Source organism: Nocardiopsis sp. FIRDI 009 (genome assembly GCF_003386285.1).
Taxonomy (GTDB): domain Bacteria; phylum Actinomycetota; class Actinomycetes; order Streptosporangiales; family Streptosporangiaceae; genus Nocardiopsis.
The window spans coordinates 1-57,501 of sequence record NZ_QPNC01000040.1; the positions used below are offsets into that span (position 1 = coordinate 1).

Genomic DNA, 57,501 nt, shown 5'->3' on the forward strand with positions numbered 1-57,501 from the left:
CGCTGGCATCGCCTGCATACGGATCTGTTACCGCAGACTCACCAAATGAGATGAGCTCTTAGGACCACCGAATCGGGGCGTGATCAACCACCTGAACACAGCAGGAGGATAACCGTGCCACACACTACCGGCCGCCACCGCAGGCGGCACCGAACCCTCGCGGGCCAGCTCTGGGCCCTCGCTACCGCGACCCTGGCCGCAGCTCTGGCCTTCGTGTTCGTCCCCAGCACACCGACCCGAACCGTGATCGGCCCCGCCCCGGACCGACGCGAACTCCCGACCGGTTCCCCCAGCGAGCCCGAGCCGCTCCCCGCGAACCCGGACCCCGACGAGACCGGCGGCGCGCTCATCCGCCCGTACATGTACCCGCGCCCCCAACGACGAGCGACGGCGACCATCCCCCAGCCGCGCATCCCCGTGGGCGACCTCCTGGCAGCAGAGCCGCCACCACAGCAGGGTGAGTTCGACGAACTCGCCAGCCTGGTCCGCGTCTACCTCGCCACCAACGGCTCCTCGAACAGCTAGACGCCGTGAGCGCTCGGGCGACACCCTCGACGGCTGCCGCCCGAGCGGAACATCAGGTCAGTCCCGAACGGCCAGGGCGTCGACCTCGAACAGCATCCCCGGCAGCGCCAGCGTCGCCACCCCCAGGAGGGTGTGCGTGGGCGGCTTCTCACCCCAGATCGCGTGCACACGCTCCCCGAGGACCTCCAGCTTGCCCAGGTCGTGGTCGACGATGTAGGTCCCCAACCGGACGACGTGCCGGTACTCCAACCCCGCGGCCTCCAGCGCCGTGCTCAGGTGGGCGAAGGCCAGGTCCACCTGCGCGGCGAAGTCCTCCACCGCCACCCCTCCCTTCGGGTCGGAGGCGTACTGCCCCGCGATGGCCACCAGGTCACCGGAGGTCTCGGCCAGGTGCGAGTACCCGAGCGGCACGGGGTCGTGCAGTCCCTCGGGGTTGCTCAGCGTGTGTGCCATGTCGGCTCCTTCTCGGATCTCGGTGTACGGAACCCGGCGAGCACCGCGCCCGCCAGGACGATGAGGACTACCCCGGCCCACGGGGTCACGGCGACGGAGAGCCCGTCGGCCACCCGCCCGCCCAGCAGCGCGCCCAGCGCGATGGCCGGGTTGAACGCGCAGGCCGGCAGCGCCGTGGCGGCCTCGGGGACCTCCGACGCGTGCCGCAGTATCCACGTCTGTGAACCCACCGACCCCCCGCCGTATGCCAGCCCCTGGACGACGAGCGCCGCGACGGCGGCGACGGGAATAAAACCGAGGAGCGCGAACGTTTCCGGCGCCACGGCCGACACCGCGAACCACGCGCGACGCCCACGCGGGCGTCCGTCCGGACGGCGTGTCCGCCTGAGCCGTCCGCGCTCCGACCTCGCGCCGCCAGGCGAGTTCGGCCCGGCGCGTCACCAGGTCGATCCGGCGGGAGCCGACGGGCGACTCGTCCAGCGCACCCGGCCCCTGGATTCGGGTCTCCGCGCACTGGAACCGCCCCGCGCCCACGCCTGGAGCCGCTCGTTCATGGAGGCCGCGGGCAACCCGTAGAACTCCGTCAGCGCGCCTCCTACACCTTGCGGGCGACCCCGCCGAAGTCGTCCAGGGGCCGGACCTGGCCCACCTCGGCCGGGTCCGGGCGCCACTCGGTCACCGAGACCACGCCCGGCTCCAGCAGCTCCAACCCGTCGAAGAACCCGGCGATCCGCTCGGGTGTGCGGTTGACCCGGGGGTTCTCCCCGGCCTCGTTCCACTGCCGGATCATCTCGTCCATCTCGGCGGGGGCGATGACGTTGGTGTCGTCGCACAGCACCAGGTAGCTGCCGGTGGGCAGCGCGTCCACGAGGCGGCGGACGACGGCGTAGGCGTCCTCGTCCTCGACCACGTGCGCGGTGATGCCCAGCAGCAACAGCGCGACCGGGCGGGAGAAGTCCAGCGTCCTGGCGGCCGCCTGGAGGATCCGTTCGGGCTCGTGCAGGTCGGCGTCGATGTAGTCGGTCGCGCCCTCGGGGCTGCCGGTGAGTAGGGCGCGGGCGTGGGTGAGCACGAGCGGGTCGTGGTCGACGTAGACGATCCGCGCGGCCGCGTTGTGGGCCTGGGCGACCTCGTGGGTGTTGTTGGCGGTGGGCAGCCCGGTGCCCACGTCGAGGAACTGGTCGACACCGGCCTCGGTGACCAGGTGGCGGACCACGCGCACGAGGAACGCCCGCTGGGCGACGGCGATCTCGGCGATCATCGGGTTGGCGGCGCGGATCTGGTCGCCCACGGCCCGATCGGCCGGGTAGTTGTCCTTACCGCCCAGCCAGTAGTTCCACACGCGCGCGGAGTGCGGCACCGACGTGTCCAGGGGGTGGTGGGAGGAGGGGGTGGTCATGGGGTCCTTCGCTCGTCGACCGTTGTTCGCGGTCAACCTAGACCACCTCGCCCTCCTGCGCACCCGCGCTGGTCAGGCCGGTCGGGCGAGGAGCCCGGCGGCGTGGTCCAGGACGCCGCGCGGCAGGTAGTCGCTCTCCACGGGAACGTCCCAGCCTCGGGCCCGCGCCAGGCAGGCCAGGGCGAGGAGACGCGTGTTGACCAGTCCGCGGCTGTCCCCCCGCTTGTCGCCCGCGCTGAAGGCGTCCCGGTGCGCCTCCAGCGCGTCGGCCAGTGCCAGGGCGAAGCCCTCCCGGTCACCCGCGACCAACTGCGACAGCGGCACGACGGGCGGTGGCGGGAAACCCGGAATCACCTGGTACCGGGGGAGGGCCGCCAGCGCGTCGTCCGTCGCCCCGCGAGCCTGGGCCTCCAGGGGTTCGACGTCCCGCGCCCCGGATTCGGCGGTGCGGGGCCCGGCCACCTCGGCGCGCAGGTAGGCCAGCAACGCCACCGGGTACAGCCTGAAGACGCTGATGCCTCCTCCGTCCCTCTCGGAGTCGAAGGCGCCCGCGGGGTGGGCCAACAGCGCGTCCAGACGTTCCCTGGCTCCGGAGAGCACCGCGTACTCGACCGCTGTCACACGCGCACCCTCGTTGATGACCCGGGTGGGCTCCACGGCGCGCAGGGGCGCGGTGGTCGGGCCGAGGGTGACCTCGACGGTGTCCTCCTTCGAGGTCACACTGGCGAAGGCGGCGGCCGTGTACTGCGAGGCGTGGGTGAGGGCCTCCAACTGACGCGGGTCGCGGGCCTGGGGATCGACGAGCGAGCGGTACCGGAACCGGCGGATCTCCTCCTCGGCCGACCGCTGGAGCGCCCCCGGAAGCTCCCGCGGCACGATCTGGGGCCGCCAGATCCTCTCCAGGCCCTCCCCAGAGCGGCGGTCCCATCGCTCCAGGATCCGGTCGACGTGCTCGGGCACGTCGGCCTCCCGCCCCACGACCAGCCGCCCCCGGGCCAGTTCCCGCAGCGCCCCGGCATCCTTGTCCGCGCCGTAGGCGCCCACGCGCGGAGCGCCCCGCCTCTCCTCTCCGAGGACGAGACGACGGGGCAGGTAGTCGGTGTCGAGGGGCTGCTCCCACCCCTCCTTCCGCACGGCCATCGCGGCGAAGGCGAGCGCCCCGACCGGCAGCAGGGACGCGGGGCGCTCCGCGGACGCCCCGTCGCGGTGGGCCTGGAGCCGGGCCGTCATCAGCTTCCAGAAGAGCTCCTCCTCACCGGACAGCAGCGTGTGCAGCTGCATCAGGTCGGGGTGGGGCACCCGTCCGTCCTGGGCCATCCCGGTGACGGCGGAGCCGACGTAGCCCAGGATCTGGTCCCGCTCAGCCCCCACCTCGGGGAACAGGTAGCAGGCCAGACCGCGTGCGAGGACCTCCCCCTCGTCGAAAGTCGAGGCCAGGGAGATGAGGGCGCCCGCGTTCTGTTCGTGGATCCCGGCGACCAGGCACAGGTACAGGGCCTCGATCCACTTCCGGGTCGGGGGCGTGCTGGGACCGGTGTCCCCGCCCTCTCCCCTCCCCTCGTAGACCACCCCGGTGCCCGTGTAGGTGGTGTGCACGGAGAACGATGCCGAGGCGGGCGCGTGGTCCAGCGTGAGCGCCCCGATCCGGGCCTCGGCCGCCGAGTACAGGGCGGTGAAGGCGTCGGTGTCGATCCCGGGCCGCTCCGCCGACCGCGCTCCGGCGTAGTCGAGCAGGTCACCGGCGATGATGTCCCAACCGTGGAGGTCCCGTCCGGCCTCCTGCTCCCGGTGGACGGCGCCGCCGATCTCGTCGGTGAAGCCCCTCGTGGCCTTGGCCAGGGCCTCGGCCCGCACCTCATGCCGCTCGATACGCACTGGTCTCCCGTGTCCCTTCCGTCGTGTGGTGCACCGGACGCCCGTGGGCCCGAACACGTGGGGGAGTCTGGCACGGCGCGGTGACAGGGCGGCGCTGAGCGACGACGGGACGGGACGGCCGGGCCGACGGTCGCGGAACGTGGGAAACCTCCGGCGCACCGTGTTTACCCGTAGGTAACAATTGGATCGACCGCCCCAGAGACCTGGATCACGTGACACCGCGCACCTTAGTGTTCCGCCATGAGTGTCTTGCGCAGCCGTGTCCTCGTTCGCGTACTTCTGGGTCTCCTCGCCGCCGTCATGGCACTGGCCCTGATAGCCACGCTCCTGGGGATATGGGCCGTCCGCCGCTCCTTCCCGGAGACCTCCGGCGAGCTCACCCTCCCCGGCCTCGACTCCCCCGTCACCGTCCTGCGTGACGGGTACGGAGTCGCGCACGTCTACGCCGACACCTCGCACGACCTCTTCATGGCCCAGGGGTTCACCCACGCCCAGGAACGCTTCTGGGAGATGGACTTCCGCCGCCACGTCACCGCGGGCCGGACCGCCGAGCTGTTCGGCCCCGACCAGGTCGAGACCGACGCCTACCTGCGCACCATGGGTTGGCGCCGCGTCGCCGAGCAGGAGTACGACCTGCTCGACGAGCGGACCCAAAGCCACCTGGACGCCTACGCCGAGGGCGTCAACGCCTGGATCGAGGAGCACTCGGGCACCGCCGCCAGCCTGGAGCACGGTCTGCTCGCCGTCACCGCCGACGACTACACCATCGAGCCCTGGACCCCCGCCGACAGCCTCGCCTGGCTCAAGGCCATGGCCTGGGACCTGGGCGGCAACCTCCGGGAGGAGACCGAGCGCGCCGTCCTCCTCGCCTCCGGCCTCACCCGCGACCAGATCGACGAGCTCTACCCCGCCTACCCCGTCGGCCGGCACACGCCGATCACCGCGACCGACGAGCACAACGGCGCCGAGGCCGACACGGAGTCCGATTCCGAGGCCGAGGCCGACGCCGACGCCGACGAACGGCGCGCCCCCGGCGCGGCGCCGACCGGCGCCTCCGGCCCGCCCGCGCCGCCAGGCTCCCCCGCCGCCGCGACGACGCGGACGCCCGACCTCCCCGAGGACGCCCTCTCCGCCGTCGAGGGCCTGGACCGGATCTCCGAGGCGATCCCCGGCCTGCTCGGCCCCGCCTCCAGCTCCGACCTGGGCTCCAACTCCTGGGTGGTCTCCGGCGACCACACCGAGTCCGGCCTGCCGCTCCTGGCCAACGACCCCCACCTGGGCGCGTCGATGCCCTCCGTCTGGTACCAGAACGGCCTGCACTGCAACGAGCTCACCGACGCCTGCCCCTACGACGTCACCGGGTTCAGCTTCTCCGGCCTGCCCGGCGTGGTCATCGGCCAGAACGAGTCCATCGCCTGGGGCCTGACCAACCTCAACCCCGACGTCATGGACCTGTACGTGGAGCGGATCGACGGCGACCACCACATCGTGGACGGTGAGCGCGTTCCCCTGGAGATCATCGAGGAGACGATCACCGTCGCGGGCGGCGAGGACGTCGACATCACCGTCCGCCTGACCGGGCACGGTCCGCTGATCTCCGACGCCGAGGCGGGGTCGCACCTCGCCCCCGTCACCGAGAATCCGCAGATCACCGAAGCCGCGGAGTCCGGCGACGAGGAGACGGGCGACGGGGGTTCGGACTCCCCCGGCGACGCGGACGGCTTCGAGTACGGCGTCGCCCTCCGGTGGACCGCCCTGGAGCCCGGCACCACCGCCGAGTCCATCTTCGCGCTCAACCGCGCCCGTGACTGGGGCGACTTCCGCGACGCCGCCAGCCGCTTCGACGTCCCCGCGCAGAACCTGATCTACGCCGACTCCGAGGGCAACATCGGCTACCAGGCGCCCGGCCGCGTCCCCGTGCGCGGTGCGGGTGACGGCCGCTGGCCCGCCCCCGGCTGGGACTCCGCCTACGACTGGGACGACTACCTGCCCTTCGACGAACTGCCCAGCGTGTACAACCCGGACTCCGGGGTGATCGTGACCGCCAACCAGTCCCTCGTGGACGACGAGTACCCCCACCACCTGACCGACGACTGGGACTACGGCTACCGGAGCCAGCGGATCAACGACCTCCTCGACCAGGCGATCACCGAGGGTCCGGTGACCTCGCGGGACATGTCCGAGATCCACATGGACTCCTACCACCTGGCCGCCGCCGAGGCCCTCCCCCACCTGCTGGAGGTCGAGGTCGACGGGGTCACGGCCCAGGCCCAGGAGCTGCTGCGGGACTGGGACGGCTACACCGACCCCGACTCGGCGGGCGCCGCCTTCTACCAGGCGTTCTGGCGCCACCTGCTGCCGCTGCTCTTCGACGAGCTGGGCGACGTGCCCATGAGCGGCAGCTCGCGCGGCATGTACGTGGTCAATCGGCTCCTGGCCGACCCCGAGTCCGCCTGGTGGGACGGTACGGCCGCCAGCGGTCGCGACGAGGTGCTGGCCGCCGCGATGGACGCCGCCGCGGAGGAGCTGACCGAACGCCTGGGCGGGGATCCCGCCACCTGGCGCTGGGGCGACCTGCACACCCTCACCGCGACCAACCAGTCCTTCGGCACCTCCGGGATCGGTCCGGTCGAGTGGCTGCTCAACCGCGGCCCGGTGGAGAGTTCGGGCGGGTCCAGCATCGTCAACGCCACCGGCTGGAACACGACCGAGGGATACGAGATCTCCGCCGTGCCGTCCATGCGCATGGTGGTGGACCTCGCCGACCGGGACGCCTCCACCTGGATCCACCTGACCGGCAACTCGGGGCACGCCTTCCACCCCAACTACGACGACCAGATGGCGGCGTGGGCCGCGGGCGAGACCCTGCCGTACACGGTCACCCGTGAGGGGGTCGGGGAGGCCGCGGTGGACGAGCTGACCCTCGTCCCGTAACCGCCCGGCGTCCCGCGACCGCTCGGCGCGGCCCCACCGCCTCGCCCCCGTCCGGCGCTCCTCCACCGGACGGGGGCGAGGCGGTTCAGCGGACCAGCTCAGCGGAGGGGTCCAGCGGAGCGGTTCAGTCGCCCGGCGACAGGTCCGGGAACTCCACTCCGGTGAGCTCCTCGGACACCGTCCACAGCCGCCGCGCGGCGATCGAGTCCCACGCCGCCTCGCTCCGGCTGCACAGCCCGGGGGCGCCGCGTGTTCCCCCCATCTTCGTGGGTCCGGCGAAGGCCGCACCGGGCACGTCCTGGGTGGCGGCGTAGATCGTGGGCAGCGCGCCGGCGGCTCCGCTCTGGGCGATCAGCCTGTTCCCCACGGCCATCAGCCCCCGGTAGAGGGGGTTGGCGGCGTGGCTCTGGAGGTTGGTGGCCGCGTACCCGGGATGGGCGGCGGTCGCGAGCACCGGCGATCCCGCCGCCTCCAGCCGCCGCTGCAACTCCAGCGTGAACAGCAGGTTGGCGAGCTTGGACTGGGCGTAGGCACGGCCCGGCGTGTAGCCGGAGTCCAGGTTCAGGTCGTCGAAGTCGATGGCGCGCACCATCCGGTGCAGGCCGGACGAGACCGTCACCACCCGGCCGGTGACGTGCGTCAACAGCAGGTTGGTGAGGGCGAAGTGGCCGAGGTGGTTGACGCCGAACTGCGTCTCGAAACCGTCCGCCGTGCAGGACCGGGGGACGGCCATCACGCCCGCGTTGTTGACCAGCAGGTGGATGGGCCCGTCCCATCCTTCCGCGAACGCCCGCACCGACGCCAGGTCGGCGAGGTCGAGGGGGCGTACCTCCGTGGTGCCGTCGACCGCCTTCGCGGCGGTCCGGCCCTTGTCCTCGTCGCGCACCGCCATCACCACCCGCATGCCCTTGCGTGCGAGGACGCGCGTGGTCTCCAGGCCCAGTCCGCTGTTGGCTCCGGTGACGACCGCCGTGCGGCCGCTCAGGTCAGGGATCGTGACCGCTTTCGTCTCCATCGCGCCACCGTAGACGATCCCCCCAAAGTTGTCAATGACAACAATGCTGGCGGCGGAAACATCCGGCCTATCCTGGAGCCATGCCTGACCGCCCGTACCACCACGGCGACCTGCGCGCCGCCCTGCTCGCCAGCGCCGAACGCGCCCTCGCCGAACGCGGCCCGGCCGCGCTGTCCCTGCGCGAACTCGCCCGGGAGGCGGGCGTGAGCCACGCCGCCCCCAGCCGCCACTTCAAGGACAAGCAGGCCCTGCTCGACGCCCTGGCGCTCACCGGGTTCGAGCGGCTCACCGAGCGTCTGGAGCGCGCGGCCGAGGGCGCGGACGGCACCCTCGCCAACCTCGTCGGCCTGGCCCGGACCTACGTCGGGTTCGCCGTCGAGCACCCCGCCCTGCTCGACCTCATGTACACGCGCAAGCACGACCCCGACGTCTCCGAACAGCTCGTCGCGGCGGTCGAGCGCATGCTCGACTCGGTGGTGAACCCGATCAGGCGGGGCCAGGCAGCCGGGGAGATCGCCGAGGGGGACCCGTTCGCCATCGCGATGACCGTGGCCGCCACCCTGCACGGCTTCGTCACCTTCAAGGCGGGCGCCGATCCCGCCGACGTCGAGACCCGCCTCAGTGACGTGATGGGGGTTCTCCACGACGGGATCGCCCCGCGCTGAGGTGACCCGCGCCGTGGCTACCGGACGCGGACCGCGGGTCGCGCGCCGGGTCCGGGCGGCGGCCCCAGCCTACGAGGCGGCGCCGTCGTCGGGGGCGGCGCGTGTGTCGGTCCGGGGCCACCGGTGGACGGTGGTGCCGTCGATCCTCAGGAACGCCGAGCGCACCAGCCCCCGGGCCCTCCTCTCCCGGAAGACCTCGTGGTAGCGGCGGGTGAGTTCGTCGACGTCGTCGAACTCCTCCCAACCCCCTCCTTCGGGATCGGCGTCCTGCCACCACAGCTCGCCCTTCGGCCTTCCCCGCACCCACGGTTTCCAGAGCCCCGCCACGGGCCCCGGCCAGGCGTCGCCGCGAACCGAGGTCAGCAGGTCGCGCGGGGTGTTCTCTGGATCGACCGGGGCGAAGGCGAACCTCCCCCGCCGTCGTCGGACACGTGCGGAACGCCGCACCGGGGGCACTGCCACACGTCGCGGCACAGGTCGGAGATCTCGTCCCGCCGGGCTTCGCTCCCGTGGTGGAGGTCCTCCCAGTCCTGGTCGGCGACCAGGTGGCCGCGCGTGGACATGAAGTCCGTGTCGAGTTCGCGCATCGTCTCGCCGCATCTGGAGCTTCCTGCGTCCCCGCGGTGACCGGATCTTGCGGACCTCGAACTCGAAGTCGTCCATCGCACCCCTTCAGAGATGGGGTGTCGCAGCGACCACCAGAACTCAAGGAGGGTGGGAAGGGTGGGGGCGCTTCGTCGTGTCCGGGGTCCGTCCACCGCCGCGAGCACCCCGTACCGTCCCTGTTCAGCCGCCCGCCGGACCGGGTAGATCCCGGTTACGGCAGGTGACCCGGGTCGGCGGCGACACCGGTCACGGCCGACGTCGAACGGGGGCGACATGCAGGGCATGGTCGGCGACTACGTGCACACGCACGGGGTCACCAGCACGGACGGACAGCACAGCGGCAGGATCGTGGAGGTACGCGGCGCCAACAACGGGCCGCCGTACGTCGTGCGGTTCCCCGACGGTGAGGAGCGCCTGATCTACCCGGGCCCGAACACCATCGTGGAGCCCCGCTTCCCCAGGGACTGACCCCGGGGCGCCGAAACCCCGGGAGGGAGATCCTCCGCGCCCCGAGGGCCGGTGGACGCGACACCACCGGCCCTCGGCGCGCGACCGTCCGACCGCCGGGGCCGTGCCCTCAGGACCTGAGCCGCTCCAGGAACCCCGCGAGGTTCTCCCGGGCCCGCGCGGCCTGCTCCTCCACCGTGAGCGACTCCACGATCCGCCCTCCCCCGGGGCCGGGCTCCCTCAGCCCCCGGATGTAGAGCGAACAGGCGAAGTCCGAGCACATGCGCAACCCGATCGTGTTCCCCTCGCGCCCGGCCTTCCCCGCCTTGGGGGCCGACATGAGGGTCACGCCCTCGCCCCGGTGGGTGGTCAGGCACAGGGAACACAGGGTCGGGCGGAACCCGTCGCGCGCGGGGACGATGCGCAGCGCCACCCCCACCGGCCCCTCCTCGCCCTCGGCGACCAGGTAGGCGCGCTCGTGCGCCGTGTGGTCGCGCCAACCGAGGAAGTCCAGGTTCTCCCAGGGACGCTCCGCGAGATCCCGGGGCAGGGCCAGGCGTTTGGCCTCCCCCTTCGAACAGTTGATGAATGATCCGCGGATGTCCCGCTCGTTCAGGGCCTTCATGTTCGTCGACGCTAACAACCTGCCAAAACGCGGGGCAACGGGTTTTCCGCGCGCCGACGGCGTGGCGCGGGGACCGCCCCGGAACGGCGCAAAACCAATGGAACCCGCCGCGCCCGCCGCCTACGCTCTCGCCAGGCGGTGGACCGTACGGACGGTCCCCTGGCTCGCGCGCGCTCGCCGCCACACCCCCCGAACCCAGGAAGGACGGAACAGCATGGCCATCCAGCACACGGAAATGGCCGCGGTCCGCAACATCGGGATCATGGCGCACATCGACGCGGGCAAGACGACCACCACCGAGCGCGTCCTGTACCTCACCGGCGTCTCCCACCGGGTCGGTGAGGTCCACGACGGGAACACCGCCATGGACTTCATGCCCGAGGAGCGGGAGCACGGCATCACCATCACCTCCGCGGCCACGACCTGCCACTGGTCGGTCGAGGGAGTCGACCACACCGTGAACATCATCGACACCCCCGGCCACATCGACTTCACCGTCGAGGTGGAGCGGTGTCTGCGGGTGCTCGACGGGGCGGTCGCGGTGTTCGACGGCGTGGCCGGGGTCGAGCCGCAGTCGGAGATGGTGTGGCGCCAGGCCGACCGCTACGGCGTACCGCGCGTGTGCTTCGTCAACAAGCTCGACCGCGTCGGCGCCGACTTCGCGCGCTGCGTCGACACGATCTCCGCGCTGCTCGGCGCCGCGCCGCTGGTCCTGCACCTGCCGATCGGCGCGGAGCGGGACCTGCGCGGCGTGGTGGACCTCGTCCGGATGCGGGCGCTCGTATGGTCGGCCGAGGCCGAGCACGGCGAACGGTTCGACGTCGTCGACATCCCGGGCGAGATGGCCGCCGAGGCACAGGAGTGGCGGGCCCGTCTGGTGGAGGCGGTCGCCGAGCACGACGAGGAGGTGTTGGAGCTGTACGTCCAGGGTGTGGAACCCACGCAGGAGCGGCTGCGCGCGGCGATCCGCCGTGCCACCCTCGGCTCCGTCGACGGCGGCGCCACGGTCACCCCGGTGCTGTGCGGCAGCGCCTACCGGAACATCGGTGTTCAGCCCCTGCTCGACGCCGTGGTCCACTACCTGCCCTCTCCCGTCGACGCCGGTGCCGCACACGGCCGCTCGCCGGGCGATCCCGGCACGGTGGTGGCCCGGGAACCGTCCGAGGACGCGCCGCTGGCCGCCCTGGCGTTCAAGATCAGCGGCGACCCGCACCTGGGCAGACTCACGTTCGTCCGCGTGTACTCGGGACGGCTCGACACGGGCGCCCGCGTGCACAACCCTGTGCGGGGGGCGCGGGAACGCGTCGGCAAGATCTACCGCGTGCACGCCGACAAGCGTGAGGAGATCGCGTCGGCGGGCGCCGGGGACATCGTCGCCGTCATGGGGTTGAAGCAGACCGCCACCGGTCAGACCCTGTGCGACCCGCGGCACCCGGTCGTGCTGGAGTCGATGGACTTCCCGGACCCGGTCATCGAGGTCTCGGTCGAACCCGAGTCCCGGGCCGACCGGGACCGGCTCTCCGGCGCCATCGCGCGCCTGGCGGAGGAGGACCCCTCCTTCCGGGTGCGCGCCGACGCCGAGAGCGGCCAGACCGTCATCGGCGGCATGGGCGAACTGCACCTGGAGATCCAGGTCGACCGGATGCTCCGCGAGTACCGGGTGGCGGCCCGGATCGGCAGGCCCCGGGTCGCCTACCGCGAGACGATCCGCCGGGCCGTGACCGGGGTGGAGCACACCCACCGCAAGCAGCACGGCGGCAAGGGGCAGTACGCGCGTGTACGGATCGCCCTGGAGCCGCTGGAGTCCGGGTACGAGTTCGTGGACGCGGTGACGGGCGGCCGGGTGCCCAGGGAGTTCGTCCCGTCGGTGGACGAGGGGTGCCGCCAGGCGATGCTGGCCGGCGTGTTCTCGGAGTACGAGATGACCGGTGTCCGGGTGACGCTGCTCGACGGGGCCTTCCACACGGAGGACTCCTCCGAGCTGGCGTTCCGGATCGCCGGGGCGGCGGCCTTCCGGGAAGCGGTCGCCCTCGCGGAGCCGGTCCTCCTCGAACCGGTGATGGCCGTGGAGGTCACCACCCCGGAGGAGTACATGGGCGACGTGATCGGCGACCTCAACTCCCGCCGGGGGCGGGTGCGGGCGCTGTCGGACCGGTACGGCGCGAAGGTGGTGTCGGCGCTGGTGCCGATGGCGGAGACGTTCGGCTACGTGGGCGACCTGCGCGGCCGGACCTCCGGTAGGGCGAGCTTCACGATGGAGTTCGACTCCTACGCCGTGGCCGCGGCCCCCTCCGGCCTGGGATAACCACGGAATCCCGCGCCGGGGGCCACGACTTCGGGGCGGGTGCGGGCGGCCGGGGCGAGGCCCCGGCCCGAAGAACACCGCCCGGAGCTCTGCGCTCCGGGCGGTCCGGCCCGTCGTGGGCCCCGGTCCGGCGGACCGGGGCCCACCCCGCCGCCGGCGGGCGGGTCCGCTACTGGACGTCGGCGACGACCGGGTCGCCCAGGCCGAGAAGGTCGCCCATCTCGACGCTGGCGACCTCCACCTCGCCGACGACGGCGATCTGACCGCTCGTCCGCTGGCCGGGTTGGAGGGTGACCACGTCGAGCTGCTCGATGTCGGCGAAGATGGTGTCGGCCCAGTCACTGACGACCGTGCCGTCGGCCAGGACCACGGAGAAGTTGATCGGGTTGACATCGATCGCCTCGTCGGAATTGTTGACGATCTCGATGTCGATGGCCGTGTAGACGGTGTCGTCGATCGTGTCCCCGACGGTGCCCGCGTTGGTGGCGGTCATGGTGACCTCGGAGTCCGCGGCGGGCTCCTCGGCGGTGTCGTCCGCGGGCTCCTCGGCGGCCTGGTCGGAGCTGTCCGCCGAGTCGGACGGGGACGAGGCCGCGGTGCCGTCCTCGGAGGAGGCGACGAGACCGAGGGCGAACAACAGGACAAAGCCGATGACCACCAGGACGAGGCACCCTCCGCAACCGAAGATGCCGATCTTCGCGCCGGTGGACATGCCTTGTTTCGGCGGCGGCTGCGGGGGACCGTAGGGGGGCTGCTGGGGGGGATAGGACACGTGTACTCCTTCGTGCGGCGCTGGGGGGAGGCGGCGGAGCGGGAGCCGCGATGGTCGACCAGGCGCCGAGCGGGAGCGCGTGGCTGCGGCCGACGCTAGCGAACAAGACGGGACTTCGCTACCGAAAACGGTACGACCCCACCCGTGCCCCTCCTCCCCTCCACCCCGGTCACCTGCGGAACGGGGGCACGCGTCCTACACGCGCGTGGCCGTGTCCGGCCCGGGACTCCCGGGCGTGTCTCCGTGGGTGCCCACGGCAGGAACAGGACGCTGGCCCCCGCGGGACCGGGGACCCGTCGCGCACCGGCTCGTGGAGGGCGAACCGTTCGTCCACGGCCAGCGTGAGGAAGCCCGCGCCGGGCAGCGGCCAGATCCGCCTCGGCCGCTCACCGGGCCACGGCGAGCGCCACCGGGAGCGTCGGGGATCGCGGTGACGGTCAGCCCGGCTGCGGTGGGGGCGCCCCACACGGCGGACGGTCACCGTTCGTGGTCGCGGAGGGGTCCTCGACGACGAGTGCGGCCAGGCCCAACACGTGTCGGCGGGTGAGGGGCCGCCCAGGTCGCGGTTGAGGGGGCGGACCTCACCCCTCGGTGGGACGGCGGATCCCCGTGTGGTGGTCGACGAGGCGGGTGAGCAGGTCGACGAGCTGTTCCCGCTCCGGTCCGGACAGCGGCCGCAGGAGGTCGTCCTGGAGGGAGCGCAGGAGGTCGTCGAGGTGGCTCAACCACCGCGCGCCCGCCGGGGTCAGGGAGACGACGTTGCGGCGCCGGTCCTCGGGGTCCGGTCGGCGTTCGACCAGGTCGCGGTCGGCGAGCTCGTTGATGACCGCGACGAGGTCGCTGCGGTGGATGCCGGTGCGGCGGCTGAGGGTCGCCTGGCTGGCGGGGCCGAGGTCGTGCAGGGCGACGAGGGCGGCGTAGTGCCACTTCCGGGCGTCGGCGGCGGACAGTCCCGCGGCCACCACCCGGTCGGCGTGCATCGCCGCCATCCCGAGCAGCCTGCTGGGGAGGGTGCGCAGGCGGGCGGGGGCGTCCGGGTCGTCGGGCATGTCGGGTGCGGTCATGCGTCAAGTCTAGACACTTGCGTTGGTTCCCCTAACGATCTATATTCATTAGCGAAACTAACGTTAGTGTCACTAACGAATGGAGTTCGCATGCCCGTCGTCGACGTCCTCGACTCGACCATGTACCACGAGGAGACCGGGGAGGGGGCGCCCGTCGTCTTCCTCCACGGCAACCCCGCCTCCTCCCACCTGTGGCGCGAGGTCCTGCCCGTCTTCGGCTCCCCCGGGCGCCTGCTCGCCCCCGACCTGGTCGGCATGGGGCGATCCGGGAAACCCGACGGCGCCTACCGATTCGCCGACCACGCGCGCTACCTCGACGCCTGGTTCGACGCTCTGGGGCTGGACCGGGTGGTGCTGGTCGGACACGACTGGGGAGGGACACTCGCCTTCGACTTGGCCGCGCGCCACCCCGGCCGGGTGCGCGGCATCGCCTTCATGGAGACCATCGTCCGTCCGATGTCCCGGGCGGAGTTGAGCGCACCGGCCCGCGAGCGCTTCGAGACCCTGCGCACCCCGGAGGGAGGGCAGGGGGCGCTCAGCCGCAACGACCTCGTGGACGCCGCCTTCACCCGCGGTGTCCTCAGCCCGCTGGACGAGGAGGAGATCGCACCCTACCGGGCCCCCTACCCGGACCCGGACAGCCGGCGTCCGCTGCTCGCCTGGGCCCGCTCCCTCCCCCTGGACGGCGAGCCGGCCGACGTGGCGGAGCGGCTCGACGGCTACCGCGACTGGCTCGCCACCAGCGACGACGTGCCGAAACTGCTGCTGACCTTCGACTCCTCGCCGACACTGCTCATCACCGAGGACATGGCCGCCTGGTGCGCGACCCACATGGCGGCCCTGGAGAGGGAGCACTGCGGCCCGGCGGGGCACCATGCGCCGGAGGACCGGCCCGAGGCCATCGGCGCGGCGGTCGCCTCGTGGGCGGACCGCCACGGCCTCCGGTAGCGGCTACAGGGACTCGACCAACGGGAAAGCGCCCGCGAGCACCCGACGGTCCGACAGACGAGAGGGTCCGTTCCGGACAGGGACTCACCGCCCTTGGCGGGCCCCGACCACGCGCCCGGTCACCGCCGCCGGAACAGCAGACCGTACGCGCCGAGCGCCCCGGAGGCGACCGTCGGCACGGCTACGACCAGCGCCGCCGTGGCCCGCCCCTGGCGGACGAGGGCGCACTGCTCCCTCGTCCAGGAGGTGAGTCGTTCGTTGCCGAAGAGCGGATCGTCCGGGTGGTACACCCACGGAACCACGGAGTGGCAGGGACTGGGTTCGTGTGAACCCAGGTGGTGGCTGGACGGGGTCGCGAGCAGCAGGAGCACTCCGATCAGCCCGAGGGCAGCGATGACCAGAGCCGCCACCGCCGCGGGTCGGAACCGTGCACCCGCACGGGAGGGCGTTTCTCTTCGGGATGCTCGCATGCGTGGCCTCGGCATTCGTAGGGGAGGCGATCCGCCCGTATCGTCACGGATCCTTCGTCGACCACACTGTCCGATGGCCGGCGGGCCGTTCGGGTTCGGGCCACGGCACCACAGCCGCGGTCACCTCGGCGACGGGCCGTCCGGCGCGGGTTTCGGTGGCGTGGTCGGTGCGCTCGCTGCGACCGGCGGCGCGCAGGGTGAGAGTGAAGGAGTCGACGTGGGGCTTCAGGGGTCCGGCGGCCGTGTTGCGCGGTCCCCGGCGTAGGCGCTTGGTGCCCATAGGCGATTGCTCTCCAGGCGGTGAGGCTGTCAGCGGAGTGACTCCGCTTGAAGACGTCCCGGGTCAGACATAGTGAGAGCCGTCGAGGGGGTAGGGCCCCTCACCTTGTTCATCGAAGTGGGTCCGGCGATGGCGTGGGTGCGTGGACGACGTCATGACGGATATCAGCAGCTACACCGGTCGGTGCCCGGAAAAGGGGGCGGTCTCGCAGATGGACAAACCGGTGGAGTGCCTCCTGTGGGGCTGTGTGAGCAGGACCGAAGCTCCTACCGGGACGCTGGTGCCTCAGCCAGGGCCGCAGCGCGGTCGCGATGACGAGTAGGGCACCCAGGTCACCAGTGATCTCTTCACGCTTATCCACCCCACAGCACACGAATCACAATACGCGATCACGCCAGGCCCAGGACTACTTCGCGTGCTTCCCAGAGATCTTCCCCAAAACCAAGAAAACAGAACACGAATGAAGATTATCCGACTGACGATATTCTAATCTTCCCGGGCCTTCCTGACTCCCATTCGACCTTAACCCGGCCCCCAGGCCAACCTCGTTCTCGCCTGCTCGAACCCACGTATAGTAAGGCATCCCATCTGCTTCATAGGATAGCAGCAGATACTCCGTGCAGCCAGAGCGCGGATTCTCGCGACACTCCAAGTCGACAACCCACCCAGGAGAGCTTCGCGGATTCTCGAATTCCACATCGCCGCGGAAGGTTTCAAACAGGCCAAGACCAAGAATGCAAGCAATGGGAATTCCCACCACAAAAACATCCACCCAAGCCGGTATCACAAACAGCCGCAATCTCCTGCCACGCCTCACCCTTGGCAAGTCAGAATACTTTTCAGCAGCCGGAAAGAGGAGTGCACTTCCTGTGAAAACAGCCCCACAGGACAAAGTGATACTCCACCGCGACGACTCTTCCGCGATAAAGTTTTCGACTCCACCTATCAATATGGGGAGAACCAACAGCAGCATGCCAGAAACAAGAGCCATTAGCGCCAAGCCCCCTCGCCATAGGGCCGGACCAGCGTCCCTCCACCCCACCCGGGTCGAAGACACTTCCCCATTCGCATGCACACTCCTGGCGGCAAGTTTCGAATAGGGCCCTGCCTCTCGGAACCAAAGGTAGCCGAAGACAAGCAGTGGAAGCACTAAGGCGACCCATAAATTTGAGGCCAAGGTAGGAGGATCCACGAAGTAGTATCCCTCACCATAGGGAAGATACCTGACCGAGACCATCAAATCGTCGCCGACTTGATAATTTCCATATGCCTTGACGCTGTCAATTCCAGAAAAATCACCCTGGGGAGGGACACGAACAAGAGGGGCACCGTCCTTAACCCCAATTATCTCCCCACTGAGTACGAAAGAGTCGAATTTTGCAGAAATATGGGTCACAAGATCGTGCACCATCGGTGATATGAACAACCCGAACGATAGTCCTATCGACGGAACAGTCACCGCGTGCAGCAGAAAATTCTGAAATTTCTTTGGAATCTTGATCAAGACTGATCACCAAATCCAGGTCATCGGGGGTCACCTATGGGGTTCTCCAAAGTCCTCCCGACACTTCCGACGTTGTGATCATAGGAAATCACTTCACTCGTCTGATACTGATCTTTGATTAGGTGATTGACGGGAATGAGTCGGGATCGAGGCCGACGGATCGGATGAATCCCCGCAACAGACCCGGACGTTTCTGGACCGATCGCAGATGTGACCGCAGGACCTTCTCCAGTTCGTCCACGCCGCGGAAGGCCCGGTTGGCCAGAACCCTCTTCAGGTGCGACCACAGCGCCTCCACCGGGTTCAGTTCGGGGGCGTACGTGGGCAGGTGGACCACGCTCAACCACGGCCGCGCGGCCAACTCCTCGCGCATCCGCGCTCCCCGATGGGAGGAGTGGTTGTCCCAGATCAGCACCACCGGCACCCCGACCTGGGCGTGCACCCGGTCGATCAGGGCGGGCAGGTCGTGTTGGGTGATCGGCCGGTGCTGGGCGGTGTAGACCAGCCGGACCGTGCCCTGGAGCGGGTCCACGCACAGCCAGCCGACGGCGTTGACGCGTCGGCGGTGCCGGCGCGAGCGGGCGATCAGCGGCGTGCGGCCCTTCCTGCCCCAGGTGCGCCGTACCGGCGGGTCGGTACCGGCCCCCGTCTCATCAGCGAAGACGAGGCAGGCCCCGTCGCGTCCGACCTGCTCTTTTGACCCGCGGCCATACCTGGGTGCGCCAGGCCGCGATGTCCTCCTCATCCCTCTCGGCGGCCCGCACAGCGGGGACCTGCCAGGACAGGCCCAGACGGTCCAGCATCCGCCAGACCCCGGAGGGGTCGGCGAAGCCGACGCCGTAGCGCTCGCCGATGAGCCGGTTGACGCGGGCCAGGGTCCAGCACTGGTCGTCCCATCCGTGGGCTCCGGGGCCCTGGTCGAGCAGGCCGGGCAGCTCGCGCTCCTGCTCTGGCGAGAGCAGGGTGGCGGCGCCTTGCGGTCCGGGTGCCAGGGCCCCGACACCTCCCTGGGTTCACGTGGTGTGCCAGGTGTGGACGGCCTGTCGGCTCACGCCGAGCATGCGAGCGATCTCGGCCTGGGAGTGCTGTCCTTCCTCGAACAGGGCAGCGGCGAGCTTGCGTCGGTGGTGGAGTTCTTCGAGGGTTTTCGGGCTCGGGAGTACCTCCATGCCTTATGACACGACAGGTCCCAGCGACCGTCAAGACCCAAATCAAAGATCAGTACGAGGGGCTTCACGTATGTGGGCGATGATTCCGCAATGTTCGTTTTTGGCGCTCCCGAGAATTTCGCCCGGATTCCATGTCCGCACTTCGTTGAGAAAACCTCAATGTGGGCCACGGGCACCCGAACATCCTCCATAAGAGCAACAAGAAAACCGTTAGATAAAATACGGAGAAGCCCAAAGAAGAACAATCGAGGAAATTCCAAAAAGGAAAGAGAAAAAGGTGATCTGCATTGAACTCGAGAGAGATTTGAACTGCGCCCCCTCGCCGCGATTTCGAATCATCTTATTGACCCTAAGGAATTCAATAGTCGAGATCACTCCAACAGATCCAAAATAGGAAAACCCCAGGAGAATCGCCACTTCAAATCCCCGAGAAAATCCTGGGGGGAGTTGACCACCAGCAGCGTAGGAAAGAAATGCTTCAAGCCCCAAGAGAGCCAGGATCCAACTGATCATCCTTACCGGGGCCAAGGCGGAATCCACCTGAAACACCGCCTTCGCCAACCCAGCCTCCACCCGTCCAGCGCAACCCTGACTCCTTACTTCTACAAAGAAGTCTACATAGAAGCTACGAACCCTGGGGATAAATATCCCAAAGAGCCAGTCAAAAGCCCATATATACCCTACGCGCGACAATCTCCATGCTTCCTTATGTCCACTGGGGTTCACGAGGCTTCCTTCAATTCAAGTGATTTGAAGCACAACTTCCACATGCATGATCCACTGCACCGAACACTCCGAGCCCAGTTTCAGCCCGCGCACTGACTCTCCGGACAGTAGACGCAACACCGATCCTCGAATTCCAGGTGCGCGCGATATCACTCCGAATTCTTCGATTTATATTTCCCATGTTCGGAATGCCCTTTGGAGCCCTGCTGGCGATCTGTGAGTTCTTCATGAATCTCATGCCCGCTTGCGCCCCACGGGCCGCCCAGCCAACTGGGATGGGTGCAGCTCCAATGATACCCATGATTCCACTGCGTTGACCGTGATACCTGATATCACGATAACCAAGATAAGCTCCCAGAGCAGCAGCACCAATTCCCACGGCCCCGCACACCGGGCAGCTGAACATCCCCACAATTCCGCCAACAAATGCGGCATCCTTGCCGATCTGAGTCAAATTAAGTCCGCTCAACCCTCCCTGAAGCGAGTCCCAGAAACCGTCACCGTTACTCCACGCTTCAGAATTCCAGCTTCCCCATCGTTCTTCGGCCCAACTGGCGTCGTTGAGGGCTTCGGTCTCCGGGGCGACGGTGTGGCTCTGCGGAGGCCACTGCACATGGCTCGGCTTGTAGGCACCACCCATCGCCGGATGCCAGGGCGGGTTGTTGGACACCGACACGGGCCAGTCGACGTGGTCCGGCTTGTAACCACCGCCCATCGCCGGATGCCACCAGTCATCGTTCGTCGTCGCGGGAGGAGCGGGCGGCCAGCTAACGTGGTCCGGCTTGTAACCGCCACCCATCGCCGGATGCCACCAGTCATCATTCGACGAGCTCGAAGAACTCCCGTGCCCGCCCGTCAACAGCAGCCCGCTGGCGTCGTTGAAGCTCACCGGGTTGTTGTTGGCGTAAGCGTATCCGTGCATCTGCTGACTGTCGGTCAGGTCCATCACCGGGTCCACCGAGATGAACCGGCCCAGATCAGCGTCGTAGGCACGCGCGCCCAACTGCGTCAGACCCGTGGAGGCGTCGATGGTGCCGTCCACGAACCCCCGCTCACCCGGCCACGCCCCCGACGCGCCGGCACGGGTCTGCCCGAAGGCGGTCAACCTCCGCTGGGCCACATCCCCCCACACCGCGTCCACCGCGATCTCACCGGTGCCGTGCCGGTCGGACAGCACCCAGTGCAGACTCCCGTCGTCCTGACGGACCGCGACGGTCTCACCGGCGTGGGTGTAGTAGCGGGTGGCCTCCTCGGTCCCCGCGGCCGGGTCCCAGGTCACCTCCATTCCCGGAAGGTACAGGGTGGTGGCGCCGTTCGCCCGGCGCAGCAGCCGCTCGCCGTCGGCGTCGTAGACGTACTCGGTCTGTTCCAGCCCGTCCGAGACACCGGCGAGGTTGCCTTCGGCGTCCCACTCCAGGACCTGGTCGCGGTCCCCGGTGGTGCGGCGGACCATGTTGCCGGACGCGTCGTAGTCGTAGGAGTGCTCGGTCAGGCCGCCGACACCCTGTTCCTCCACACCGGTGACCGCGTGCGCGGGCCCCTGGCCCTGGGCGGGCCTGGAGTAGGAGCGCACGGTCTGTCCGCCGCCGGGAGCGTATCGGACCTCCTCGGTCCGGTTGCCGACCGCGTCGTAGGTGTAGGCGTGCCAGTACGGTGCCGCGCCACCCAGGTTCTCCGCGTCCGGCGCGGCGGCGCAGGCCTGGTCGCCCGTGGCGTCGGGGGTCCAGACCTGGGTCAGGCGGCGCAGGTGGTCGTAGTCGAAGCACTGCACGTCATTGGACTGCTCAGCGCTGGTGGGCTCGTCGCTCAGGCGGAGCAGGTTGCCGATGTCGTCGTAGGCGTAGGTCTTGGTGGACAGCGATCCCTCACCGGCCTGGTGGACGACGCTGGTCATGGACAGCCGGTTGGTCTTCTCGTCGAAGTCGAAGGTCTGCCAGGTGCGGTCCGAGCCGATCTTGCCTCGGTAGAACTCGCGCTGGACGAGGTTGCCGACCTTGGAGTAGAGCGTGTCGGTGACGATGTCCTCGCCCGCCGACAGGGTGGTGGGGTTGCCCAACTCGTCGTAGTCGTACACCACGGCCTCACCGGGCAGGCTCCCGGTCGGGGGCAGAGCGACCGACCGGACGCTGCCGTCGGGGTAGTACATGGTGCGGAACAGGTACGAGCCCGCCAACTCCCCTTCGGAGCTGGGGATGTCCACGTACCGGGCGCGTTCACGGCCCACTGCGTCGTAGCCCGCGATCCGGGTGGTGTAGGACGCGCCGTCATGGTGTCGGGTGGCCGTGGCCAGTTTGCCCTTCATCACGGTGTCGTAGGTCCACGAGGCGCGCAGGGGGCCAGTGGCCGAGTCCTCGCGCAGGTGGGTGACCCGCCCCAGTGCGTCGTAGGTGGTGTGCAGGCTCTGGCCTCGGGCGTCGGTGGTCTGCACCACGCGGTCGAGGCCGTCGTAGACCGTGGTGGTCGTGCCGGTGTCCGGGTCGGACTCGGAGATCTTGCGGCCCAGCAGGTCGTAGGTGTAGGTCCAGGTGTTGCCGCCCGGATCGGTGACCGTCTGGAGTTCACCGCGCGCGGTGTAGGTGTAGGACGTGGCGTCGTACTCGCCGATGGGCTGTTCACCGTGGTGCTTTTGCGGATCTCGACGGTGTTGCCGCGGGCGTTGACGATGGTGGTGGTGCCGGTGCCGCCGTCGGGGGCTGTGGTCAGGGTGCGGTCGCCGTGGTGTTCGACGCTGGTGCGCCACTGCTCCACCCCCCGGGACATGTGCACGGTGTCGGTGGGCCGGTCGGCGCCGTCGTAGACGGTGCGGGTCCAGCGGGGGATCTCGTCGGCGTTGGCCACGACGAACAGGGTCCCGGCCGGTTCGTTGGTGTTGTAGTACGGCTCGCGTTGGGTGACGGTGTTGCCGCGCGAGTCGTAGAAGGTGTCGGTGACCACGCGTCCGCCGCCGGGGGCCGGGGCCTGGGTCTGGCGCTGGCGCAGGAACCCGTCCAGGATCGTGTAGCTGGTGGTGTAGTCACCGTCGGCGTTGAGGGTGTGGGTGACCACCGTGGTCGGGGCGTCCTTGGCGACGTTGTACTCGTACTTCTGTGAGGGCGGGAAACCGCGGTCCCGGTCGCGGTCGGCGAGCCAGACGTCGGTCAGCCGCCCGAGCGGGTCGTAGGCCAGCTCGGTGGTGTTGCCGTTGGCGTCGGTTTCGGCGATCACCTGCGAGCGGGCGTTGTACTCCTCGACCGTGACATGGCCCAGGGGGTTGGTGGTCTCCACCGTGGTGTTGTGCCCGCCGGGGTGGGCGGCGGTGTAGGCGGTCGTGGTGGTGTTGTTCTCGGCGTCGGTGACCGAGACGGCCCGACCGTACTCGTCGTACTCGGTGGCCGTCACCGTCTGGAAGAGGGGGGTGGTGCCGTCGTGGTCGGCCACCCGCTGAGTCTGGGTGGGGCGCCCCTGGGTGGGGGTGTCGCCGAAGGCGCCGTCGTCGTAGAGGGTAGGGGTGTGGGTGATGAAGTCGTCCACCGAGGCGGTCGTCTCGCAGTCGGCGGCGACGGTGCGGGTCTGGGCCACCAGCGACAGCAGGTGGAGGCCGGTGTTGCGGGCGTAGGTGGTGTTGGTGCACCGGTCATCGTCGGGATCGTTGACGTCCCCCTGGTCGTGTACCTGGGTGATCATCCCGTGGGAGTCGAAGGTGTTGACCGTGCTGGTCTGGCGGAACGACCCGTCGGCCAGGGCGGTGTAGGTGTCGACCCGTTCGGTGTTGACCATGTGGGCGCCGCGCTCGTCCCAGCTGTGGGAGCTGGTCGCGGTCTGGTCCTTCCACGGGGTGGTGATGGTCTTGGACACCACCTGGCCGCCGACGCCGTTGCGCACGATGGTCTCGCGGGTGCGGCCGTTGAGGACGGGGTCATCGGCCACGGTGGTGCCGGTGGAGTCGGTGACCTGGACAGTGCGGGTGCCGTCGGGGAGGTGGTCGCCGTCCATGCCCTGGTAGAACAGGTGCTCGGTCTCGGTCTGGACCTCGTCCGGGTGCCCGGTGCGCACGATCACCCGGTCATAGCCGCGCCACTGCGACCAGGTGCGCTTGTCCTGTTCGACGAACCCGTCGTCGTCCATGTACCGCCAGGCCGGGGTGCCGACGTAGTCGTAGGTGGTGACCTGGTCCGGTTGACCGCCGACCAGGTCCACCTCGACCAGTTGCTCCACGGTGTACTTGGCGAACCAGTCGGTGATCTCCTCGGCGCCCGCCTGGTGGGTGCGGATCACCGGGAAGCAGCGCTGAGTGTTCTCATGCGGTTCGGGGGTCTGGCCCTCCACGCAGTCGGGGGTGGCGTAGTTGACGTTCACCTGTCCACCGGTCTCGGTGTAGACGCTGGTGATCCGCCACTTGTTCATCGGCGCCAGACCGTCGGTGGTGGAGTCGATGCGGTTGGGCATCGGTGTACCGCCGAAGGTGATCGCCGGGTAGGACTCAGTGCCGCCGACATGGCCGGTGTGGGTGATCGAGTCCAACCACAGGGCCGGGTCGGTGCCATCGCCGGGGTCCGGGAAGCGGTGTTCGAAGTCCCAGGTGTCGACGGTGGTGTAGTCACTTCCGTCGTGGACCTGGGTGGTGATCTGGTCGAGCTTCTTGGTGGTCCAGAACGTCGGGGAGTGCTGGCCCGCGCAGTCGATGTCGCATTCCAGGTCGAGCGGGGTGTCGGGCCAGTGCTCGGCGTTGTCCTCGCTGCGGTCGGCGACCGCGCAGTCGAAGGTCTCGTCGGGCAGGCACCGCTCGGACACGGTGTAGGTCACCCGGGCGGGTGCGGTGGCGTGCGGGTCGGCGTCGCGCAGACCGTAGTCGGTGCGGACCAGGTAGCCGCCGCGGTCGTAGTCGACCGGATCCGACTCGAAGTTCAGGCCGTAGTTGTTGGTCTCGGCCTCGTAGTAGTGGGCCAGCGCGTTGCCCTGGGCATCGACGACGTAGTCCAGGTTCCACCGCCATGCCTGGTCACACCAGGCCTCATCCAGGGTGGCGTCGTAGCACGGTTCGCCGGAGTCGTTACCGAAGACCGGGACGGTCCAGGCGGAGTTGGTCTCCTCATCCCCCGAGGTGTGGCCGGGCAGGCGGTTGAGGCCGAAGAAGTACTGGGTGCCGTCGGTCGTGGTGACCTTCCAGTACTCGCCGTCGTCGTCGCCGTTGGTGGTACCGGTCAGCCGTTCCACGCGCGAGCCGTCGTCGTTGCGCGGGGTCCACTGGCCGTCGTCGTAGACGAGTTCGGTGGCCCTGCCGCCCAGGTTGAGGGTGGCGTTGTGGTGCGACCAGCACTGGTCGGGGAGCTCGGTGCCGTCGTTCTGGCAGGTGGTGTAGCGGCGTTCGATGTAGCCGGGGTGGTAGGTGAAGCCCTCACCGATCCAGGAGGTCTGGTTGTTGGTGGTGGAGATCCGGCCGTCCACGGACTGGGAGGAGTAGGACAGGCCGATCTCGGGTTTGAGTCCACCGGCCACGTTCGGGGCGGCCATCGGGTAGTTCCAGGAGAACCCGCCGGACTGGGTTCCCACGTTCCAGGTGGAGGAGGGGCTGAGCGAGGTGGCGGTGTAGTCGCCGGTGGCCTCACCGCTCGTGCTGGCGGCGGTGGGGGCGGCCGCGGTCAGCAGGGTGCCCGAGGAGGTGGCGGGGGCGGTGGCGATCAGGGTCTGGGTCTGGGTGTCGTTGACCGAGTCCAGGTCGTGGGAGGACAGGCAGTCCGTCTCCTGGTCGCCCTCCTCACACGGGGTCAACGCGACCAGGGACAGACGGGAGCCGTAGTCGGCCCCGTAGGCGGTGGCGAAGTCGGCGTAGTCGACCTCCACCTCGACCGGACCGACCGTCTCGACGCCGTCGGTGCGCGTCAGACGCAGGGTCAGCCCCGACAGGCCGAGTTCGGCGGTCTCGTCCCGGTCCAGGACCTCCACCTCGACGCCGGTGACAGGCTGAGGAGCCGCTTCCTCGACGGGGTTCGGTGCCGCGTCCTCCGCGGGTTCACCCCGATCGGTGGCGTCGGGGGTTTCCGGTTCCTCCGGCTCCGGAGGGGTGTCGACCTCCGGCTGGTCGGGACTCGGTTCCGGACTCGGGAGGGGACCACGCTCAGGGCCCTGGCTCGCGTCGCCGGACGGGTCGTCGTCCCGTGCCGAGTCCTCAACGGGACCGGGTTCGGTGGGAAAACGACGTTCGCTGGTTTCCCCGTCACCAGCCGACTCACTCTGAGGTGTGTCTCCTGGGTCCGCGTCGTCCGCGCCCGTGTTCTCCGGGTCTGTCTCGGGCAGCGGGGATTCCCACTCCTCGAACTCCTGTTCCTCGACCGCAGCGGCCCGCACCACGGTGTCCCCCTCGACTGGGGCCGTGAGGGAGCGTGCTTCGGGCTCGTCGAGGTCGAAGGAGACCGTGGCGGGCTCGGGCCACCGCGCCTCGTCGAGCGCGGTGACGGCGGCGTCGGCTACCGCGCTGTCGGCGTCCAGGGCGGCTTGGACGGCGTCGTAACCGTCCACGGACGCGGTTCCGGCCACCTCGGGGCGGTGGTTGACCGCCATCGCGGAAGCGGGCAACGACGCGGCCAGGCCCGCGGCCGTGACCAGGGCGACGAAGGAGACGAACGGCTTACGGACACGCCGGGGCGCAGATGCGCCGGACGCGGAGTTGGTCGACTGCATGGTGTCGGACACGTGGGGGAACCTCCCGCCCGCCGGAGCGCTGTCCAGCGGGCAGATCGGGTGTCAGGGGTGGGGGAAACGCGGATCTGGGCTACGGCAGGTACCCCCACATGACGCTGCTGAGGTCGGCCTCGTTCAGCACGCCCTGGTACAGGTGCACATCGCTGAGCTGGCCCGCGTACAGGTCGTCCTCGCCCAACCGCCACGCGCGGCCGATCACCACACCGTGGGCCGAGTGCCAGGCGCCGTCCCACGTTCCGGTGGTGGTCTGGCGTTGGCCGTCCACGAACAGGGTCAACTCCCCCTTGGTGTGGTCGTAGGTGGCGGCCAGGTGGGTCCAGCGGCCGAACTCGGCGGGCTGGTTGGAGATCGCCCGTGACCACGGTCCCGCCTCGGCTCCGGCCACGTCCTGGGCGGTGGTCTCCAGCACCCAGTGGTCGTTGAAGCCGGACTGGTGGCCCAGCAGGAACCCGGACTGGTACTCGCCTGCCTGGGAGACCATCGTGCCGTTGCCGGAGGCCTCGTCCAGGCGGACCCAGGCGGCCACGCTCCAGGACCGGTCGGTGCGGATGGCCGAGGAGGCGCGGATGTGCTCACCGGCGCCGTCGAAGGTCACTCCGGGGGCGAAGGTGACGTCGTTGAAGGCCTGGTTCCAGGCGGTGTTCGGGTCGGCATTGAGGGTGCCGTCCAGGCCGTGGTCGGAGGAGTCATGGACGACGGTGCCCTCGGTCTCGTCCAAGCGCCAGCGGGCCTGCAGGGCGACGGGGCGGTTGGCCAGCTCCCAGATCTCGGAGCGGGCGTCGGGGTCCTCGGTCAGGGGTTGGTCGGCGACGACGCGGTCGTAGAGGCGTACGTCGTCGATCGCGCCGGGCCACTGGTAGGCGACATCGCCTCGGTGTTGGGCGCCGCCGATCCTCAGGTGGTCGGTGGCGTTCCACGCCGTGGGGTGGTGGGCGGTGTCCTGGTGGACGCCGTTGACGTACAGGGCGAGTTCGCCGTTGTCGGGGGTGTAGGTGCCCAGCAGGTGGGTCCACACGCCGAGCTGGGCCGGTGCGGTGGCGGTGGTGTAGGTCCATCCGGTGGAGCCGGAGGTGGGTGCGTCGTCGTGGGGGGCCATCTTGAAGGTCCAGGCTTGGGTGCTGTGGGCCTGGTATCCCAGGTGGAAGGCGGACTGGTAGGTGCCGGTTTGGGAGACGGCGGTGACGTTGCCGTCGGGCAGTTCGTCCAACCTCACCCAGGCGGACACGGTGAAGGAGTCGGTGGTGTCGATGACCGCCTCGGTTGTGGCCAGGTGGGAGTCCCCGGCCAGTTCGACGGCCGCCCCCTCCAGGCGGTGGGAGCCGCCGGAGGTCTGTCCCACCCGGCCGCGGGTCCAGGCGTTGGTGCCGGTGGTGGTGGCGGTGCGGCCCTGCTCGATGACGTCGGCGGCGGTGTCGCCTTGGCCCTCGTCCAGCGGGAAGTAGGAGACCGGCTGTGCGGGCGGGGCGACGGTGAAGGTGTAGACCAGGGCGCATTCGGAGGAGTTGCCGAAGGCGTCTACGGTGCGGGCGTGGATCAGGTTGGTGCCGCTCCGGTGCGGGGTGATGGGTACCGTGGCGCTCGCCCCGGGGGAGTCGAGTGCGATCTCGGTGGAGCAGGAGGCGTCGTTGACGCTGTAGAAGTAGGACTCGGCCGACTCCACCCCGTTGTTGGTGAAGGTGAACTCACCCGCGTGTCCCACCGACCCGTGCTGGGTGTCCCCGGCCGGGTAGTCGGTGGAGGTCACCTGCGGGCCCACCTCGGGCTTGGAGGTGTCGACCTGGATCCAGCACCAGTCCGACCAGGGGTAGCCCCACTCGGTCTGGTCGTGGGCGATCGCCCGATACCCCAGGAGCTCGCCCTCGGGCAGGCCGGTGGCGGTGACGGTGCGTTCGGATCCGTCGGGCCAGTAGCCCACGTCGGCGTAGGTGGAGTCGGCGTACTCGCGCGGTTCGGTGCCGTTGATCCGCCACTCCACCCGCAGCTTGAGCTTCTGTCCGCCCCAGGAGGCGCGGGCGTCGTAGTCGCGGATAGTGGCGCGGAAGGTGGTGGTGGTGTCGTTGATCAACCGGGGGTTGTCGGGATCGGTGGAGCACACCCCGCCCAGGGCATCGGACATCGAGTCGGTGGACACCTGCGAGGGTTTGTTGTTGTAGTCCACCACCAGCACCGGCGGGGTGTCGGTGACGTCGAAGCGCCGCCAGGCGGTGGTGCCCGCCTCGTCGCGTTCCTTCAGGCGCAGGTAGATGTAGGACTCGTCGTTGTCCACGCCCCACTGGTAGGCGTCGGTGGCGTCGAACTCCACACCGCTGGAGGCCGGGCAGGTGGCCCATCCTCCGGTGACGTTCTGGGTGTCCAGGTGGTCGCGGGCGGTGGGCTGGTTGTTCCAGGTGGTGGAGCCGTCGAAGCGGTCGATGCGGTGCAGCTGGATGTGGGAGTCGCTGTTGCAGTCATAGGCCCAGTCCACCTCAGCTCGGAATGTGGCCGAGTGGATGGTGGTGGTGTCCTGCTTGGTACGCCCCCAGACCCCGAACTGGAACATCGCCCGACGGGTGTAGACGCGGTCCCACTCGATGCGGCCCACGCCCACGCTCGGCTCGTCGGGTTCGTTGAGGTAGTTCGTGTTCGGGAAGGCACGGTCGACCCACCCCCAGTTGGGACGCGAGACACTGACCGAGGGGTCGATGTAGACCGGGAACTCGGTCGCCTCGTCGGTGAGCATCGCCTCGTCGGGAACCAGGCGCAGGGCGTCGACCTCGACGGTGGTGTGGACGGGTTCGACCTGGGAGGTGGTCAGCGGGGCCATAGCCGGGTCCTGGCCGTCGGTGGTCTGGTCGGCTCCGGTGGAGTCCCACATGGTGGGGGCGGAGGCGGAGAAGACGCTGCGTCCGCCGTCGTTTCCGGTGGCGGTGAGGTTGCCGTGTTCGTCACTGGTCATGGTGACGCCGACGGTGTCCAGGGCCAGTTCCAGCTCGGCCAGCTCCGGGGAAGCAGCGGCCTCGGGGGTGTGGACGACCAGCACCTGGCCGAAGCCCTCCACCCCGGCGGTCAGGACCAGGTCGACGTCGGGCAGCACGTCGGGGTAGGTGGCCTGGTTGCCGTCCAGCGTCGGGGTGGGCAGGTCGCCGTCCCAGTCGAGGCTGACGGAGTTGGAGCCCAATCCCAGGGTGACCATGGGGACGTTGCCGCCGCCGGAGAAGGTCAGGTCGGCGCTGGTGGCGCGGGGGCGAACGAGCCCGTCGTCGGTGGCCACCAGGGTGGTGTCCACGTCGGTCCACCCGTCAGAGGTGCGCACCCTGGCAGGGAGAGCAGAGATCTCCGCAGTCAGCGTCCCGTCGGGGTTGGCGAAGTGCGGGGTCTTCTCATCCGTCAGAGCCTCGATCTCCACCCGCTGACCGGTCTCGGCGGCCAGAGCCAGAGCATCCCGCTCCGCCGCGGCGGAGGAACCAGTGCCGGTCTCTCCAGGGGAGGACTCATCGGGCTCGGCATGGGCCGGCACCGCCGTCAGCAGTGTCAAAGCCAGCGTGGCAGCGGTGGTGGCCGCCATCACTCGGGTCAAGGGGCGACGCATGGGGGATGCCTCTCACGGGGTCGTACAGCAACGCCGATTCGGACATATCGGACGGTGAGATCGAAGCAGACGCTAACGCACATAAGAGAGGCAATTGCCCACGTCCGCCAGCCGCCCCACCCTCCGCAGGTTTAGCTGACCCCCCGCTCTCAACTGGACCTTTGTTCCTTTTGGGTCGGAGTATCCACAACCCGTCATGATCAAAAATGGTGACCCATATCACTTTGAGCGCATATGCGCAGGTCACGACTTCGGAACAGAACAGCAAAGGCACCGCCCGATACGCCGCGGGCATCTGCGGAAAGCTGCCTCAACCCACCGGAGGCCCCATCACACCGACACAGGGCGCCCGCCGTCACTGCCACCGAGCCGCACCAGCCACGACCGGATGTGCACCCGCGCGACCAGCTCCCAGTCGCGCACGGGCTCGAACGTGACCATGTCAGCGCTGCTGTCAGCGGCGGTGTCGTAGCGAACGTCGATGCCAGACGGCCGACCACCGGCCAGCGGGTACTCGGCGGCGAACCACCGGACCGCTTCGCTGTACACGGTGGCGGTGCGCTCGCTGCGACCGGCGGCGCGCAGGGTCAGGACGAAGGAGTCGACGCGGGGCTTCAGGGGTCCGGCGGCCATGTTCCGCGGTCCCCGGCGTACGCGCTTGGCGCCCGCAGGCGATTGCTCTCCAGGCGGCGAGGCTGTCAGCGGAGCGGTTCCGCCTGAAGACGTCCCAGGTCAGACATAGAAAGAGCCAGCGAGGGGACTTGAACCCCTAACCTATCGCTTACAAGGCGATAAGTGTTCTGGGAAGTGTCCAAGTGCGAAAACGACGCTCTCACCGAGGAGGGAAATCCAGAGGCGAAATCTGTTCTCCAGAGTAGATAGATAGCCCCGCCTCCGCAACCGGCTCCCCAAAACTCTGTGGATAACTCAGCTATCGCCTATCCGAAGGTCAGCGGCACGCAGAAAAGCCCTGGGCGACGCCCGGGGCCCGAACCCGAAGGAAGCTCACCGGCTCCAGCGAAGGGGCTTCTCCCTCACCCTCGTGCTCTCCGGGATGGACACCACCCGGTACCCCGCCTGCCCGATCCGCTTCTCGCTCACGTAGTGGTCATCCTCCCAGCGCGGCGCCACCTCCATCACTCCCGCCAGACGCGCGACCTCGTCCTGCTGGTGCCCGTCACACCCCTCGGGGAAGTAGACGATCTCCACCCGCGTCATCTCCCCCACCGGCAGGTCCGGGTTCGCCTCCAGGTACGACGCGAGCCTGCGCAGATCATCGAGCAGCGCCAGCCGCTCCGAGGGTCCGGCGACCCGTAGCGCGGCTCCTTCAGCCTGCGAACACACGCTCCGCAGCCCGAACGCCCGACGGCGGCCTCGTCCTCCCACCGCGTACAGCCGTGGCTCGTGCTGGCACCGCCCGCTCTCGTCCAAGCGCCGCATCAGCTCACACCTTCCGGGTCGACAACGTCCTTCACCCCAGAAAGAAGCCACCCACGCCCCCCGGATTGGACACCAACTCCCCGACAACCTCGCCCCCTCACCCACCCCGCCCCGCCGCGAAGAGAAGAGAAGAGACCAACGGAAGGCATATATATCGGGGTCGCACAGACGTCCCTCGACACCCTGTCTGACCTGCACTGTCAGCACCGAGGCGAGAGACTCCCCGCGCGACCCCTCACCGGCCCCCTGGCAATCGACGAAAACATGACGAAGGCAGTTCGGCGCAGCCACTGTCGCCATCCTCATCCCTTCTGACAGGGTTGAAGCACGAGTGAGCGTTTTTCATCCTGAAGGTGCGAGTCACGGCCCCGCACCGGCCTACCCAAACTACCCCTGATAGCAAGAAATCCCTGGTAGAGAAGTTTTCGACCAAGGATCCTCGCCCGACCAGGGGTTCCGATGCTGTTCTACCGTGCCGCCCTGCCGTTGTCACGCCGCACCCTGAACCTGTGACCGCCCGCATCATCCGCGCCCACCTCAAGAACACCCGATTTCGACGGCGACGCCTGGACCCGGAGCAACAGGCCCCGCTCGCGGGAATCCACCTGTACAAAGGCGAAGCCTTCGCCCAGGTCACGGCCGGCTTCGAGATGAGCACCACGACCGCCTGGCGATACGTGCGCGAGACCACCGGCCCGCTTGCTGAACAGGCACCCACCCCGGAGCAGGGCCCACGCCGCGCACGACGCAAAGGGTGGGGGTACGTGATCGTGGACGGCACGCTTATCGCCTGCGACCGAGTAGGGGCCGACCGCCCGTTCTACTCGGGCAAGCAGGCAGCAGGGCATGAACATCCAGGCCGTCGCGGACCCGGACGGGGAGCCCCTGTGGACCTCATGGTCGCTGCTGGGATCGGTACACGACACCAAAGTCGCACGGGCATGGCGGATCGCCGAGCACATCGCCGCCGCAGGTCTGCTCGGACTGGGAGACAAGGGTTACGTGGGCCTGTTGGAGGTGGTGTTCTGTCCGTTCAAGGGCCGAGGCAATCCGCAGTGGAAGAAGGACGCCAACTCCAACCACGCCAGGCTCCGCTCACCTGGTGAGCGGGCCATCGTCCAGCTCAAGAACTGGGACGTCCTGCGCCGGTTGCGGTGCTGTCCGCACCGAACCGGAGAGATCCCCAAAGCCGTGCTCGTGCTTCAACTCCGCGAAGCAGGTTGAAAAGCGCTCACTGAAGAATCGAGGTCAAGGAGCTCAAAGACCCCGCGACCGGCACGGCCGCCCGGCGAGCACTCCTATCTGGAACCGGAAAATGCCCCAGAAAATGATCAATCGACCCGCTCAGAAATCACGCGGTTTCCCCAGGCGTAGGCCAGGGCCACTCAACGAAGATTCTGTCCTCATTGAACAATTTTGGAGCCACATCACATTCTAGAGACCTAGTCACAATTCCATACAAGTATTCACTCATGGGCATTCTATGCTCATCCCACCATCCCTCATTCGCCTGCGCTACAATCGCCCACCCCTCCGGCGGCCCATCTACGTACCAATAGTAACTCCCCCCCAAATAATCCATACCCCACTTCAATAGACCTGGGAGCTTTGGATAGAAATCAAAGACTTCAGAATAGGACTCGAGAGGCGATCCGTCCTGCCTCATAGGATCGGCAATCTCATCAGGATCGTCAATAAAGAAATCCCTGAATATGACCTCGCTATCTCTTGTAGCCGCAAAGAGGTCCGGCTCCCCAGGTGTCCCTGCGCGTGGCGTCACAACGGAAATTGGCCCCAGGTTAACGGTGAAATACTTGGATACCAGCGCCTTGTAGTCCTGAGGCAGATGCAAGCCAAGTGACCGCTCCTGTTCCTCCCATGAGATCGGTTCCTTCTCAAGAACGACACTTTCACCGATCATGTCGACGATTCTGCGCACGAATTCCATGCCATCCCCCGCTATCCGCATGTCAGAACAATTCTGTGGGCTTGGGGCCTCCACATACGCTCCCATCAACCCTACCACCGGTTTTAAAGTACTCACCATTGTTCAGGATGCAATGATCCCAAGATTGCCCGTTGCTTGCAATGCCAGTCATATGAACCGCCCATGGCCGATCCTGTGCGCCTTCATACACGGGAGTGGCCACGTAGATAACTTCATTATTTTTTGCCAAAATGGCTGCGACTCTACGCTCAACCGTACCCATGCCAGATTTGTTGGTTCGCTCATAGGTGGCCACAATGTTCTCATCCTGGCCGGGACCAAAAAAGTTACTCCCAATCAAATGAGCCCTATTATCCTGGCCATAGACATATCCCGGCGGGTCGCTCTCCGGCTCATACCTAGGACCACGATTGAGGTCCTGCTGACCACAGAACCGACCAACGGCCGTACCCCGCTGCCCATGGTTATTTATCTCGCTAAGTTCAATGAACGGCCGACATTCTCCGTCATTATTCTCAATATCGAACCCAGAAATATCGTCCAGGCCTTCCAACGCTTCATCATATTCATCGTATTCGCTCGCATCAAAGGGGATTTCCTCTTCAATTGCAAAATCCTCCTCCCGCTGCTTCCGGTGAGAATTAACCCCCTCCCCAGAAACCACAGGAGCCATGGGCGGCCGATCCTGGGGGGTGTTCAGAATATCCTCAAGGATTTCCTTGCGATTGTCGACGATGATCGGAATGTAGGGTCGGCCTGAATCCCCACCGCCACGGAATCGGAAAGAGCTCACAACCCCAGAAATTCTGTAAACAATGTCACTCCCCGTAGCCGTGGCCGTGGCTGTACCTCCCCTTTCCCCACCTCTTGGCCGCGGACGGGGTTTGGGTTTGGGATTGTGTCTGGTTACACGGAAACCCTTAGACGAGGTGTTAGTAGAAGCGTAGGATCCGCTGAAAGCGTTGTAGGCTTCCCATCCCGCCCAAGCCGAAGCACCAATTGCGAGACCCGCAACAACTGCATTCCCAATAGCTGCACCGCTCACAGCTGCCCCACCGGCAACCGCTCCGCCACCCGCAAGGGCAGGAATCGCTGCAAGAAAGACCAAGTGACCACTCGGATCCGCGTACAGCACTGGATTGGCATTACCGTAGGTGTAGCGATTCGCTTGCACCGAAGGATTCGGTTCCAGGGTCATCGTGTCGCGGGAGGCGAACCGTCCGCTCCCCGGCTGGTACCAGCGGGCGTGCATGTTCACGTCACCGGTTTCCGGATCAGTCCACTCGCCCTGGTAGCCCACTGACGCGACGGGGGATGCTCCCAGCTGCTCACCAAAGGGACCGAAGTCCGCCGTACTCGTGACCGTCCCGGTGCCGGTGTAGGTCGCCACCAAGTCGCCGTGCGAGTTGTTGTACGCCAACGCCGGTGTCTGGCCTCGGTCAAAGACACTCACGACCTGGCCATAGGGATCCCGGCCGTACTGAGCAACCGTCGACTCCGTACCGTCCAGAACCGCGATGGGGTCGTTCTCGAGGTCGGCGTAGACGAACCACTCCGTACCCGAGGAGGTGGTGCGTTCAGCAAGGCGGCCCAGAGCGTCGTACGCATACTCACCGGAGCCGTCACCAGAGCTGACCATTCGGTTGAATCCGTCGAACTCCGGGGTACGCAGTCCACCGTCGACGAACTGGGAGCTGACCGTTCCACGTGGTGTGTAGCTCCAGGTGTCTCCACCGCTGGAGGAGACGAGACGGTTGCGCTCATCGAACGCGAAGGTCTCGTCACCCTCTCGGACCCTGTTTCCGGAGGCGTCCCATTCGTACTCGGTGATCTCACCGCCGGGAGCGGTCCACGAGGTCAGCCGTGAGGCGTAGTCATAGTCGAACTTGTGCGTTCCTGCCGGAGCCACACCCTCCGTCGTCCGCGCCGTGATGCGTCCGGCCGCGTCGTAGGTGTAGGTGGTTCCGAGAAGCCTCTCCCCCGAGGGTGAGGTGAGCACGTCCTCGGTCAGTTGGCCCAATGGATCATGGGTGAAGTTCCGGACCGTGCCGTCCTGTGTGGTGATGGACTCAGTCCGTCCCGCCTGGTCGTAGGCGATGGACAGATCCTCACCGGTGACCGAATCGTGGTGCTCGATGACCCGACCGGCCGCGTCATAACCAAACGTGGTGGTCCCCGTCAGGTCCAGACGGGTGGTCGCGCGTCCCGCGCCATCGAAGCTGATGGTGGTTCCCGGTGTCATGCCGTCGTAGGAGACCGTGTTCGGCCCCAGGAACTGGACCTGGTTTCCCCGGTCGTCGTAGACGATCTCGATGGCTCCACCGTTGGCGGTGCCGATCGACGTGGGTCGCCCCATCTGGTCGTAGCCGATGTGGCGGTCCTGTGTCGTGGCTTCGGCTCCGGTCGCACTCTCGCTGGACAGTCCGCCCAGGGCGGTGAACTCGCGTTGGCGTACGACACCACCGGGAACGTGCTGTTGGACCGGGTTGCCCGCCGCGTCGTAGAACGTGGTCCAGGTGCGGTCGCTCTCGGCTGGCGTGGCATCGGTCGCGGGCTCGATCAGCTGTGCGACCTGACCGCTGGGCGTGTAGGTCGTGTGGGTGCTGTTGCCCCTGCCGTCGGTGAGACGCGTCTGCTGCCCAAGGGAGTCATAGCCGAAGGTGGTGGTGATGGTCTCGGTGTCGCTGACCGGTTCCACCCGGCTGGTCGGCTGCCCGAGGGCGTTGAACTCTGTTGTCACCGTGTTCCCGAGAGGATCGGTCTCGGAGACAGGGAGTCCTGCTGCGTCGTAGGTCACGCTCTGCGCACGAAGTTCCGTGCCGTCTTGGGCAAGGACCGCAGTGCGGGTCTGGCGTCCCGCCAGATCGAATTCCGAGATGACCTGGGTACCGACGGGGTCGGTGACCGTGCTCGTCCGCCCGGCGAGATCGTGGTCGAAGCTGGTGGTCTCCCCCGCCGGATTGGTGGTCGAGACCAGCTCTCCCGCGGCGTTGTAAGTGCTAGCAGTGATGTTGCCGAGGGGATCCGTAACAGACGTCGTGTTCCCCATGGCGTCGTAGGCGTACCTGGTCGTGTACGCCGCGGCGGCGGGGATGCGCTCGATCTGGGTGTCGGTGACCTGGCGGCCCAGGTCGTCGTACGTGGCCTCGATGCGCGCGCCCACGGGATTCGTGGTGGCGAGCAGCTCCCCAACGGGGTTGTAGACGAACGTCCACTGGCCAGGCTCGGCGCCCTCGTTCAGCGGAGGATCGGTGATACCGGCAAGGTTGCCGAGCTGGTCCCAGGTGTAGGTGCGGGTGTTGCCCAGCGCGTCGATCTGCGTAGCGATACGGCCGAGCTCGTCGTAGGTGGTCTGCGCCTGAGGAGTGATCTGGGTGCCGTCCGCACCGGTGAAGCTCGGTGCCTGGCTGTCGGTCTGCTGTCCGACGAGGTCGTAGCCGAAGACGGAGGTGTTGCCCTCGGCGTCCTGCTGGTGGGTGAGGTTGCCAACCAGGTCGTAACCGAACCTGCTGGTGGGACGATCGGTGACCGTCGGCTCACCGTAGTGCTCGATGTCGATCTGCGGAAGCTGTTCCTCGACCAGTCGACCCAGTTCGTCGTAGCGCATCAGCGACGTGAACGCGGAAGCGTCGGCCCCCTCCTCGTTCCCGCGCGGGTCCGTGACGGCCGTGACCAGTCCGAGTTCGTTGACCTCGTAGCTGGTGACGAGCTCGCCACCGCTGATCTGCACCGCTTCCTCAATCACGCGACCGCCGGCGTCGTAGGCGTACCGGGTCTGCTCAGTGCGGCCGGTGGGATCGGTCAGCGCGATCGAGAGTGTGTTGCCACGTCCGTCATAGGTGTGGGAGGTGACGCGCGCGAGCCCCTCGGGATCGAGGGTTTCGCTGACGAGGCGGGAGTCGGCGTTCCACACCATGTCGACGCGGGTTGCCCCGTCGTTGGTTACTGTGCGTACGGGGTTGCCCGCCGCGTCGTAGGTGTACTCCTCCAGGACCACGTCGCGCGATTCGTTGGCGTCGTTGAGCATCGCCCCGACCGCGATGGTCTGCGCGGGAAGCCCGTCGGCGTAGTAGGTGTAGGCGGTGGTGCGTCCGACAGCGTCGGTGGTGGAGGCCAGGCGGCCGTCCGGGTCGTAGGCGTTGGACTCGAGCACCAGCTGTGCTGGAGCGTTGTCCTCGTCGGGGTGTCCGACCCATCCTTCGATCGTGCGTTCGGCCACGTGTCCGCGCGCGGTGTAGGTGGTCCGGAACTCCGTTCCGGACGCGTCCTGGTGGTAGGTCTGCGCACCGGTGAAGTCGTAGCCGAAGTGCTCGGTGCGGCCCTCGGGATCGGTTTGGGCGACCAGGTGTCCGTACTGGTTGTAGGCGAACAGCGTGGTTCGGTCGGGCTCACCGCCGGTCAGATCACTGACGGCCTGGCGGACGACGTTGCCGTCCTTGTCGTAGACGAAGCTGGTCCGCGCCTGATGGGCGGTGTCCGTGAGCTCGTTGGTGACCGCCGGCCCCGTCTCGGTGAGCACACGCCCGGCGTCGTCATAAGTCCGAGTGGTCGTGATGCCGTTCGGGTGGTCACTGGTGGTGACCGTGGTGGTCAGTACGCGCCCGAGGCCGTCGTAGGTGTACTCGGTCACCAGGCCGGAGGGCTCTGTCACCGACGTGATGTCACCATGGCCGTTGTACGAGTAGCGGGTCGTGCCTCCGTCTGCGTCCCAGGACTCGGCCAGGAGTCCCGCCGGAACGGTTCCGCCGCCGGTGGCCTCCTCGGTGCCGTCGGTGTAGAAGTAGCGGACCGTGCGGCCGTCCGGGAAGTCCGCGGTGGCCGGGCTGGTCTCGGAGACCTGGTTGCCGTGCGTGTCGTAGGCCCACCAGGTGCGGTAGGTGGGATCGAGCAGGTCCGCGGAACGGGCGTCGTGGTGTGCGGTGAGCTGGTTGTTGCGGGGATCGAAGGGGTCATCCGGGTTGTGGTGGTAGCCGAACCACTCCCAGGAGCAGTTGGTGGCGGCCACGTCCCGGCAGCTCATCTGCCCGATCCGGTTGCCTCGTTCATCGTTGTAGAAGCGCAGTTGGGCGCCACTGGGCATGGTGGTCGCCACCAGGAAGCCGCCTGTGTCGTAGGCGTAGGTGGTTTCGTGGCCCAGTTGGTCGACGTCCCCGACTCTGCGGTATCCGGCCAACGCGTCATAGCGGGTCGCGGAAAGCTCGACTCTGGGGTCCGTGATCGCCACCTCGGCGGTGACCTCGGGTTCCTCGTTGTTGACATCACCCGTGTAGCGGAGGTCTGAATAGAGCCACTTACCGCCGTTGTGGTCGGTGTGGATGCTGACCCGGGACGTGCTCTCGTCGAAGGACAGGTTGGCGATCTGGTTCAGCTCGGGTGAGGTGACCGTGTCCAGTCGGTCCGCAGGGTCCACGCCCGAAATGTGGTGTAGCGCGATGGTGTCAGGGTGCAGAGGGCGCTGGTAGACGGCGACCTCGTCGATCTGCCCCTCGAAGGGGAAGTCTCCCAGCGAGGGGAGGGTCTCGGGCCACCCGCTGTTGCCCATGCCGTATCCGACGTAGACGAACCGGGTGTCGCGGTGTTCGACCTGTCCCGTCTTCGACCCGATCTCCTCACCGTCGAGGTACAGGGTCTGGGAGGTGCCGTCCGAGGTCAGGGCGACGTGGTGCCACTGTCCGTCGTTGACCGCCTGTGCGGTGGTGATGGGGTCCACACCGTCAGCGGTCCAGAACTGGGCGCGGAGCTTGCCGTCGTTACCCACGTAGACGAGCTGCGTACGCTGGGTGGGGTCGGTGGGCTTGTCCAGGGCTCCGATGACCGTGCCCTGGGCGGTGGTGGAGAACCACGCCTCCACGGTGATACGCGCGCCTACGCGGTGCAGGATGGAGTTGGGGAGTTCGGCGTAGGCCCCCTGCCCTGAGGCCAGAGCATTGGAGGTAATACCCGCGAGCGCGCCCTGGGCCCCGAGGGCCGAACCGGTGATCTCGGCGTCCTCACCCCCGAGCTGAGTCGGGACCTCGTTGGCCGAGGTTTCGCCCGTGCCCTCCTCGAAGCGCCAGTAGCCGTAGGGGTTGGCGTCCATGGCCGCGGCCCGGTAGTGCGACCCCGTCGCGTAGGTGTAGGTGGTGCACTCGAGTTCGGGGTTGCAGGCCTCGGTCAGTCGCTGCCCGTCGTAGGTATAGGTCCACTGGGCGCTGGTCTCGTCGCCTTGGGCGGTCACGCTGGTGACACGGCCGTTCTGCCATCCGAAGTCGAGTGACCGGCCTCCATCCGAGGTGACGGTGGAGATGTTGCCGGAGGCGTCGTAGGCGATGCTCTGGGACCGGCCTTGGTGATCGGTGACTTCGAGGAGACGCCCGGTGTCATCGAAGACGTAGGAGGTGGAGGCCTTGTCCATGAGTCGCCAACCGATGGCCGTCTCGGCGAGTACCGCGTGCATACCGGACGGGGGCGTGAAGCTTCCGTCAGCGTTGCGCGCGAACCGGTGCTGGCTGCCGTTGGGGTAGGTGATGACGACGTTTCCGGTGCCGTCCACGTCGCGCACCAGGTCCATGTCGAACCGGGTGGACCAGCCAGCACCAAAGATGCCGTCCTGTCGGGGATCCGAGGAGTTGTAGGTACGCGTGATGCTCAGCGGCGGACCAACGGTCGGTACGACAGCATCGGTGACGGTCTGGGTGTAGTTGCCGATGAGCGCGTTGACGGTGCCATACCCATCCGGGTCACTACCGGACAGGTTGGAGGTGACGGCGGGCTGATCGGGGTCGGCGATCAGCCGGAGCCAGCCGCTTTCGACCTCTTGACTTCCGTCACGGACGAAGACGTTCCACCAGTACTGGTTGCCCCACGCCATGAGTCCGTCGGGCAACTGCCAGGAGGTCTCTGTCTGCCACCCGGAGTCCACGCACTCCCAGTCGGGCCACTCGCCGTCACAGAAGTTGAACCAGAACTCCATGCCCTCGGTCGGCCAGGCGTCATTGTTCTGTCCCAGGGCGGTGAACTCCGGGGTCAGCGTCGCGACCCGGGCACCGTCGCGGGGACTGTAGTCCAGGAGCTGCGGGGGCAGGTCTGGAATCTCCAGACTCACCTGTGCCGTCCTGGGGACACCCCAGTCCGCGAACGACTGGGCCTCGTGGGTCATGTCGAACTTGATGGTCCACGTGCCAGGGGGCAGGGGATCGATCTTAGCGTTGACCGTCACCGTCTCCCCCGTCGCCACGTTCGTGGGCATGGGGGTGGTGGGCGCGATGTGGTAGACCCGGTTCCCGTCCTGATCGAAAACCTGGTAACTGAGCTCGTAGCCGTTGTCCGGAGTCCAGGTCTCGTGGCCGCGGTTGGTCACCTGAACGTCAACCGAAGTACCGCGGTTCGCGTGGGGCGCCGGGTCGAACTCCGGCGGCGAGGTGACGAACTCGTAGTCAGCGCGGTAGGGGCTGTAGGTGACCGTCATGTACGGCGCGCCCCACGACTCCCGGCTGCCGAACTTCTTCCAGCCGTTGCTGTCGGTGGCGGAAGCCCGAACGCTGAGGCCGTGGTTGGACTTGTCCCCGTCCACCCATGCCTGGACAAGGTCCCGGCCGCCCGTTCCCAGGTCGATGCCTTCGTACCGAGCGGGGCAGGAACTGGAACTCGCGCCGATCGGCATCCAGCCACGCGCGAAGCTCTCGCTTCCCAGAGGGGTGGAGTTGTAGGACGGTCCTGGATAGTTAGAGATGGACTTCTGGGACCAGGACTGGGTCACCTCGTGCACATAGACCGGGCTCGGCGTGCACGAGTAGGACCAGTGGTTGAACAGGTAGAGCTTGGCTCCGAAGATCTTGTGGTCGCTCAGCTCGTCGACCATCGCGTTGAACCGCAGATACGAGGCGGCTCGATGGGAGCCGCCGTCATAGGTTCCGGCCTTCAGCTGCTGCTCGGTGTAGCGCGAGGTGTTGTAGCCGCTCTGGACATAGGTGTCCTGCGAGGCGTTGTAGTTCCAGGTCGACGTGGGGTCCACCGCGACCGGGTAGACGCGGTTCTCGTCGGTGAGCCACTCGAAGTCGGCGACCACCTCCAGAACCCATCCATCGGACTCCTCGATGAGGGTGAACTCCACGGCCTCGGAGAAGGCACCGTCCCCTGAGTGGGGGTCCCGGTCCGAGTCCTCCATGTACCCGGCGGGGATGTGACCGACCGTGTCTCCGTCGGCGTTGACGAGGTCGATGCTGCCGTCCTCGAGCTGGACCGGGTCCAGGGCACCCAGATCCAGGGGGAAGCGCCAACGTGCACCGTCCTGCGTCGCGGGGGCTTCCTGAAGCCAGATGGTTTCCTTGACCGCTCCACCGATCAGCGACGTCAGCTCGATGTCCACTCCCGGCAGCGCCTCGGGGTAGACGATCGTGTCAGGTTCGTCCTCCGACACCTCACCCTGAGCTCTTTGAGCGCCTTCGAGGGAGAAGGACAGGCTGTGTTCTTCGTCCAGCTCCATGTGTGCGAGCGCGTCCGCGTCAGCGCTCGCGGCGAAGTCCACCTCCCTGGAGTCGGCGGAGTTGGTCCAGGTCAGAGAGTTCTCGGGGACGAGGCTGGGGTCGATCTCCTCCCAGGAACCGTCTTCCTCCTCGAAGTGGAGGGGCTCCAGGGAGAAGTCGGTGGAGAGGGTGCCGTCCTCGTTCTCGAACGTGCGCGAGTGCTCGTCGCGCTCCTCGACGAGTTCCACACTCGTGTCCGGATCGAAGCCCGTGACCTCAGGCTCCGCTTCCTCCTCCACGGTGCGACCCGCAGGCTCCGGATCCGGAGGAGCGAGCGTGTCCGCGTCCTCGGGCAGGTCCGGCCATTCCTGGGGCAGAGCCCCATCAGGCGGATCCACGTCCGGCCCTTGGCCAGTCGAGGTGCCCTCGATGAGAGCGCTGTCGGCCTCGTGCGAGAGACCGTCAGCAGAACCGTCGCCCTGGTCTGGGGTCACCACGTCCGCAGCGGACACCGGGGTGAGGCGCGGCATGCCGGTATACATCGGTACGGAGGAGACGGAGTCTGACAGTAGGAGAACAAGCCCAGTACCAACTGCGGTGAATTTCAGCAGCGTGCTTTTCGCACGTGAGCGCAGTGGCTTGTTGGAGTCACGGCGAGAGACGATGCGTTGAAGCACCGCACGCGAAGACGGCTGCTGGCCGGTCGGCACGACCGGTCACCTCCGGATCACTCAAAGCGAACCAGGAGCGGCAAGCGCACCATCCCCAAATGGTGCGCACGCTTCCCCCAAAGCCCGCAGATCCGGAACGCCATCTGAAACTGACAGAACCAGGACAAAGCAAACATGAGGTGGGACTCAGTACACAAGACCTCACAAGACACATAGACATCACTGTTCCCGCAGCGAGACTTCTGTGTAACCCGGAAGCAGAGCCCTCAAGGGGCCAACCAGGCCTTATTCGCTGAGAGCAACGTCCGTCGTCAGGGTGTTCAGGAGCTTGTTCGTGGCAGCACTAGGGCGAGCGCGCATGGCCTTAAGGCGTTCGGAGAGATCTTGGAAGGTGCGTTGCACCGCGTCCGGGCGGCCCAGTGCGGCGTGGACCTTCATGATCTCCTGGTAGACGGCTTCGTTCAGGTCATCGGACTCTCGGGCGCGTTCCAACCAGGACAGCGCCTGTTCACCGGTCTCGGCCACCTTCGCCAGGCTCACGAAGCAGTCGGCGGCGGCTCGCCGATACGCCTGACGCTTCTCCTCGATCCACGGGAGGTCAACCTCGGAGAGCAGTACCTGTGCGTACTCGCCCGATGCCGAGCGCAGGTGTTCCTCGCGCGCCCCAGCGTCCGTAGCCCCACCTACCTCCTTCATCGCGGCGTCGAACCGCCACGCGTCCACGTCGACGACCTCTTGCCGGATCCGGTAGCGTCCCGAGTCCACCTGGAGGATCTCCGCTTCAGGATCCCCAAGAGCATCGCGGACGACGCGGCGGATGTCGCTGGAGGCGGTGTTGCGCAGTGCCCGGGCCTTGCTCTCGGTGCTGTCGGGGAAGAGGGCTTCCGTCAGGGTCTCGGTGCCGACTCCACGTGGATGAAGTGCCAGGTAGGCGAGCATCCTTCGTGAGGACGAACGCATCCGCTGGCCGATATCGGTTCCCGCCACGCTGATGTGCGGGTGTGGTGCGAAGAGCCGGATCTCCACCTTCGTCCGCGGAACCGAACCCGGGGTGGCTTGCCCTTCGTCCAGGTCGGGCTCTGGCGTCGTTTCCTGCTCTTCCGACACCTCCAATCCGACCTGCTCTGGCCACGGTGGTTCCGGCGCCTGACCCTCCCCGATGAAATGCGCTGCGAAGGTCGCCTGGTCGATGTGCAGGAGCCGCAGGTCCGTGTAGGTGGCCGTGCCCCCGTCCGACGCGGTGACGCTGACCTCGTCGAAAGAGTCACAGACCGCCTCCGTACACCCTGTCCCCTCCCCGAGGGTCACCACCAGGACCTCGTCGTCATCCGCTTGCGCCAGGGTGAGCAGGCGGTCCCGGACCAAGGCGTGCTCGGGAGCTCCCAGCAGCAGCAGGATCCGTTCCTCCCCCTGCTCACGCGGTGCCACGGAGATGCTGGCCAGCTCCGCTTCCGTGATGGCAGCTGCGGTGTCAGCGCTCACGGTCACACCGGGCACGCGCGCGTTCGGTGGTGCTCCCGCCTCGGCCATCACCTGGCGGCTGGTGATGACCCGGGTTCCAGGCGAAGCCACGGCTCGGGCAATGAGGGAGGCGCCTACGCCCACCGCATGAGCACCCGCGATGCCGAGACCCGCTCGCGCGCTGACGCTGAGGCTGTCAGCGATCCGCACGTGCCCTTCCGCGCTGATCACGCCGCCATCAGCATCTCGGGTGACAGGCACCGAACTGCCCAGAGCCTCGTCACCGTCGAGCTCCTCCCCCTCGGGAAGGTCCACGTTCTCAGCCTCGTCCCGCTCCTTCTTCTTCGGCTTCCGCTCGCGTCGTCCGGGCGCTGTCAGCCGTCCCGCGATCACTCCCGCTGCTCCCCCGGCGACGGCTTCCGCGATCAGCTCGCCGCCACGGAAACCTCCGTCGGCCTGCGGGTCGGTCTTCGGTTCCTCGTCAGCGGCTGGCTCGACACTCTGCGGGTCCTCCACCGTCTCCGCTTCCCCTTCCTCTGGCACAGCGGATTCGTGGGTCCGGGTGGTCAGGGTGTAGGTGATCTCGCCCCGGCGCTCGGCGGCGTGCCCGAGGTCGGGTTGCTCGCGTGGCTGGTCGGAGCCCAGTCCTTCGCTGGTGATCGTCCACCCGTCACCGAGCTGCTCGGTCAGGAACGCGGCGACGGCGTCAGCGCGCCGTTGTGACAGGTCACGGTTGTACGCGTCCAGCCCGATGGAGTCGGTGTGGCCGGTGATCGCGATGGGGTTCCCTGGATCGCCGAAGAGCTGGAGGAGTTCGACGGTGGGCAGCAGTTCGTCCCTCATCCGGGGAGTGAGTTCCGCCGAATCGAAGCCGAAACCGGCCAGCACTCGGGTGCGCTCCAGCGTGTGTGCGGGTTCCTGGGTGTCAGTGGTGTGTTCGTCGGTCGTTGGCGCCGTGTCAGCCGACACCACGGCGACGGGTGTCACGGACATGGCCGCCGAAGTCCCGGCGGCTCCGGTCGCGACGAGCCGCAGCAGCCCGATCCGGGGGATCTGGCCTCGAAGAACGGCGACGACGTCCGTGCCGACCAGCACCACGAACGCGCCCCACAGACCCCACAGGATGACGAGCACCAGGGCGTGAACGACCGACGTCGGAAGCGTGCCGCTGATCAGGGACAACCACACGTAGTCCCAGGTCATGTCCGCCCCGACCGGCCATTTCCAGCGGCTGAGCACCACCGGCGGCGCGACCAGCAGGGCGAGCGTGGCGCCCGTGGCCAAGACCGTCCTCGTCGGATTCATGACGTCCTCCCCCTCGTTCCTCACGGTGTGTGCGCCGTCGCCGTGGCCTGGGAGGCGATCTCGACCGGCCCGATCGCCGCCAGCACCGTCGGCTCATGATGGGTGGTGACGGTGACCGTGACGGCATCGCCGTGAACGTCCACCTCCGCACTCGCCCCGCCGTGTTCCGCGTGGGCCTGGACGGCTCGGCGTGCGGAGGCCTCATCGAGAACGACCGACCCTGCTCGCAGCCCCTCCTCGTCGAGTTGCTGTGCCCCAGCCCGGGCGGCTTCGTGCGCGAGGGTGGTCGTCGCGGTCTTGGCGCGCAGCATCCGCGCGCCGTCGTGGACCAGGCCGAGGCAGGCGATCAGCGTCACGGCGACGATGACGACGAACGCGCTGGGGTGGCCGCCGTGCAGCATCAGCGTTCCTGTTCGCGGTGGATGTCGAGGACGGACGTGGCCTGGCCGGAGATGGTGCGGCGTTCGCCGAGCCCGAGCACCGGAAGGTCGTCGCGCTGGCTGACGCAGGTGACGTCTGCGCGCACGGCTCGTACCCCGTTAACAGTGGTGTGCTGGATGGTCACTGCGGGGTTCTGGCAGGCACGGCCCCACGTACCGATGCTCTCCGCCACGGCACGCTCGGCCGCAGTGCGCGCTTCCCTCTGGTCGAGATACAGGGAGGCGGAGCGAGCGGCGCCGTGTGCCAGTGCGTCGGCGGCAAGCCCTGCGGTGTAGGAGCGGCCGGTCAGGGTGAGCAGGGCCAGGAACGCCAGGAGTACGGGGACGATGAGGATCATCTCGACCGACGCACTCCCCCGGTCCCCATCTCTCCGCAGACTCATGGGGCTACCCCCACGGGCCGTTCGATGGGTCCCGTCAGGGTCGTGGACACCAGAGGACTCCATCCGGGCAGGAGACTGAGCACCACACCGTCGACGGCGACACGTGTCGTCCCGTCGCGCCGCCGGACCTCGATGCGCAGGTCTCGGAGCACCGTTCCGCCCAGCTCCTCGGCCAGGGCGTATCCCCGTGCCCGCCCCTCCCGTTCGCTCCCCTGGTAGGTCCGGCCGGCCGCCAGGGTTTCGGTGGCGATGGCCTGTGTCCGGTGCTGGGCGTGGGCCCACAGCCCGTACTGGATGATGCCCAGGAGCATGACGAACATCAGAGGGATCGCGAACATCAGCTCGACCCCTCCCCTGTCGTCACGAGAGGCCCAGGAGCCCCGCCGGTTCACGGAATGACCCCCAGGTCGATGCCCTGGGCGGTCTCGATGATGAGTGGGGTGATGATGGCGCCGACGCCGGTCGCGATGCCGATAGTGACGGCGAGCATCAGTACCCAGTCGGTGGTGGCCGAGCCCCGGTCGCCGTCGGGGCTGCGTGTTCCGAGGATCAGTTCCACGAGGGCGCTCGGTCGCATGGAGCCCATGTGCTGGTTCCCCTTCCTGTCCTTCTCGGTGGTGGTTCAGAATCCGTTGCTGACCTGGACGATCGCGGGGTAGCCCATGAGCAGGAGGAAGCCGAGGACGAGCAGCATGACGGGCAGGCTCATCCGTTCGGTGGCTTCGAGGGCCTCGGTCTCCAGCGCGGCCAGCTGGTGGGCGCGGAGCGATCTGGCCTTGGCGCGGACCGAGGTGCGTACCCTGGCGCCGTCGGCCCCGGCCAGGCGGATGGACGAGGCGAGTTCCTCCAGCTCCCGCACTCCGGTCTGGCGGGAGAGGTCCGTCAGGGCGTCCCATGGTGGTCGGGTGCGTAGGTGGGCTTCGTGCAGGCACCGTCGGATGCGTCCGAAGGCGGGTCCGGTGCCGCGCCCGGTGGCCGCCGTGAGCGCTCCGGTGACTCCGGCTCCGCCCGCGAGCGCGACGCCAACCAGGTCGGCGATGACCGAGGTGGCCAGACGTAGTTCGATCCGTTGACGGTGTGCCCGCGCGCGAAGCAGGATTCCCGGGGCGAGAGCGCACGCGGCCAGGCTGGTTCCTCCGATGGCGAGCGCGGCCGACATGGGGAGCACGGAGGCCGCTGGCACGGCGATCGTCAGCGTGCACGCGAACAGTGCTGCTCCGGCGAGCGTCAGGGCGACGACCTTCGTGCGATGGGTGTCGACGTCCGTGTCGCATGCCGCGAGGTCGCTCCTGGTCCTACGTCCGGGCCAGCCGAGCCGGGCGAGGACCGCGCAGCCGATCCCCTTCACCTGCTCGAGGACGCCCGTGGATCGCGCAGCACCGTCGATCTCCTCCGTCGGTGGCGGGAGGAGTTCGTCCAGGCGTGGACGGCGCAGCCCCTGAACGATCAGCCAGACACCAGCACCAACCGCGGCTCCCCCAACCGCCGCAACGACCACGGTCATATGCCCACCCCCTCGGTGGGGGCGGTCAGAACGCGCCGCGTTCGCGGTGGGGCAGACATCCGCACCAGCCACCACAGGGCGACCGCCCACAGCGCGCCGACCATCGCGAGAACCATCTGCCCGCTGGCGGAACCCAGGGGTGCGAAGTAGGCGCCGTTGAACACGGCCATGCCGACCACCATGGCGAGCGTGGTCATGATGATGATCCGCACCGACGTGCGGGTCCGTGCCCGGGAGGCGTTGGTGCGCACGAGCATCGACGCGCGGTCGTGGGCCGCCTCGGCGAGAGTTCCCAACAAAGCGCCGAGGTCGGCGGCGTGTCGGCTGGCCGCCATGGACAGCGCCGTGGCCACGAGGTCCGCGGTGTCGTTGTCCACGTTGTCGGCGAACGCGGTCAGCGCGTCGTCCAGGTCCGCGCCGTCAAGGAGGTCCTGGGCCAGGTTCTCCACATGTGGGCGAATCGGTGCCGGGGCGATCGGGGCGGAGGTCCAGATGGCCTGGCGCAGACCGGAGGATCCGGCGATCAGGTCGCGCAGCTGCTCGGTCCAGCCTGCCACGGCCTCGATCCGTTCCACCTCGGCCGTCGTCTCCCGGTCCGGAGTCATGATCCCCGGCAGCCACCATGTGGCCGCTGCCGCCAGGACGGCGGCGACCGGCCATCCGGTGAGCGCCCAGGTGGCCACGCCCGCCGCGCCCGCGACCGTCAGCCTGGCCACCATGTCCCGGCGCACGGGCGGAGCCGAGCGTGCTCGGGACGCCACGGCCGTGAGAGCCGGGGCGAGGAGCACCAGACCCAGGCCGACGGCGCCCCCGCCCAGGCTCGCGACCAGCACGCCCGTCATCGCTGGGCCTCGAACAGGCAGGCCGGGTCGAAGCCCACCCGGGCGAGGGAGCGGGCGTAGTGCGGGCTGGGCGGGGTGACGAACCCGCCGAGCTCGGCGGAGTAGATCTCGTTCGTGATCACCTGGGGGCCGTCCATGCCGACAATCTCCCGGATGCTCGACACCTGTCGCTTCCCGTCCGCGTCGGTGCCGATGTGCACGGCCAGGTGGACGGCGGAGGCGATGAGGATGGCGCTCTCCTCCAGCGTCAGCCGTTCGCTGGACTGGTTGGCGTAGGTGGCCAGCTTGGTGAGGATCTGCGCGGAGGAGGAGGCGTGAACCGTGGCCATGGACCCGTCGTTGCCCATGGTCATCGCGTGGAGGAGCGGGACGGTCTCCTGTCCTCGTGTCTCGCCCACGATGACGCGGTCCGGGGACATGCGCAGCGCGTGCCGCACCAGGTCGGCCAGGGTCACCTCGCCCGCGCCTTCGGTGTTGGGCGGTCGTCCCTGGAGTGCGAGGCAGTCGAGGTCGTCGGCGCCTTCCAGCCCGAGTTCGTAGGCGTCCTCGATGGTGATGACACGTTCACCGTGCGGGATGTGCCGGGCGAGGGCCCGGAGCAGGGTGGTCTTGCCCGATCCGGTGGCGCCTCCGATGACGAGGTTCAGCCGGGCGCGGACGGCGGAGGTCAGCAGGGACCGGACGGGTGCGGTGAGCATCCCGGAGCTGACCAGGTCGGACAGGGTGAGTTCGTGTTCGGGGTGGCGGCGGATGGTCACGGCTGGCCTGCGGGACACCCCCATCACGGCGGACAGGCGTGCTCCGTCGGTCAGCTCCATGGACAGCAGCGGGGCGGACAGATCGAAGCGGCGTTCCCCGCCGGGTGCCTGACCGGCCAGACGCTGGACGAGTGCCACCAGTTCCTCGTCAGTGGCGGTGACGGGCGGCCGTTCCTCGCGTCGGCCGTCGCCGAGATCGACCCACACGCGGGTGCCGTTGATGTGGATGTCCCGCACGCCCGGTTCGGAGAGCAGGATGTCCAGCGGCCCCAGTCCGCACACCTGAGCCATCGCCCGTGCGCGCACCCACGCCTCGTCCTGTTCGGTCAGCGGGGCCGCGGCTCCGGTCAGGGCACGGCAGGCGTACTCGTCCAACAGCGCCGAGAGCATCCTGTCAGCGAGTTCGCGGTGCCCGGGAGCATGGTGGGTGGTGTCCTGGGGCGGAGTGTCGGTCTGCGCGGTGCGGCGGACGAGTTCGTCCGTCACCGTGGTCGCGAGGTGGTCGGCGAGGTCGGCGAGTGTGGTGGGGAAGTTGACCAAGGTCACGCGGCCGCACCCTCCAGTCGACGCGCACCCGCTGGTGAGGGCTCGCGTACCCAGATCTGGTCGTCGATGTGCTCGGCCAGCCGACGTGCCGTGGCCAGCAGCGGCATCCACTCGACGCCGTCAGGGTTGTGGCGGGTGTGCGACCACGCGGCGACCCGCTCCCGCAGGCCACGCGGCCCGGTGACCTCTCCCCTCAGGAACGCCGCGCCCGTGGTGTCAGTGGGTACGCTCGCCCACACCGGGTACCCGGTCTCGGCGGTGATCTCGTCGGCCGAGAACCGGCTGTCGCGCACGGCCAGCCCCACTCGGGTACCGCCTTCGGTGAGGGCGTCCAGGACGTCGCGGCAACGGGCCACCCGGTGGATCTGGGAGGGGTCGTTGCCCGTGACGGCGACGACCGCCGCGTCCGCCTGCGCGAGCAGGTGTGCGCCCGTGGTGCCCGGCATCACCCGGCCCAGGTCCAGTACGGTCACCCCGCTGAAGAGAACCTGGATCCTGCGGGTGAGCGTCGCCACCACGGCGGCGGCCTCGTGCGCGGTCGGCGGCGCGGCGACGACCCGCAGCCCGCCGGGGAGTTCGGCGGCGTGCCGGAGCAGGGCCCTCCGGGTTCCTTCCTCCTGGACCACGACCGGGTCCGAGCTGGCGCGCACGGACGCCGCCAGCGAGACCAGCCCCGGTCGACCGGTGATCCGGTGCCAGGTGGTCAGGTCGCCCCCGCTGACGTCAGCTTCCACCAGCACCGGAACGGTGAGCGGACCAGCGGGCCACAAGGCCGCCAACCCCGTCGCCAGGGTGGTGACCCCTGGAGCACCCGGGAACGAGCACACCGCGATGATCATGCGTTTCCCCTCGTCGATCCGTTGTCCTACTGCCCGGGCGTCAGCGCCATGCGTGTCCCCGGTTCGTTCACGGCCCGGGCTGCCTCCGCGACGTCGCCTACGTCCACGAGCAGCTCGATGACCCGTGAACCGCTCAGCTCCCCCTCGTCCCCCACCGAGTGCAGGCGCGCGGGTATCGGCTCGCCGTCCTCGGACTCGTCACCGTCCTCGCCCCCGACGATCAGCAGCGGTGCGCCCTCGCGTGCGGAGGCCGGGAACATCCCGGGTGGAGCGTCGACCGACAGCACGGCCTGCCCAGAGCCGGGCCAGGCGGTGATGTCGGCGAGCATCGGTTCGGTCAGGACCGTCCCGGCGGGGACCGGTACCGCCGCCGTCGCGCCGACAACGCCGTCAGCGGGGACCAGGTCCAGGTCCTCCACGCCCAGGGCGTGCACCACCCGGACGTCGGTGTCGGTCAGTACGTCACCGGCCGCGATGTCGGTGGCCGTGACCAGCATGGGGAGGCGCTCCTCCTCATGCCCTGCGGCCCAGGCGGCGACGATCCCGCCCAGGGCCACGACCGCGATCCCGGCGAAGGGCCGCTTCCACCCCCGGCGGCGCACCGGGGTCAGGCGTGATTTCCCTCTGACCCGACCGGTTGTGTGGGGTTCGTTCACCGTCGTCGTCACGTTTTCTCCGTCCGTGGGGTTCTCAGCCGCCGGTCACCAGAGCGTGGACCTCGCGCACCCGGACGCCTCTGGACGCGCTGGTCGTCAACGGGTCCAGGAATCCTCCGCCGCCGGTGGTGGTCGTCCACTCCACGGTCCACGTGAGGGTGGCGGTGACGGGGAACCGTCCGTGCGGTTGGCCGGTGGAGGCGCGGGTGTAGGTGTGGCCGCAGTCGGGCGAGGGGGCTCCGGCGTCATCGAAGCTGGCGGAGAAGACGGTGCCGGGGCCGTCGCATTCGACGACCGTGCCGTCTCCCATGTCCCACCGGACGGTGTCCGGCGTGGCGGTCACCGTCACCGAACCGGAGGAGACCGACGCCGTGGCGCTGACCGGTTCCCACTGGGCACCGTCCACCCAGAGCCAGAGGGGAAGTGAACGATCGACGTCGCGTCGAAACCGGGCGAGGCATCGACCGAGAGCCGAGGAAGCGACATGGAGGCCCGCGCCTGTTCGGCGACGGCGCGCGGGCTGATGGTCGGCTCCTCGCTGTCCGATGCGGGTTGCACCCACGCCGTACAGGTCCACACCGCCTTGTCCTCGCCCTCCTCGCACGCTGGTTCGAAGGAGGTCTCGGCTGGCGCGCCACCGTTCCCGGATCGCGAACCACTACCGGAGGAACCGCCCTGCTCCTGGGACTCCGCGAAGGCTGTGCAGCCGGTCGCCTCGCAGGAGACATTGCCCTTGAAGTCCGCGTCCGTGGGAAACGGGGCTGCTGGAAGTGGGGCGACCAGCAGGTGGGCCAGAGATCCGACGGCCAGGGGGCGCACCAGGCTCAGCACGAGTCATCCCCCCACACCTGCATCTCGGTGACCCACCAGGAGAAGACGTCGCGAGTGACCTTGGCATCGATGCGGACATTGTCTGATCGGGGTTCGGACTCCCCGACGACCCTCCAGTCACCCGCGCCCTGGCAGTCCCTGATCACCACCGTGGTCGGATCGTCGGTTGGCTCGGCTGAGATCACCTCGGGTGCGGGAACAGGCTCGCCCTCCATGCCGTAGCCCGCATCGGCCACCCCTTGGACACCCTGTTGCGCCAACTCCAGCGCCTGGCCGGTGGCGTGTTCCGCCAACTCCGGGTGGTCCGGGTCCATCTCCTCCGAAGCCAGCACGATCGCGCCCAAAACCGCAGGTAAACGGCCATGGCTTCGTCCTCTGGAGTCACCTTCGAAGGTTCCGTTTCCACTGGGGTTATTGAGGATTGAACGACTGGTTCGGCGTCCGTCGAACTCTCGACGGAGCACCCCGACATGAGGACAAGACCGAGAGCGGGCAGCACAAATCCGCGCAACACCAAGAAGCACTCCTTTGAGTGATTAACTCAGCACTCTTAGCGATCATGGTGAACGTAGCTCTTCGAATGCCCTATCCACAAGCGGTTTCGGACAGCTCGCCAGCGAAAGGTTGTGGACAAGATCACAGAACCGGGATGTCCAACTCGGCATCCTGCGAAAACACGGTTGGATGCGGAGGAGGGTCAACAGTCTGGCACCTCCCTGAGTACACGGGATCGGGCGGCACCCACCGTGGGCACCGCCCGGTCTCTACCAGGGTCAAGCGACCGATCAGCGTGTGAGGACGAACCTCCCCAGCCCGTCCGGGGCCTGGTCGGAGGCGACGTTGAAGGTCGTCCACACCCCGATACCGAGTTCAGGGCCGCCCGGTCCCACCGAGTAGCAGCCCCATTCCTCGGTGAGGATGTCGACCAGCGCCAGGCCGCGCTGCCCCTCGGCCATGTCCCAGTCCTCGACGGTGCGATCGGTCGGGATGCGCGGCAGGCTGATCCCACCGCCTTCGTCGACGATCGCCAGCCACAGCGTGGCCGGGGTCGGCATCGCCAGGGCGCGGAGGAACTCCGATCCATCCGGCGCGTACTTGACGGCATTGGCCGCCAGCTCGGCCGCGCACAGCTGCATGGTGTCCACCAGGTCGGAGTCGAACCCCGTCAGGTCAGCCGCCAGGTCACGGCGCACCAGGCCCACCTGAGCGAGGTTCGCGGTGTAGACGCGGTGGTCCCACCAGGTCACGGCGCGGACAGGTGGTGCGAGAACGGTTGTGTTCATAGTCTGCCCCCTCAGCCGACGGTGTTGAGGTAGGTGCGGATGACGGCTGCCAGGTCACCCAGGTCGTCGGGTGCCCGTTCCGTCGGCGCTGCCAGGAGGTCGCCCTCAGGGAGTCGGGGCCGGGGGACCTGTGGCCTGGGGAACATATAGGGACGGACGAGCGCACCGCCGGTCTCGTCAGGGGCATCGTTCTCCGACGCTGCCAGCTCCTGCGCGCTGCTCGTGCTCGTGTCCGGTGTCTGGGGACGGGGCGGTTCGGGCGGCGGGGTGATCGCGACCGGTTCGCGCCTCGGCGGGTCGGGGACGAACACGAAGGCCAGGGCAGCCGCCAGGGCCGCCGCGGCGAGGGCCCAGAGCTGTCCCGCGAGGGTTCGATGCCGCCTGCGGTGGCGGCCGGTAGTGTGGTGATCCACGGTCATCCTCCTGCTGCATTCAGGTGGTTGATCACGCCCCGGCTCGGTGCTCCAACACCGATCGGGGCATCTTCGTGTCTGCCGCTGAGGCGGGTGTCATTGGCCCTGATCGGGCTGCGCTTCCCGCCGTGGCGGCACGTACTTGGCGGCGTTCAGGCGTCCAGGTCGCGGTGGGGGTCGATCAGCGCCCACACGGTCAGCTGACCGCCCCGGAAACCGGTCCACCACCACTTCTCCGCCAGCGCCGCCACCAGGCGCAGCCCGCGTCCGCATTCCTCCGCGTCGTCCACATGGTCAGCCAGGGTGGGCACGGTGATCGGGCGCAGAGCCCGGGGACCGTCGTCGGTCACGGAGACCAGGACGATCTGGCCGGGCATGACCTCCACGGTGACCTTGACCCGCCCGCACCGGCCACCCGAGGCCGAATGCAGGACGGAGTTGGTGACGAGCTCGCTGATCACCAACTCGACCGGGGCGGTCTCCGTCTCGTCCAACCCGGTGGCCCCGCGCACCAGGTTCGGATCCGGCCGACCTGCTCCGGGGTCCCGTCGAAGTACGCGGCGGCCACACCCGGACGTCCGCTTCTTACGCGCATCGGCAGTCCCGCCACAGCTCGACGATCCTCGTTCTGACCGCACCGCGGCCGAGGGATGAGGCACCCATCGGGCGGCTGATCTGGGGCTGGTGCGTTGGAGTGGCTCATGGCTGGATCTCCTCAGTCGCAAGAACGCGGGAACGCGCGTGACCACATCGCGCTCCCCCGGACCGGCGCGCACGCCCCGGAAGCACCGAACGTGACACCGGAGGCACTGAGCGCTGACATCAATGATGCGTCAGAGGAAGTTTCCTCGCAATAGCCTTTTGGAAATTTCCAAGAGATCTTCTGAACATGTCCGCGACGAGACGGGACAGAGGGATACTGGGGAGAACGGAGTGTCACACGACCCGCAGGAGGGACCGCCCCATGCCCCAAGAGCAGCACGGCCCCATCGCCAGCCGCCTACTGCTCGGCAAGGCGCTCCAGCAGCTCAGGGACGAGGCCGGACTGAGTGGGGCCGAGGTCGCCAAGCAGATGGGGTTCGGAGCGGCCAAACTGTCGAAGATCGAGCGAGGACAGGCCGCGGTCTCCAAGGCCGACCTCCACCTGTTCTTCCAGGTCCTCAACGTCAGCGACGACGTCCGCCCCACCCTGATCGAACTCGGAGCCCAATCCCGACGGCCACGCCGCAACCGCACCACCACGTTCGAGCAGGAGCTGCCCGGCAAGAACTTCGAGAGGTACCTGGGACTCGAGGAGATCGCGGTCGGCATCAAGGACTGGCATCCCTACCTGATCCCGGGGCTCCTCCAGACCCCCGAGTACGCCCGCGCCCTGATCGCGGCCAACCCGTTGCTGCTTCCCGACCAGGTGGATCACCTCGTCCAGCTCCGCTTGGAACGCCAACAGGCGTTGCACCGAGAAACCGACCCTCTGCAGCTGTGGTCGATCGTGGAGGAGTACGCGCTCCGACGCGTCCTCGGCAGCAAGGAGATCCGCGACGACCAGCTCCGCCACCTGCTCACGATGGGGCACAAGCCCAACGTCAACATCCAGGTCGTCCCGGAATCCGCCGGCGCGCACGCCGGGCTGGACGGCGCCTTCGCGATCCTCGACGCCGGGAACCACCTGCCTCCCGTGGTCTACATCGACAGCCGAGGTATGAACACCTACGTCGAAGGCGTGACCGAACTGGCCGTCTACAAGGCGACCTACGACCACATCCAGTCCGCCGCGCTCTCCCCGGTACAGTCAGCCGAAGTCATCACGGCGATTCTGGAGGGCACCCGATGAGATGGACCAAGTCCAGCTTCAGTAGTACAGGGGCGACATGCGTCCAGGTCCGGGCCCCGCGCGCGGGCGTGATCGAGATCGGTGACACGAAGAACCCCAACGGCCCCACGCTCACCGTCCCCAACGACGACTGGGAGTACTTCCTCGACCGGGTCGCGCGCGGCACCACCGACTTCGGACGCCTGCGCGCCGAGTTCCTCCTTGACGGCGGTTTCACCCTCACCGACACCGCCGAACCAGGCTCCCCCGTGCTCGTCTACACGAAGGCCGAGTGGGACGCCTTCAAGCTCGGGGTCGAGGCCGGAGAGCTGCGCAGCGGGGACCCTCGCGGCGTGCTCGTCAGTTGACACCATTCGGAAGACATCCGACCGGTTCTCAGAGAAGAATCCGCGCACAGTGGCCAGCCCGTCCACCGACACGTCGCGCGGATCCGTCGTCTCTGAGGACCGGCCCACTCCTCACAGTCACGGCTCTTTGCCTCTCTCACCCGTCCTGTCCTCCTAGTCCACGAGTTCCACCAAGCCGTGGATGTTCACTCGAGCGAACTCGGCCAACTGCGATGGAAGCAGGCGGAGAGTGGAGAGCGCCTCCTGCGTAGCCGGGATGGCGACCACCTCGTAGGTACCGTGCCCGGGCTCGACGACCTCGGGCCCGTTGCGCGCGGCCAGGTCCATAGAGGTCAACCGAGCCGCGAAGACGTGCTGGAGGCCGATACCGTGCTCAAGGTCGTCGATGACGAGGAAGACCTGGTGAACCCGGTCGATCCGCCCGCCGAGTTCCTCCAGGACCTCACGGTGAAGGGCGGCCTCTACGCTGCTGTCCTCAGGCTCCACCCCACCACCGACGGCGACCCAGTAGGGATCCTGACCGGGCTTGGTGCGCTTGATGAGGACCAAGCGCCGCTGGCCGTCGAACAGGAGGGCTCGGGCACTCTGCTTGACGATCTTGTTCACGTTCACTCCTTGTCAGGTTCGCTGTCGATCCAGGCCAGGAGTTCGGCGACAACCTGCTCCGGCGCCATCCGAAGACTCTCCAACGTCACCGACCGGTATCGCTCCCGGGGAACATTGGCGAGAATCGCTGAGCTGAACAGGTCATATGCTTCCTCACCGGTCAGCTCTCGACCATCGCGTCGGAACGCGAAACGGTTGCGGGCCAGTGACTCCGCGACCTGTGCCCGGGGGCGTTCGATGTGGATGTAGCGGATGATCGGCCCGAAGAGCTGTTCAAACTGGCGGACCCTGAACGCGTTGAAGGGCGACTTGGTGAGGAATCTCGGCCTGCCGAACACACGGGTGTGGGCGCTGATCGCGTCCCTGAGCAGCCGCTCATCACCGATCTCAGCGGGGAGGATCTCGTAGATGTGGCCCGCGAGGTGCCGATAGGTCGGTAGGGCCCTGGCGTAGACGTCCTCGGCTTCGTAGGGCATGACCAGCCCCGGGATGATCCGTGTGGACTTGTTGTCGACGAGCAGGACGTCGCCGGGCATCGACTCGAACAGGCGCCTCTGCGGAATCCCGAGATTTCGTACCGGCCAGGCCCAGCACGTCACGGTGGTGAAGTACGCGAACCGGCCTCGTCGGGCCAGCAGGTTGTACAGGTGGCTGGTACCCGAGCGCGGTGCTCCGAGGACACAGACGACCTGCTGTGGCCTGACCGGAGCCTCCGTTCCCGAGCGAACGAAGGGACGTCTGGCTCGGAGCTCGGCGTCGACGTCGATCCCCTCCGTGATGGGGATGTCGGGTTCGAAGGCAAGAGGGGCCCCGGTGCTCCGAATGCTGTTCAGGCAGGCGGTGACGTACCGCTGGGTGGCTCTCCGTGGAACCCGCCCCTCGATGAAGCGTTCCTCCAGTACCTCCGCCAGCACGTACTGGCGCC

The 57,501-nt window shown here is 68.0% G+C and carries 48 protein-coding genes and 3 pseudogenes (1 of these 51 only partly in view); 9 read left to right on the forward strand and 42 right to left on the reverse strand.

From position 1 onward, the window contains the following. Positions 1 to 114: 114 nt before the first annotated feature. Positions 115 to 525, forward strand: a complete 411-nt coding sequence (locus DVR05_RS25325; protein WP_116248434.1) for a hypothetical protein — start codon at positions 115 to 117, stop codon at positions 523 to 525. A gap of 57 nt (positions 526 to 582) precedes the next feature. Here DVR05_RS25325 and DVR05_RS25330 read toward each other — a convergent pair whose 3' ends face one another. The 4 genes from DVR05_RS25330 to DVR05_RS25345 form a co-directional block, all read right to left on the reverse strand. Beyond that, the gene (locus DVR05_RS25330) at positions 583 to 978 is read right to left on the reverse strand and encodes a RidA family protein (protein ID WP_116248435.1); all 396 of its coding nucleotides are present in this window, start codon (positions 976 to 978) and stop codon (positions 583 to 585) included. Beyond that, the gene (locus DVR05_RS25335) at positions 963 to 1,301 is read right to left on the reverse strand and encodes a hypothetical protein (protein ID WP_157982547.1); all 339 of its coding nucleotides are present in this window, start codon (positions 1,299 to 1,301) and stop codon (positions 963 to 965) included. The genes DVR05_RS25330 and DVR05_RS25335 overlap by 16 nt, the downstream gene beginning before the upstream one ends. A 272-nt stretch (positions 1,302 to 1,573) precedes the next feature. After that, on the reverse strand, positions 1,574 to 2,377 hold the full coding sequence (locus tag DVR05_RS25340) for an SAM-dependent methyltransferase (protein WP_116248437.1): 804 nt from the start codon (positions 2,375 to 2,377) through the stop codon (positions 1,574 to 1,576). Between the two features lie 72 nt (positions 2,378 to 2,449). Then, positions 2,450 to 4,252 (reverse strand): Imm49 family immunity protein, encoded by a 1,803-nt coding sequence (locus DVR05_RS25345; RefSeq protein WP_116248438.1) that lies wholly within the window; start codon positions 4,250 to 4,252, stop codon positions 2,450 to 2,452. 300 nt (positions 4,253 to 4,552) lie between these two features. On the opposite strand from DVR05_RS25345, the gene DVR05_RS25350 reads away from it, so the two are divergent. After that, on the forward strand, positions 4,553 to 7,186 hold the full coding sequence (locus DVR05_RS25350) for a penicillin acylase family protein (RefSeq protein WP_232832331.1): 2,634 nt from the start codon (positions 4,553 to 4,555) through the stop codon (positions 7,184 to 7,186). Between the two features lie 124 nt (positions 7,187 to 7,310). Here the strand turns inward: DVR05_RS25350 and DVR05_RS25355 are convergent, their stop codons facing one another. After that, complete coding sequence (locus DVR05_RS25355; protein WP_116248440.1) at positions 7,311 to 8,201, reverse strand: oxidoreductase; 891 nt, start codon at positions 8,199 to 8,201, stop codon at positions 7,311 to 7,313. Between the two features lie 80 nt (positions 8,202 to 8,281). Between DVR05_RS25355 and DVR05_RS25360 the strand changes: the two genes are divergently transcribed. Next, positions 8,282 to 8,866 carry a TetR/AcrR family transcriptional regulator gene (locus DVR05_RS25360; RefSeq protein ID WP_116248441.1) on the forward strand — a complete coding sequence of 195 codons (585 nt, stop codon included), beginning with the start codon at positions 8,282 to 8,284 and terminating at the stop codon, positions 8,864 to 8,866. Positions 8,867 to 8,935: 69 nt separating this feature from the next. Here DVR05_RS25360 and DVR05_RS25365 read toward each other — a convergent pair whose 3' ends face one another. Together DVR05_RS25365 and DVR05_RS25370 are read right to left on the reverse strand one after the other, a co-directional pair. Continuing rightward, the gene (locus DVR05_RS25365; RefSeq protein WP_116248442.1) at positions 8,936 to 9,169 is read right to left on the reverse strand and encodes a hypothetical protein; all 234 of its coding nucleotides are present in this window, start codon (positions 9,167 to 9,169) and stop codon (positions 8,936 to 8,938) included. 56 nt (positions 9,170 to 9,225) lie between these two features. Beyond that, complete coding sequence (locus DVR05_RS25370; protein ID WP_116248443.1) at positions 9,226 to 9,453, reverse strand: hypothetical protein; 228 nt, start codon at positions 9,451 to 9,453, stop codon at positions 9,226 to 9,228. Between the two features lie 292 nt (positions 9,454 to 9,745). Here DVR05_RS25370 and DVR05_RS25375 point away from each other — a divergent pair, with 292 nt between their 5' ends. Further along, a complete protein-coding gene (locus DVR05_RS25375; RefSeq protein WP_116248444.1) occupies positions 9,746 to 9,940 on the forward strand; it encodes a DUF1918 domain-containing protein in 195 nt (64 codons plus the stop codon). Positions 9,941 to 10,049: 109 nt separating this feature from the next. Here the strand turns inward: DVR05_RS25375 and DVR05_RS25380 are convergent, their stop codons facing one another. Then, on the reverse strand, positions 10,050 to 10,544 hold the full coding sequence (locus DVR05_RS25380; RefSeq protein WP_116248445.1) for an FBP domain-containing protein: 495 nt from the start codon (positions 10,542 to 10,544) through the stop codon (positions 10,050 to 10,052). A gap of 214 nt (positions 10,545 to 10,758) precedes the next feature. On the opposite strand from DVR05_RS25380, the gene fusA reads away from it, so the two are divergent. Then, positions 10,759 to 12,849: an elongation factor G gene (gene fusA, locus DVR05_RS25385; protein WP_116248446.1), complete on the forward strand. Its 2,091-nt coding sequence runs from the start codon at positions 10,759 to 10,761 to the stop codon at positions 12,847 to 12,849. Positions 12,850 to 13,018: 169 nt separating this feature from the next. Here the strand turns inward: fusA and DVR05_RS25390 are convergent, their stop codons facing one another. Both DVR05_RS25390 and DVR05_RS25395 read right to left on the reverse strand, forming a co-directional pair. Next, entirely contained in the window at positions 13,019 to 13,621 is a 603-nt protein-coding gene (locus DVR05_RS25390) for a DUF4352 domain-containing protein (RefSeq protein ID WP_232832321.1), read from the reverse strand. A 581-nt stretch (positions 13,622 to 14,202) separates the two neighbouring features. Next, on the reverse strand, positions 14,203 to 14,685 hold the full coding sequence (locus DVR05_RS25395; RefSeq protein ID WP_116248448.1) for a MarR family winged helix-turn-helix transcriptional regulator: 483 nt from the start codon (positions 14,683 to 14,685) through the stop codon (positions 14,203 to 14,205). 90 nt (positions 14,686 to 14,775) lie between these two features. Here DVR05_RS25395 and DVR05_RS25400 point away from each other — a divergent pair, with 90 nt between their 5' ends. Then, positions 14,776 to 15,633, forward strand: coding sequence for a haloalkane dehalogenase (locus DVR05_RS25400; protein WP_116248449.1), 858 nt, complete (start codon positions 14,776 to 14,778; stop codon positions 15,631 to 15,633). A gap of 119 nt (positions 15,634 to 15,752) precedes the next feature. On the opposite strand, the gene DVR05_RS25405 is transcribed toward DVR05_RS25400, so the two are convergent. The 13 genes and pseudogenes from DVR05_RS25405 to DVR05_RS25450 form a co-directional block, all read right to left on the reverse strand. Next, positions 15,753 to 16,043 carry a hypothetical protein gene (locus DVR05_RS25405; RefSeq protein ID WP_116248450.1) on the reverse strand — a complete coding sequence of 97 codons (291 nt, stop codon included), beginning with the start codon at positions 16,041 to 16,043 and terminating at the stop codon, positions 15,753 to 15,755. A gap of 103 nt (positions 16,044 to 16,146) precedes the next feature. Continuing rightward, positions 16,147 to 16,383 carry a hypothetical protein gene (locus DVR05_RS25410; RefSeq protein WP_116248451.1) on the reverse strand — a complete coding sequence of 79 codons (237 nt, stop codon included), beginning with the start codon at positions 16,381 to 16,383 and terminating at the stop codon, positions 16,147 to 16,149. Positions 16,384 to 16,789: 406 nt separating this feature from the next. Further along, the gene (locus tag DVR05_RS26825) at positions 16,790 to 17,887 is read right to left on the reverse strand and encodes a hypothetical protein (RefSeq protein WP_157982548.1); all 1,098 of its coding nucleotides are present in this window, start codon (positions 17,885 to 17,887) and stop codon (positions 16,790 to 16,792) included. A 118-nt stretch (positions 17,888 to 18,005) separates the two neighbouring features. After that, positions 18,006 to 18,632 (reverse strand): IS630 family transposase, encoded by a 627-nt coding sequence (locus DVR05_RS25415; protein ID WP_116248452.1) that lies wholly within the window; start codon positions 18,630 to 18,632, stop codon positions 18,006 to 18,008. Next, the gene (locus DVR05_RS28040; RefSeq protein ID WP_116248453.1) at positions 18,541 to 18,879 is read right to left on the reverse strand and encodes a winged helix-turn-helix domain-containing protein; all 339 of its coding nucleotides are present in this window, start codon (positions 18,877 to 18,879) and stop codon (positions 18,541 to 18,543) included. The genes DVR05_RS25415 and DVR05_RS28040 overlap by 92 nt, the downstream gene beginning before the upstream one ends. 21 nt (positions 18,880 to 18,900) lie before the next feature. Beyond that, positions 18,901 to 19,056 (reverse strand): helix-turn-helix domain-containing protein, encoded by a 156-nt coding sequence (locus tag DVR05_RS25425; RefSeq protein WP_116248454.1) that lies wholly within the window; start codon positions 19,054 to 19,056, stop codon positions 18,901 to 18,903. Between the two features lie 210 nt (positions 19,057 to 19,266). Then, entirely contained in the window at positions 19,267 to 19,782 is a 516-nt protein-coding gene (locus DVR05_RS26830) for a hypothetical protein (protein ID WP_157982549.1), read from the reverse strand. Between the two features lie 10 nt (positions 19,783 to 19,792). Then, positions 19,793 to 22,213: an RHS repeat-associated core domain-containing protein gene (locus tag DVR05_RS27635; protein WP_157982550.1), complete on the reverse strand. Its 2,421-nt coding sequence runs from the start codon at positions 22,211 to 22,213 to the stop codon at positions 19,793 to 19,795. Between the two features lie 75 nt (positions 22,214 to 22,288). Next, positions 22,289 to 22,522 (reverse strand): annotated as a pseudogene (locus tag DVR05_RS27640) (RHS repeat domain-containing protein); the annotation flags it as partial. A gap of 425 nt (positions 22,523 to 22,947) precedes the next feature. Next, a pseudogene (locus DVR05_RS28045) lies at positions 22,948 to 26,439 on the reverse strand (type IV secretion protein Rhs); the annotation flags it as partial. A 91-nt stretch (positions 26,440 to 26,530) separates the two neighbouring features. Continuing rightward, positions 26,531 to 30,028 carry a LamG-like jellyroll fold domain-containing protein gene (locus DVR05_RS25440; protein WP_198659352.1) on the reverse strand — a complete coding sequence of 1,166 codons (3,498 nt, stop codon included), beginning with the start codon at positions 30,026 to 30,028 and terminating at the stop codon, positions 26,531 to 26,533. Between the two features lie 330 nt (positions 30,029 to 30,358). Beyond that, positions 30,359 to 30,661 carry a hypothetical protein gene (locus DVR05_RS25445; protein ID WP_198659353.1) on the reverse strand — a complete coding sequence of 101 codons (303 nt, stop codon included), beginning with the start codon at positions 30,659 to 30,661 and terminating at the stop codon, positions 30,359 to 30,361. Between the two features lie 372 nt (positions 30,662 to 31,033). Continuing rightward, the gene (locus tag DVR05_RS25450) at positions 31,034 to 31,468 is read right to left on the reverse strand and encodes a hypothetical protein (protein ID WP_116248458.1); all 435 of its coding nucleotides are present in this window, start codon (positions 31,466 to 31,468) and stop codon (positions 31,034 to 31,036) included. A 459-nt stretch (positions 31,469 to 31,927) separates the two neighbouring features. Here DVR05_RS25450 and DVR05_RS25455 point away from each other — a divergent pair. After that, a pseudogene (locus tag DVR05_RS25455) lies at positions 31,928 to 32,692 on the forward strand (transposase family protein). Between the two features lie 127 nt (positions 32,693 to 32,819). Here the strand turns inward: DVR05_RS25455 and DVR05_RS26835 are convergent. The 17 genes from DVR05_RS26835 to DVR05_RS25535 form a co-directional block, all read right to left on the reverse strand. Then, positions 32,820 to 33,389: a hypothetical protein gene (locus DVR05_RS26835; RefSeq protein ID WP_157982551.1), complete on the reverse strand. Its 570-nt coding sequence runs from the start codon at positions 33,387 to 33,389 to the stop codon at positions 32,820 to 32,822. 49 nt (positions 33,390 to 33,438) lie between these two features. Beyond that, entirely contained in the window at positions 33,439 to 42,570 is a 9,132-nt protein-coding gene (locus DVR05_RS25460; RefSeq protein WP_232832322.1) for a DNRLRE domain-containing protein, read from the reverse strand. 246 nt (positions 42,571 to 42,816) lie between these two features. Further along, entirely contained in the window at positions 42,817 to 45,297 is a 2,481-nt protein-coding gene (locus DVR05_RS25465) for an OmpA family protein (RefSeq protein ID WP_232832323.1), read from the reverse strand. 20 nt (positions 45,298 to 45,317) lie between these two features. Then, the gene (locus DVR05_RS25470) at positions 45,318 to 45,698 is read right to left on the reverse strand and encodes a hypothetical protein (RefSeq protein WP_116248460.1); all 381 of its coding nucleotides are present in this window, start codon (positions 45,696 to 45,698) and stop codon (positions 45,318 to 45,320) included. Continuing rightward, positions 45,698 to 46,120 carry a TadE/TadG family type IV pilus assembly protein gene (locus DVR05_RS25475; protein WP_232832324.1) on the reverse strand — a complete coding sequence of 141 codons (423 nt, stop codon included), beginning with the start codon at positions 46,118 to 46,120 and terminating at the stop codon, positions 45,698 to 45,700. The genes DVR05_RS25470 and DVR05_RS25475 overlap by 1 nt, the downstream gene beginning before the upstream one ends. Then, positions 46,117 to 46,458: a TadE family protein gene (locus DVR05_RS25480; RefSeq protein WP_232832325.1), complete on the reverse strand. Its 342-nt coding sequence runs from the start codon at positions 46,456 to 46,458 to the stop codon at positions 46,117 to 46,119. The genes DVR05_RS25475 and DVR05_RS25480 overlap by 4 nt, the downstream gene beginning before the upstream one ends. A gap of 50 nt (positions 46,459 to 46,508) precedes the next feature. Beyond that, positions 46,509 to 46,706, reverse strand: coding sequence for a hypothetical protein (locus DVR05_RS25485; protein ID WP_116248462.1), 198 nt, complete (start codon positions 46,704 to 46,706; stop codon positions 46,509 to 46,511). A 36-nt stretch (positions 46,707 to 46,742) separates the two neighbouring features. Continuing rightward, the gene (locus tag DVR05_RS25490; RefSeq protein WP_116248463.1) at positions 46,743 to 47,624 is read right to left on the reverse strand and encodes a type II secretion system F family protein; all 882 of its coding nucleotides are present in this window, start codon (positions 47,622 to 47,624) and stop codon (positions 46,743 to 46,745) included. Then, positions 47,621 to 48,466, reverse strand: coding sequence for a type II secretion system F family protein (locus DVR05_RS25495; protein WP_116248464.1), 846 nt, complete (start codon positions 48,464 to 48,466; stop codon positions 47,621 to 47,623). Before DVR05_RS25495 ends, DVR05_RS25490 begins: the two co-directional genes overlap by 4 nt. Continuing rightward, complete coding sequence (locus DVR05_RS25500; protein WP_116248465.1) at positions 48,463 to 49,770, reverse strand: CpaF family protein; 1,308 nt, start codon at positions 49,768 to 49,770, stop codon at positions 48,463 to 48,465. The genes DVR05_RS25495 and DVR05_RS25500 overlap by 4 nt, the downstream gene beginning before the upstream one ends. Beyond that, a complete protein-coding gene (locus tag DVR05_RS25505) occupies positions 49,767 to 50,609 on the reverse strand; it encodes a hypothetical protein (RefSeq protein WP_116248466.1) in 843 nt (280 codons plus the stop codon). The genes DVR05_RS25500 and DVR05_RS25505 overlap by 4 nt, the downstream gene beginning before the upstream one ends. A 26-nt stretch (positions 50,610 to 50,635) precedes the next feature. Next, positions 50,636 to 51,211: an SAF domain-containing protein gene (locus tag DVR05_RS25510; protein ID WP_198659354.1), complete on the reverse strand. Its 576-nt coding sequence runs from the start codon at positions 51,209 to 51,211 to the stop codon at positions 50,636 to 50,638. An 88-nt stretch (positions 51,212 to 51,299) separates the two neighbouring features. Next, positions 51,300 to 51,671, reverse strand: a complete 372-nt coding sequence (locus tag DVR05_RS27650; protein WP_232832326.1) for a hypothetical protein — start codon at positions 51,669 to 51,671, stop codon at positions 51,300 to 51,302. A 418-nt stretch (positions 51,672 to 52,089) separates the two neighbouring features. After that, a complete protein-coding gene (locus DVR05_RS25520) occupies positions 52,090 to 52,440 on the reverse strand; it encodes a hypothetical protein (protein ID WP_232832327.1) in 351 nt (116 codons plus the stop codon). Positions 52,441 to 52,881: 441 nt separating this feature from the next. Next, positions 52,882 to 53,379 (reverse strand): ATP-binding protein, encoded by a 498-nt coding sequence (locus tag DVR05_RS25525; protein WP_198659355.1) that lies wholly within the window; start codon positions 53,377 to 53,379, stop codon positions 52,882 to 52,884. 11 nt (positions 53,380 to 53,390) lie between these two features. Then, positions 53,391 to 53,792: a hypothetical protein gene (locus DVR05_RS25530; RefSeq protein ID WP_157982552.1), complete on the reverse strand. Its 402-nt coding sequence runs from the start codon at positions 53,790 to 53,792 to the stop codon at positions 53,391 to 53,393. Positions 53,793 to 53,944: 152 nt separating this feature from the next. Beyond that, the gene (locus DVR05_RS25535; protein WP_232832328.1) at positions 53,945 to 54,304 is read right to left on the reverse strand and encodes an ATP-binding protein; all 360 of its coding nucleotides are present in this window, start codon (positions 54,302 to 54,304) and stop codon (positions 53,945 to 53,947) included. 452 nt (positions 54,305 to 54,756) lie between these two features. Here DVR05_RS25535 and DVR05_RS25540 point away from each other — a divergent pair, with 452 nt between their 5' ends. Together DVR05_RS25540 and DVR05_RS25545 are read left to right on the forward strand one after the other, a co-directional pair. Next, positions 54,757 to 55,623 carry a helix-turn-helix transcriptional regulator gene (locus DVR05_RS25540; protein ID WP_116248469.1) on the forward strand — a complete coding sequence of 289 codons (867 nt, stop codon included), beginning with the start codon at positions 54,757 to 54,759 and terminating at the stop codon, positions 55,621 to 55,623. Continuing rightward, positions 55,620 to 55,970 (forward strand): DUF397 domain-containing protein, encoded by a 351-nt coding sequence (locus tag DVR05_RS25545; RefSeq protein ID WP_116248470.1) that lies wholly within the window; start codon positions 55,620 to 55,622, stop codon positions 55,968 to 55,970. The genes DVR05_RS25540 and DVR05_RS25545 overlap by 4 nt, the downstream gene beginning before the upstream one ends. A 153-nt stretch (positions 55,971 to 56,123) precedes the next feature. Here DVR05_RS25545 and DVR05_RS25550 read toward each other — a convergent pair whose 3' ends face one another. Both DVR05_RS25550 and DVR05_RS25555 read right to left on the reverse strand, forming a co-directional pair. After that, complete coding sequence (locus DVR05_RS25550) at positions 56,124 to 56,576, reverse strand: NUDIX domain-containing protein (RefSeq protein ID WP_116248471.1); 453 nt, start codon at positions 56,574 to 56,576, stop codon at positions 56,124 to 56,126. 2 nt (positions 56,577 to 56,578) lie between these two features. Then, positions 56,579 to 57,501, reverse strand: the 3' portion of a protein-coding gene (locus tag DVR05_RS25555) for a sulfotransferase (protein WP_157982553.1). 97 nt of this gene lie beyond the right edge of the window; the window shows 923 of its 1,020 coding nt (coding positions 98-1,020); the start codon falls outside the window, past its right edge; it ends in the stop codon at positions 56,579 to 56,581.

What these genes read in the sequence shown, in the direction of transcription:
- DVR05_RS25330 (WP_116248435.1), bottom strand. Translation starts at nt 978, where the DNA reads ATGGCACACACGCTGAGCAACCCCGAGGGACTGCACGACCCCGTGCCG.
- DVR05_RS25340 (WP_116248437.1), bottom strand. Translation starts at nt 2,377, where the DNA reads ATGACCACCCCCTCCTCCCACCACCCCCTGGACACGTCGGTGCCGCAC.
- DVR05_RS25350 (WP_232832331.1), top strand. Translation starts at nt 4,553, where the DNA reads ATGGCACTGGCCCTGATAGCCACGCTCCTGGGGATATGGGCCGTCCGC.
- DVR05_RS25355 (WP_116248440.1), bottom strand. Translation starts at nt 8,201, where the DNA reads ATGGAGACGAAAGCGGTCACGATCCCTGACCTGAGCGGCCGCACGGCG.
- DVR05_RS25360 (WP_116248441.1), top strand. Translation starts at nt 8,282, where the DNA reads ATGCCTGACCGCCCGTACCACCACGGCGACCTGCGCGCCGCCCTGCTC.
- DVR05_RS25370 (WP_116248443.1), bottom strand. Translation starts at nt 9,453, where the DNA reads ATGCGCGAACTCGACACGGACTTCATGTCCACGCGCGGCCACCTGGTC.
- DVR05_RS25375 (WP_116248444.1), top strand. Translation starts at nt 9,746, where the DNA reads ATGCAGGGCATGGTCGGCGACTACGTGCACACGCACGGGGTCACCAGC.
- DVR05_RS25380 (WP_116248445.1), bottom strand. Translation starts at nt 10,544, where the DNA reads ATGAAGGCCCTGAACGAGCGGGACATCCGCGGATCATTCATCAACTGT.
- fusA (WP_116248446.1), top strand. Translation starts at nt 10,759, where the DNA reads ATGGCCATCCAGCACACGGAAATGGCCGCGGTCCGCAACATCGGGATC.
- DVR05_RS25395 (WP_116248448.1), bottom strand. Translation starts at nt 14,685, where the DNA reads ATGACCGCACCCGACATGCCCGACGACCCGGACGCCCCCGCCCGCCTG.
- DVR05_RS25400 (WP_116248449.1), top strand. Translation starts at nt 14,776, where the DNA reads ATGCCCGTCGTCGACGTCCTCGACTCGACCATGTACCACGAGGAGACC.
- DVR05_RS25410 (WP_116248451.1), bottom strand. Translation starts at nt 16,383, where the DNA reads ATGGGCACCAAGCGCCTACGCCGGGGACCGCGCAACACGGCCGCCGGA.
- DVR05_RS25415 (WP_116248452.1), bottom strand. Translation starts at nt 18,632, where the DNA reads ATGAGGAGGACATCGCGGCCTGGCGCACCCAGGTATGGCCGCGGGTCA.
- DVR05_RS25425 (WP_116248454.1), bottom strand. Translation starts at nt 19,056, where the DNA reads ATGGAGGTACTCCCGAGCCCGAAAACCCTCGAAGAACTCCACCACCGA.
- DVR05_RS25440 (WP_198659352.1), bottom strand. Translation starts at nt 30,028, where the DNA reads ATGCGTCGCCCCTTGACCCGAGTGATGGCGGCCACCACCGCTGCCACG.
- DVR05_RS25445 (WP_198659353.1), bottom strand. Translation starts at nt 30,661, where the DNA reads ATGGCCGCCGGACCCCTGAAGCCCCGCGTCGACTCCTTCGTCCTGACC.
- DVR05_RS25450 (WP_116248458.1), bottom strand. Translation starts at nt 31,468, where the DNA reads ATGCGGCGCTTGGACGAGAGCGGGCGGTGCCAGCACGAGCCACGGCTG.
- DVR05_RS26835 (WP_157982551.1), bottom strand. Translation starts at nt 33,389, where the DNA reads ATGATCGGTGAAAGTGTCGTTCTTGAGAAGGAACCGATCTCATGGGAG.
- DVR05_RS25465 (WP_232832323.1), bottom strand. Translation starts at nt 45,297, where the DNA reads ATGAATCCGACGAGGACGGTCTTGGCCACGGGCGCCACGCTCGCCCTG.
- DVR05_RS25470 (WP_116248460.1), bottom strand. Translation starts at nt 45,698, where the DNA reads ATGCTGCACGGCGGCCACCCCAGCGCGTTCGTCGTCATCGTCGCCGTG.
- DVR05_RS25475 (WP_232832324.1), bottom strand. Translation starts at nt 46,120, where the DNA reads ATGAGTCTGCGGAGAGATGGGGACCGGGGGAGTGCGTCGGTCGAGATG.
- DVR05_RS25480 (WP_232832325.1), bottom strand. Translation starts at nt 46,458, where the DNA reads ATGTTCGCGATCCCTCTGATGTTCGTCATGCTCCTGGGCATCATCCAG.
- DVR05_RS25485 (WP_116248462.1), bottom strand. Translation starts at nt 46,706, where the DNA reads ATGGGCTCCATGCGACCGAGCGCCCTCGTGGAACTGATCCTCGGAACA.
- DVR05_RS25490 (WP_116248463.1), bottom strand. Translation starts at nt 47,624, where the DNA reads ATGACCGTGGTCGTTGCGGCGGTTGGGGGAGCCGCGGTTGGTGCTGGT.
- DVR05_RS25495 (WP_116248464.1), bottom strand. Translation starts at nt 48,466, where the DNA reads ATGACGGGCGTGCTGGTCGCGAGCCTGGGCGGGGGCGCCGTCGGCCTG.
- DVR05_RS25505 (WP_116248466.1), bottom strand. Translation starts at nt 50,609, where the DNA reads ATGATCATCGCGGTGTGCTCGTTCCCGGGTGCTCCAGGGGTCACCACC.
- DVR05_RS25525 (WP_198659355.1), bottom strand. Translation starts at nt 53,379, where the DNA reads ATGAACACAACCGTTCTCGCACCACCTGTCCGCGCCGTGACCTGGTGG.
- DVR05_RS25540 (WP_116248469.1), top strand. Translation starts at nt 54,757, where the DNA reads ATGCCCCAAGAGCAGCACGGCCCCATCGCCAGCCGCCTACTGCTCGGC.
- DVR05_RS25545 (WP_116248470.1), top strand. Translation starts at nt 55,620, where the DNA reads ATGAGATGGACCAAGTCCAGCTTCAGTAGTACAGGGGCGACATGCGTC.